Here is a 55,912-nt window from a genome sequence, read left to right as displayed (position 1 = left end):
GCCTCCGCCGCCGACCTGGCCGACGAGCCGCCCTGGGACGCCCTGGTCGGCTGGCTGCACCGGTTCGTCGCCTACGTGGCCACCAAGCGGGCGCTGGCCGAGGAGCTGGTGCACGACTCCGAGGTGTTCCGCAGCTGCCGCACCGAGATCTACGCGACCGGCGAGCCGCTGCTGCGCCGCGCCCAGGAGGCCGGAGCCGCCCGGCCGGACGCCGGCTTCGACGACGTGATCCGGCTGATCAGCGGGCTGGCCGCGTACCAGTTCCCGGACCCGGCCCAGCGCGACCGCGTCCTGGCCATCGCGCTGGACGGCCTGCGCCCGCCGGCCCGTGTGACCTGATACGTCTCGTCGCCCGGCCGTCTGTCGACGTGACGCATCAAGGGCTGCTCGGCACGGGAGGAAGTGGCGGGCGCGGCCGTGCCCAGCCGACGAATCGAGCGAACAACACTTGTGGGCTGGGAGCCTCGTACGGGTTGAGGCGATGTAGCTCGTGGGCTGCGTCATAGAGCTGCCCACACAGGTAGATCGACAGGGCGACACGATCGTTCGCGTACTCGGCGAGCAGTGCGAGTCGAGCCTCCGCGCACGGCCACGGATAAGCGCAGCGTTTGCAGATCCAGAGTGGGCGCATAGGCAGATGCGCGCGAGCGCCCGTGCTCACCCCAGCCCTCGCAGCCGCGTGGCCGCGTAAGTGCGGCTGCTGCTGGACATGCGCTCCCGAGTTGTTGATTCCAGTCGGTGCAGACCAGCCAAATACACGAAAAGTTCCCGCTTGGTGACTGCGGTGCCTCGGGCGTTCAACTCGTACGCCTCGATCCATGCCCAGCCGTCGTACGGCTGGCGATCCTCGATCTCCCGGATCACGCGAACGGTGATCGGGCGAAAGAACTGAACGCTTGCCCTGCGGTCGAGGCAGAGGAGGTCTCCCGCCTTGAGCGGGCTGTCATTCGCCGTTGCGTCGCGTCGACCCGCCCTCGGCCTGCTGTCGGGCATGAGTTTCCTCTCCTGCCAGGGGGGCTGCGTCGGGCGGCTCGCCCGACATCCCTGGTCCTGTGGCCGCCGGACGTCCGAGCACCGGCTGTGTCGCCTGGAGGTCAGCTTTGCTGAGAGCTATGGGACCAATACACAGCGTTGATGTATGGTGCCGAGACGTTCGGGACGTCCATGAGGGAGGAAGGATGAACCACGCGCTCCAGGTGGCGATGGCCGAAGCCGGTGAGACGGCGGAGAGCCTTGCAGCTCAGACCGGCGTGGATCCGAAGACGGCGGCCCGTTGGGTCTCTCCGGGACGTATTCCGCAGCCTCGGCGACGTGCCCAGGTGGCGGCGCTCCTCGGCCGGGACGTCGGGGATCTTTGGCCGGACGTCCTCAAGCGCCGTGAACCGCCGTGGCTGCGTGAGTGGGTCGACTGGGAGCGGGACGCCGTGTCGATCCGCTGGTTCGAGCACACATGGGTACCCGGGCTGTTGCAGACCGAGGCATATGCACGCGCGACGCTGACCGGCGAGGCGCTGACCGCAGCGGAAATCGATGAGCTGGTCGCCTCGCGGCTCGAACGACAGGCGATCCTCCGTCGGGACCGGCCGCCTCTGGTCGTCGCGGTCATCTTCGAGGGCGTACTGCATCAGTCGGCCTACGGCGACCGGGAGCTGATGCGGGAGCAGCTTGAGCACCTGGTCCACTGCGCAGCCCTGCCCGGTGTGCAGATACACGTCGTGCCGAGGGACATCGGCATGTATCCGGGGCTCGGTGGCGGCTTCATCCTCGCCGAACTGCCCACCGGTGAACATGTCGCGCACGTCGACAGCCAGGCGTCCGCGCAGCTACTTAATGAGGCTGCGGCCGTTGCTACGCTCAGCCGTAGGTGGGAGCGCATCAGGGGCGAGGCCCTCTCCCGAACCCAGTCACTAGACCTGATCATGGAAGCGGCAGGATCATGGACATGACCGCTGCGCGATGGCGCAAGAGCACGAAGAGCGGCAACAACGGCGGCTCTTGTGTGGAGGTCGCCGACAACCTCGCGGGCGTCGTGCTGGTCCGGGACACCAAGGACCGGGCCGGCGCGACGCTGGCCTTCGCGCCGGCGGCCTGGCAGGGATTCGTCGACCTGGCCAAGGAGATCGGCGTCAGTGAGCGTCGATGACACCAGCACCGACGCTCGGTGAAGATCTCGATGCCGAACTGGCCCGGCGGGGGATGGCGGTCTCCGCCGAGGGCTGCGCTCGCGCGGGGAGGCAACGTGCTCAGGTGGAGCAGCAGTGGCCTCGCGGTCGTCGGGTCAAGCTGCGCGAACGAATGCGTCAAGCGGCACAGGAGATATCCTCCAGGATCTATGACTGAGCAGCGTGGCTCAGCTGATACGCCGGACGACCGGATCGAGCGCTGCTGTCAGGAGGTCCGTCTCGCCGGTGTTCAGGTGCTGGACGCAAGCGTCGATGTTGTCCGCCGCGTCGAGTTCCGACCAGTCGAGCAGGTAGCCGGCCGCGGCGCCGAGCTGGCGCAGGAAGGCGCGCAGGGTCCGTCCGTTGCCCTCCCGGAACGGATGGCAGACGTTCAGCATGATCCGCCTGGCCAAGCGACCCGTGCAGCGGTGTCGAATGGGACGTCTGTCGCAGACCAGCACTGCTCGGCCGGCGGCTCCCGAGCGAGAACCGCCGGCCGCTCACCGTCCCGTCAGCGGTGCCCGTTGCCCGGCCGCCCCCACGGCCCGGTGATCGCGAACACGTACCCCGGCGACTGGATGTTGGCGAACAGCGTCCTGCCGTCCGCGCTGAACGTCGGCCCGGTGAACTCGCTGTCGTTCAGCTCGTTGCGCGCCAGCGGATACGCAGTGCCCTGCTCGGTGACGCCGACCAGGTGCGACACACCCTCGCCGTCCTCGGCCAGGATCACCCCGCCGTACGGCGACACGGTGATGTTGTCCGGCCCGTCGTAGTTGCCGTGGTCGGCGTCCGGGTCGGTGTTCACCCCGAAGATGGTCTTCAGCGTCACGGTCTGCCGGCGCGGGTCGTAGAACCACACCTGCCCGTCGTGCTCGTTGGCGCTGCCGTCGTCGTGCCGGGCGTAGCTGGCCACGAAGTACGCGCCGCCGTCGCCCCACCAGGCGCCCTCCAGCTTGCGGCTGCGGGTCACCTCCGCGTCGGTGAACTGCTTGCGTACGGACACGGTGCGCGCGTCGCGATCCGGCACCTCGACCCACTCGACCCGGTAGCGGGTCCCGGGCGTGGTGGCCTCGGACAGGTCGGTCACATGGTCGTCGCCGCGCAGGCAGCGCATCGCGGCGAGGCTTCCGGCGGCGCCGCCGTCGGGCCGCTGGGCGAGCGCCCGCAGCGCGCCCTTGCCGGCCCGGAAACCGGGCGGCGGCGTCCACCGGAAGTACAGGCCGTTGGGCCCGCTCGCGTCCTCGGTCAGGTAGATCGAGTGCGTGTACGGGTCGACCGCGACCGCCTCGTGCGAGTACCGCCCGAGGAACGTCAGCGGCACCGGGTCGGTGTTGGCGGACCTGTCGTGCGGGTCGACCTCGAAGACGTACCCGTGGTCCTTCAGGAATCGCCCACCGGCCCGCTGCTCGGTCTCCTCGCAGGTCAGCCACGTGCCCCACGGGGTGATGCCACCGGCGCAGTTGTTGTGCGTGCCGGCCACGCTCACGTACTCGCGCAGCCGCCGCCCGTGCCGGTCCACCTCGATGGTGGTGGTGCCGCCGCGGGCACCCGGGTCGTAGGTGAGACCGGTCAGCGCCGGCACCGGGTACGGCTCGTCGCCGCCGATCTCGTGGTTGTTCACCAGCACCGAGCCGCGCGGGCCGCGGAAGCAGCCGGTGCCGTCGGCGTCGCTGGGGGTGGGCTGCCCGGACTCCAGCAGCGTCGCGCCCGCCTGCGCGACCACCGTGTACGAGAAGCCCGGCGGCAGCGCCAGCAGGCCGGCCGGGTCCGGCACCAGGTCGCCGTAGCCGACGGCGGGACGGCACGCGGGCCGGGCCGCGGCCGGGCCGGCGATCGCCTCCAGGCTGCCGGCCACCACGATGCCGAGCCCGCCGGCCACGCCGCCGCGCAGCAGGGACCGCCGGGGAAGAGGTGAGGTCACGTCGTCGCCTTCCTGTGCGCCACGATTGCCTGGAGGAAGGCAAGCGGGGCCGGGGGAACGGTGGGCGGCGCGCCCGTCCGCCGCCGGGTGAACAGTGGACGAATCCCCGGTGCGGAGCGCCTTGTGCCGCTGCGCCGCGCGTCCGTTAGGGTTCCCTCGATCGCAAGACGTCGGAGGGCGGACGGTGGGCAGACTCGCGGCGGCGTACCGGCAGGCGGTCGATCGGCACCGGCAGGCACTGCGCCACTGGGAGGCGGCTCGGCGGCTGCTCGGCGCCGCCGGGCCGGCGCCGGTGGGCAGCCCCGAGCTGGTCGCGCGGCTGGCCCGCCTCGGCGGTGAGCTGGCCGCCGCGGTGCCCGGCACCGCCCGCGTCGCGACCCACCCCGTTCCGGTACGCCTCGGCGCGGCGACCACAGTCGACGGCGCGTTCCCGGTGCTCGTGCCGGTGGGGGCGGGCGCGCATCTGGCGCTCGATCAGGACGCCCGCGACCCGCGCGTCGGGGAGCTGCTGCGGGCGGTGGTGGTGCGGCTGCTGACCGCCGCTCCGGCCGGCGCGATCCGGGTCGTCGGCATCGACCAGGCCGCCTTCGGCGCGGCGTTCCTGCCGCTGCGCCCACTGCAGGACGCCGGGGTGCTCGCCGCGGCGGCGACCACCGAGGCGGAGACAGCAGCGCTGCTCGACGCGGCCGAGCGGCACGCCCGTACCGCCCAGCGGTCCGCGCCGGAGGACCGGGAGCTGCTGGTGGTGGTGGCCGCGTCCGCGCCGCCGCCCCGGGAGCTGGCCCGGCTCGCCGCGCTCACCCACGCCGGCCCGGCCGCCGCGGTCTGCGTGCTGCTGGCCGGTCACCGGCCCGCCGGGCCGAGCGCCGCGCCGCCGCTGGGCGCCACCACCCACCTGCGGATCACCGAGCGGTACACGCTCGTCGGTGACCCGCCCGGCCGCCCGTTCAGCGCCGACGGCAGCGGGCTGGCCGCGCCGGTGGTGCTCGACGGCGACCCGTCGCACGCCGCGGTGACCGCGCTGGCCCGCCGGTACGCCGAGACCGCCGACCAGGACGTCGTCACGTTCGCCGACCTGCTGCCCGCGCAGCGCTGGGCCGGGTCCGCCGCCTCCGGCCTGCGTACCGTGCTCGGCCGCGCCGGCCGCCGCCCGCTCGCGGTGGCGTTCGACGACGCCACGCCGCACTGGCTGATCGGCGGCCGCACCGGCGCCGGCAAGACGGTGCTGCTGCTCGACGTGCTCTACGGGCTGGCCGCCCGCTACTCCCCGGCCGAGCTGCGGCTGATGCTGCTCGACTTCAAGGAGGGCGTGAGCTTCACCGAGTTCGTGCCCACCGACCGCGACCCGTCCTGGCTGCCGCACGCCGACGCGGTGGGCATCGAGTCCGACCGCGAGTACGGCGTGGCGGTGCTGCGGGAGCTGCGCGCCGAGTTGGGCCGCCGCGCCGACCTGCTCAAGCGGCACGGGGTCAGCCGCCTGGCCGACCTGCCGCCCAACGCCCGGCCGCCCCGGATCGTCACCGTGATCGACGAGTTCCACGTGCTGTTCGCCGGCAACGACGCGCTGGCCCGGCAGGCCGTCGACCTGATCGAGGAACTGGCCCGCAAGGGCCGCTCGTACGGCCTGCACCTGGTGCTGGCCAGCCAGAGCACCACCGGCATCGAGGCGCTCTACGGCCGGGCCGAGGCCATCTTCGGCCAGTTCCCGCTGCGGATCGCGCTGCCCGGCGGGGACGCCGTGCTGGACCCGCGCAACGACGCCGCGCGCGGGCTCACCGTCGGCACGGCAGTGGTGAACACCGCCGCCGGCGCGCCCGGCGCGGACGCGGAGGTGCGGTTCCCCGACGCGCACGCCGCCTCGGCCGACCTGGCGGCGCTGCGCCACGAGCTGCACGCGGCCCGCCCGGCCGGATCGCGCCCGCCGTCGGTGTTCCGGGGACACGAGACGCCCCGGCTCACCGACGACTCCGCCTGGACCGCGCTGACGCCGGGCGCCGACCCGCCGTACGCGCTCGTGGGCCGCGCGGTCGACGTCGCCGGCAGCCCGGCCGGGTTCGCGCTCGACGCCAGCCCGGGCCGGCACCTGGCGGTGGTCGGCACCGCCACCGTCGGCGCGGAGGTGCTCCGGTCGGCCACGCTGTCCCTGGCCCGGCAGCACGCGCCCGGCACCGCCCGGTTCCTGTTCGCGCCGCTGGCGCCCGGCACCACCGACGCCGCCGACGACCTGGCCATGACGCTGGCCGCCGCCGGGCACCCGGTCCGCCGCCTGGCCGCCGAGGCACTGCGCGCCCAGCTCGCCGAGGCCGCCGCAGGTGACGCCCCGGCCTCCGGGCGTACCTACCTGGTGGTGTTCGGGGTGGACGCCGCCGCCACGACGCTCGCCGCCTCCGACCCGGCGACGTTCCGTTCCGGGTACGACGATCTGCGCGCCGTGCTGCGCCAGGGGCCCGCGCGCGGGGTGCACGTGCTCGGCTGGTGGCGCGGGCTGCGCCGGCTCGCCGACGACCTGGGCGGCAGCGGGCAGCGCGACGACGTCACCGGCCTGGTCGCGCTCAACGTGCCCGCCGCCGACCTGGGCCTGCACCTCGGCGTGCACGACCTCGCGTACGTGCCGCGCGAGGGCCGCGCGCTGCTCGTCGACCGGCACGAGCACCGCACCGCGCTGATCGTGCCGTTCGCCGCGGGGAGTGATGTCCCATGAGTGGATTCGACGAGTACGCGGCGCTGCTGCGGGAGCTGTCCACCCGGCAGCGGGGCGGGGAGCGAGAGATCGCGGCCGAGGCGGAGCGCCGCCGTGGCCTGCAGGCCGCCGTCGACAAGCTGGGGCAGCGGCTCGTCGCCCAGGGGCAGCACCTGGACCGGCTGGGCCAGGCGATCGGCACGCCGATGACCTCGGTACCGGCGCCGGCGGTTGCGGTGGCCGCCGGACCGGCCGCGCCGGAGGCGGCAGACGTGGGCGGGCGGACGGGCGCCGGGCGGGGGGAGGACGCGGGCGGGCGGACGGGCGCCGGGCCGGGGGACGGCGTGACCGGCGGCGCAGCCGCCGCGCCGGGGCAGGCGGGCGTCGGGGCGTACCCCTCTCCGGGTGTGGCGCCGCGGGCGGGTGACCCGGCGGCGGAGCTGGCTGCGGCGGAGCGGCTCGCCGGGGAGGCCGACGGGTACGGGCAGCAGGCCGACGCGCTGGCCCGCACGCCGGTGCTGTTGCCGACCTGGTCGGCGCCGGCCCGGGCGGTCGCGGTGTACGGCGGTTGCGCGCTCGTCGGCTCGCTGCTGATGCTGGTCGCGCTCGTGGGGTCGCCGGTGCCGGTGGCCGGGCTGGACCTGGTGGCGGCGCTGTCCTGCGCCGGGGTGCCGCTGCTGTCCTTCGTGGCCGGTCAGGTCGTGCTGGCCCGGTGGGGCCGCCCGGCGCTGGCCGGCGGTGAGGCCACGACCGGGCGGTACGTGCCGCTGGGCTTCGTGATCTGCGCGCTGGTCTCCCCGTCGCTGTTCTGCGTCTACCTGCTTCTGTTCCGCCTCCTCCGCTGACCCCAGCCCCTGTCGATCATGGACTTGTGGCCGCGGCGGTGGGCTTGATGTGGCTTTTGCCGGGGCGGAAACTGCAAGATCGCGAAGGCGTGGGGGTGGGGGAGGGCGGTAGGGTTCCCGAGGGTGGGTGAGGTGGGGGAGGGGTTGTGAGCGCGGCGGAGATCATCGCGAGGCTGGCGGCGGCGGCGCAGAAGCTGGACGAGGCCAAGGCGCGCACGGCTGCCGCGGCACAGGACGCGGCGGAGGCGCGGGCGCTGGTGGCGGGCGCGCTGGAGGGGGCCACGGCCGGGCCGCTGATCGGCGTCATCGACTCCTACCGGCAGGCGCTGGCGCAGGCCGCGCAGGGCGGGGAGCCGGCCCGGCAGCACGTCCAGGAGACCATCGCGAAGGTCCAGGCGCTGGGCAACTGAGCCCGGCCCGGCTTGCCGGTTTGCGCGGTGGGCGCGACAAGTGGTTACCGCCGCGTAACTTCTCATTGACGTGTGTGAAATCGGACACGCATCATCGTGTCCACGATCGATCGGATCCCACCCGTCCCCTCCCGGTCCGCCCGGGTGCCTCCCCCTCGGAGGTGCAGCCCATGCTGCTCCGAACGATCCTGGCCGCCACCACCGCCGCCACCGTCCTGCTCGTCCCGGCCGCCGCCCAGGCGGCCGCCGCCGAACCCGCCGCCCCGTCGAACACGGCCACCGTCACCACCGCCGCGCAACGGGCCACCGCCGCGGCCGCCGACCCGGTGATCGTGGTCGGCGGCCTCAGTGGAATCTCCATCGCGTACGAGCCGATCGCCGCCCGGCTGCGCGCCGACGGCTACCGGGTCTCGATCTTCCAGTTGCCGAACCTCGGCCTCGGCGACATCCGCGAGTCCGCCCGTGCGCTCTCGACCTACGTGGACCAGGTCCGCGCCGCCACCGGAGCGGCCCGGGTCGACCTGGTCGGCCACTCCGAGGGCGGCCTGGTCAGCCGCTGGTACGTCAAGTACCTCGGCGGCGCCGCCACCGTCGACCAGTACGTCAGCCTCGGCAGCCCGCAGTACGGCACGTACGTCGCCAACCTGGTCGCGTTCCTCGGGCTGGGCAGCTGCGCCGGGGTGATCGCCTGTCAGCAGATGTCGATCGGGTCGAGCTTCCTGGCCGACCTCAACGCCGGCGACGACACGCCCGGGCCGGTCCGCTGGGCCACCGTGCGCACCTGGCAGGACGAGCTGGTCCGGCCGGTCGACAACGCGCTGCTCGCCGACGGCGCCACGAACGTGCTGGTGCAGGCGTGGTGCCCGCTGCGGGTCGTCGGCCACCTCGGGCTGGTGCTGGACGGCACCACGTACACGGTGGTGCGCCAGGTGCTCGCCGGCGCCCCGGTCCGGCCGAACTGTTTCGCGGTCTGACACCGGTGCCCGGGCCCGCCGTCGCGCGGGCCCGGGCGCTGTCAGCTCCCGTCCCGCCCGCGGATGACGTCCGCGGCCCGCCAGGCCAGCGCGCTCACCGGGGCGCTGGTCCAGCCCGCCACCATCACCGGCAGCACCGACGCGTCGACCACCCGCAGCCCGTCCACGCCGCGTACCCGCAGCTGCGGGTCGACCACGTGGTCGTCGCCGTCGCCCATCGCGCAGGTGCCGATGGCGTGGTAGCCGCAGTAGCCGCGTGCCACCGCCGCCTCGACGATCTCGGCGTCGGTGCGGACCGCCGGGCCGGGCACTGTCTCGGCCCGGATCCGCTTCGCGATCGGCCCGGTGGCGAAGAACTCCCGCATCCGGCGGAACAGGTCCGCCGCCACCCGCCGGTCGTGGTCGGTGGTGAGGTAGTTCGCCACGACAGCCGGCGGCGTACGCGGGTCCGCGTCGGTGATCGCCAGGCTGCCCTCGCTGTCCGGCCGGGTCACCGTGCCCAGGCACATCACGCCCGGTTCCCGTTCCAGTTCGAGGGCCTTGCCGGGCCGGGGCGGGGCGGCCGAGAACGGCGCCATCAGCAGGTGCGCGTCCGGGCGGTCCAGCTCCGGCCGGGACTTGACGTGGGCCGCCACGTCGAGCACCGGCAGGGCGAGCGGGCCGCCGCCGGTGAGCAGCCAGCGCAGCGTGGCCCGGGCCTGCCCGAGCGGGCTGCCGATGGTCATGTTGTGGCCGCCGGGCTCGGCGAGGCGGTACTGCAGCACCATCGACCGGTGCTCGCGCAGCCCCGCGCCGACCCGGGGCCGGTCGAGCAGCACCGGCACGCCCGCGGCGCGCAGCGTGTCCGCCGGCCCGATGCCGGAGACCTGCAACAGGTGCGGGGTGGCCAGGGCGCCCGCGGCGAGGATCACCTCCCCGGCCGCCCGGCGCTCGACCTCCCGGCCGCCGTGCGCCACCCGTACGCCGACCGCCCGGCCGCCCTCGACCAGCACCCGCAGCACGACGGCGCCGACCTCGACGGTCAGGTTGGGCCGGCGCCGCACCGGGTGCAGGAACGCGTTCGCGGCGCTGACCCGCCGTCCGCCGTGGATGGTGGCGGTGGGGTAGCCGATCCGCTCGTCGTCGTCGGCGTCCAGGTCGTCGGCCCGGCGCCAGCCCAGCTCGGCGCCGGTGGCCACCATCTCCTCGGCGAGCGGGTCGGTGCCGGTGGCGATGGACAGCCGCACCGGCCCGCCCGCGCCCCGGTGCGGCGCGGGGCCCAGCGGGTGGTCCTCCAGCCGCGTGAACACCTGCCGCATGGCCGACCAGCCCCAGCCCAGCGGGTCGAGGGCGTCCCAGTCGCGGGCCGCGCCGCGGCTCCAGATCATGCCGTTGACCGACGTCGAGCCGCCGATCATCCGGCCGCGCTGCCAGATCTCCTGGCGGCCCGGCCCGGTGGTGGCCGGGTAGTGCCAGGCGGTGCGCTCGTCGTCCATCAGCCGGGAGAACGCCTTCGGCACCCGCACGTACGGGCTGCGGTCCCAGCCGCCCGCCTCCAGCAGCAGCACCCGCGTTCCCGGATCCTCGGTGAGCCGGTTGGCCAGCACGCACCCCGCCGCGCCGGCCCCCACGATGATGTAGTCGAACTCCTCCACAGCGGACCCCCACTCGTGAGAATCCTTCTGACGGTAGTTGCTCGATCACATTCCGCGAAAGGGCCGGACGGCGGCAGACTCAGGCCGCCTTGGCCAGCGCCTCGAACTCGTCGTCGGTCAGTTCCACCTCGGCCGCCGCCACGTTCTCCTCCAGGTGCGCCACCGACGACGTACCGGGGATCGGCAGCATCACCGGCGAGCGGCGCAGCAGCCAGGCCAGCGCGAGCTGCGCCGGAGTGGCGCCGTGCGCGGTCGAGATCGCGTCCAGCGGGCCGCCGGGGCGGGCCAGGTTGCCGGTGGCGATCGGGAACCACGGGATGAACGCCAGGTCGTGCCGCTCGCAGTGCGCCAGCACGTCCTCGGCGCCGCGGTCGGCCAGGTTGTAGAGGTTCTGCACGGACACGATCGGGACGATCTCCCGGGCCGCCTCGATCTGCTCGACGCTGACCTGCGACAGCCCGATGTGCCGGATCTTGCCCTCCTGCCGCAGCAGCGCCAGCTCGCCGAGCTGGTCGGCCAGCGGCACCTTCGCGTCGATGCGGTGCAGCTGGTAGAGCGGGATGCAGTCCAGGCCCAGGTGGCGCAGGCTCAGCTCGCACTGCTGGCGCAGATACTCCGGGCGGCCCACCGGCCGCCAGTCGTCCGGGCCGGAGCGGGTCAGTCCAGCCTTCGTCGCGATGACCAGGTCGTCGGCGTACGGGTGCAGCGCCTCGCGGATCAGCAGCTCACTGACGAACGGCCCGTACGAGTCGGCGGTGTCGATGAACGTGACGCCCAGCTCGTACGCGCGGCGCAGCACCCGTACCGCCTCGGCCGGGTCCTTCGGGTCGCCCCACACGCCGGGGCCGGTGAGCTGCATCGCCCCGTAGCCGAGGCGGTCGACCCGCAGGTCACCACCGATCCGGTAGCTGCCCGACGCCTTGGCGGGCTGGGTGCTGGTGGCCATCGCGGTCCTCCTGTGCTCGTACGCGGTCGCGGGCGGCGCGCGCCCCGACCCCTGGACATTCCCCGAATCGTGGCGGCGAAGCACTGATAGTTGCGGCGAGCGGCCCCGGCGCACCGGACCGCCGTGCGAGGCTGGGCGCAACGGTGGTCAGCAGGAGGTGCGCATGGGCACGACGCCACGGCTCGACTTCGCGCTGGACACGTACGAGTGCATCGTGCTCTACCCGGGGCCGTCCGGCCGGGCCCTGCCGGAGGAGACCGTGCAACGGCTGCAGGCCGAGCATCTGCAGCACATGCGGGCGCTGCAACGGCGCGGCATCGTGCTCGTCGACGGCTCGGTGGACGGCCCGGCCCGGGAACCGGACCCGCCGATCGGCTTCGGCCTGGCCCGCACCGGCTCGGTGGACGACGTGCGCAGCGTCATGGAGGCCGACCCGGCGGTACAGGCCGGGCTCTACCGCGTCGAGGTGCTGACCTTCCTCTGCCCGGCCGGCTCGCTGGAGTTCCCGCTGGTCAAGACGGAGAGCTGACGGCCGGCGCGGTCTCGTCGCCGTTCTCGGCGATCGCGCTGCACCAGTTTCCACGGCGCCGCGAGCCGGGTCCCGCTGGAGCGGACCGCGTCCGGGCTGCGCGCCGACCACCTGCTCGCCGAGATCATCGCGGCCCGGCCGCCCGGCGGCTGCCCGAACCTGCCCCCGGCCGGTCCGGCGGGGCCGCGCCACGGCGAGGGCGGACGGCATCCACGGGAGCACCCGGCCGGCACGTGACGGCGAGGGGTACCATTTCCGCCGCGCGGTCGCCGATGCCCGCCACACACGACGTTCCGGTGCGGTACGCCAACCGCCCGCCCGCGCGGTACACGCGCGTCGTTGGACAACTGTTCCGCTGTCCGCAAGGGGTCGGCCGGGAGGCCGATCCGGAGGAGAGACTAGCCTGATGGGCGTGACACGCCGCGCGAAGATCGTCTGTACTCTCGGCCCCGCCACCTCGTCCCCGGAGCGTATCCGAGGGCTCGTCGAGGCGGGCATGAACGTGGCGAGGCTCAACTTCAGCCACGGCAGTCACGCCGACCACGAATCGGTCTACCGGCTGGTCCGGGAGGCCGCCGAGGCGTCCGGCAAGCCGGTCGCGGTGCTGGCCGACCTCCAGGGGCCCAAGATCCGGCTGGGCCGGTTCGCCGACGGCCCGCACGAGTGGCGCACCGGCGACTCGGTCGTGATCACCGGTGACGACGTCGTCGGCTCGAAGGAGCGCGTCTCCTGCACCTACCGCAAGCTGCCGCAGGAGGTGAAGCCGGGCGACCGGCTGCTGATCGACGACGGCCGCGTCGCGGTCGAGGTCAGCGACGTCACCGGCAACGACATCCGGTGCCTGGTCACCGAGGGCGGCCCGGTCTCCAACAACAAGGGCGTCTCGCTGCCGAACGTGGCGGTCAGCGTCCCGGCCCTGTCCGACAAGGACGCGGAGGACCTGCGCTTCGCCCTCGGCCTCGGTGTCGACCTGGTCGCGCTCTCGTTCGTCCGCTCACCCGAGGACATCAAGCTCGTCCACTCGATCATGGACGAGGAGGGCGTGCGCCGCCCGGTCCTGGCCAAGGTCGAGAAGCCCGAGGCGGTCGACCACCTCGAGGCGATCGTGCTGGCCTTCGACGGCGTCATGGTCGCCCGCGGCGACCTCGGCGTCGAGCTGCCGCTGGACCAGGTGCCGCTCGTGCAGAAGCGCGCCGTGCAGCTCTGCCGGGAGAACGCCAAGCCGGTCATCGTGGCCACCCAGATGCTCGACTCGATGATCGAGAACTCCCGCCCGACCCGCGCCGAGGCCTCCGACGTGGCCAACGCGGTGCTCGACGGCGCGGACGCGGTGATGCTCTCCGGCGAGACGAGCGTCGGCAAGTACCCGGTGCTCACCGTCAGCACCATGGCCAAGATCGTCACCACCACCGAGGCCGGCTCGATCGCCGTCCCCCGGTTGCAGCACGACCCGCGTACGCACGGCGGCGCGCTCACCGTGGCCGCCTCCTCCATCGCCCGGGCCATCGGCGCCAAGGCCATGGTGGCGTTCTCGCAGACCGGCGACACCGTCAAGCGGCTCGCCCGGCTGCACTGCGACCTGCCGCTGCTGGCCTTCACGCCGGTGCCGGAGGTGCGCAACCAGCTCGCGCTCTCCTGGGGCGTGGAGACGTTCCTGATGCCGTTCGTCCAGCACACCGACGACATGTTCCGCCAGGTCGACCAGGCGCTGCTGGGCCTCAACCGGGCCAATCCGGGCGACTACGTGGTGATCGTGGCGGGCAGCCCGCCCGGCACCCCCGGCTCCACCAACACGCTGCGCGTGCACCAGCTGGGTTCGCTCGTGGACGCGGCCTCGGCGCGAGCGCTCCAGTGAGTGCTGCGGCGACCGGGCAGGCGGCGGTCGACCAGCTGCTGGAGGTGCTCGACCTGGACCGTACCGGGGAGATGACCTTCCGGGGGATGAGCCCGCCGGTGGGCCCGCAGCGGGTCTACGGCGGGCAGGTCGCCGGCCAGGCCCTGGTCGCCGCCGGCCGCACCGTCGACGCGGAGCGGGCCGTGCACTCCCTGCACGGCTACTTCGTGCGCCCCGGTGACCCGGCCGAGCCGATCGAGTACCAGGTGGAGAACGTCCGCGACGGCCGGTCCTTCTCGGTGCGCCGCTCGGTGGCGTTGCAGCACGACAAGCCGATCTTCTTCATGTCGGCGTCGTTCCAGCGACAGGACGAGGGGCTGGACCACCACGCCCCGGTGCCGCCGGACGTGCCCGGCCCGGACGACGTGCCGACCATGACCGACCGGCTCTCCCGCTACCCGGAGCGGCTCGGCATCTGGGGGATGATCCCGCGCCCGATCGACGTGCGCTACGTCGGCGAGCCCGGCTGGGTACGCCCCGGCGACCGCCCGGCCGAACCGCACCAGCGGGTGTGGATGCGGCTGGACGGCAAGCTGCCGGACGATCCGCTGCTGCACGCGTGCGCGCTGACGTACGCCTCCGATCTGACGCTGCTGGACTCGGTGCTGTCGGTGCACGGCGAGGTGTGGGGCCCGGGCGGCGTGGTCGGCGCGAGCCTCGACCACGCGCTGTGGTTCCACAGGTCGTTCCGCGCCGACGAGTGGTTCCTGTACGACTGCTGGAGCCCGTCCGCGTCGGGCGGCCGTGGCCTGGCCACCGGCCGCATGTTCACCGCCGACGGGCGGCACATCGCCAGCGCCGTGCAGGAGGGACTGCTGCGCCGCGTCGGCGGCTGAGCGGCGGGTGATGATCGTCCGGGCACGGGTCGGCGGGGCGGCCCCCACCCGAGCGGACTAACCTGGCCGTATGCGTCTTTCCGCCCGGGTCGACTATGCCCTCCGCGCGGCCGCTGAGCTGGCCTCGGTCGCGGACGGGACCGCCGAGCGGAGCCGCCCGGTGACCGCCGAGCAGATCGCCCGGTCCCAGGACATCCCGCCGAAGTTCCTGGAGAGCATCCTGCTCCAGCTTCGCCGGGGCGGCATCGTGCACGCCCAGCGTGGCCCCGAGGGCGGCTACTGGCTGGCCCGGCCGGCGAGTGAGATCTCCCTGGCCGAGGTGATCCGCGTCATCGACGGGCCGCTCGCGCACGTGCGCGGCCAGCGTCCGGAACAGCTCGGCTATCAGGGCGCGGCCCGCGCGTTGCAGGACGTCTGGATCGCGTTGCGGGCCAGCGAGCGGGAGATCCTGGAGCTGGTCACGATCGCCGACGTGGCCTCCGGTGAGCTGCCCGGCCGGGTCAACGAACTGGCCGCCGACCCGCGCGCCTGGAGCTGACCGCGCCGTCCGGCGCGTCCTACCAACCGGATGGGGACTTGACCGGGACCACCTTCGTGCCGCATTGTCGACCAAGTCGATAGGAGATACCGAAAAGTCAGGGGGCGCTCGTGCGCAAGCTGCTGGTCCTCGCCCTCGTCGGGCTCGCCGCGCAACTGGTCGACGGCTCGCTCGGCATGGCGTACGGGCTGACCTCCTCGACGCTGCTCCTGTTCGCCGGTGTCGCGCCGGCCGCCGCGTCGGCCTCGGTGCACCTGGCCGAGATCGGCACCACGCTCGCCGCGGGCGTCTCGCACTGGCGCTTCGGCAACGTCGACTGGCGGGTCGTCGGCCGGATCGCGCTGCCCGGCGCGATCGGCGCGTTCGCCGGGGCGACGTTCCTCAGTTCCATCTCCACCGAGGCCGCCGCGCCGTGGATGGCGGCCATCCTGTTCACGCTCGGCGCGTACCTGCTGGTGCGGTTCTCCCGGCCGCTTCGGGCCACCCGCGCCGCCGGCCGGCTGCGGAGCCGCTTCCTCGCCCCGCTCGGCCTGGTCGCCGGCTTCGTCGACGCCACCGGCGGCGGAGGCTGGGGCCCGGTCGCCACCCCGGCGCTGCTGGTCTCCGGCCGGATGGAACCCCGCAAGGTCATCGGCTCGGTCGACACCTCCGAGTTCGTCGTGGCCGGCGCGGCGAGCGTCGGCTTCCTGATCGGCCTGGGCACCGAGGGCTTCCTGCTGCCCACGGTGGCGGCGCTCCTGATCGGTGGCCTGATCGCCGCCCCGATCGCGGCCTGGCTGGTCCGCATCGTTCCCGCTCAGCTGCTCGGCGCCGTGATCGGCGGCGTGATCGTGCTGACCAACGCCCGCACGCTGCTCAGCGCCGGCGGCGTGAGCGGCTCGGCGCCGGTGGTGGTGTACGCGCTGCTCGGTGTCGCCTGGGTGGTCGCCATTGTCCTGGCGGTGCGGGCGCTGCGCCGCACCCGCCGCGCCCGCGCCACCGTCGAAGCGGCGCTGGCCTCCACGCCGCCGGCCTCCGCGTCGCCGGCCTCCGCGCCGCCGGCCTCCGCGCCGCCGGTCGAGGCCGCGCCCGTCTCCGCGTCGCCCGCGGAGGCGGGGGAGCCCGCTCGGCCGGGGGAATCCGTCGGGTCGGCAGAGGCCGCGAAGTCGGGGCAAGTCCCGGAGCCGGTGGTCACCGCCGAGACCTCCGAGCCTGCCGAGGCCGCGGAGTCGCGGAAGCTCGCCGCCGCCGTCGAGGGCTGAGCCGCTCGCGTTCCCGGGCCGCGCCATCGCCCAGGAGTGTTCTGTCTCGGCGTGTCGCGCGCCGTAGAGACATGTCCTGCTGACCGATATACCTCAGAGTCATAATTATGACTCTGAGGTATATCGGCTTTCAGGCATCTCTTCTCGTCGGCGTCGGCGTCGGCTGTTGGCCGCCGCGCTCCTGCGCCGCCACTCCACCGCGCCGTTTCGCCGCCCCGCCCGGCCCCGCGCCGCCTCGCCCCGCCGCGCCGCCTCGCCCCGCCGCGCCGCGCCGCCCGCGCCGCCGCCCCGCCGCCCGCGCCGCCCGCGCCGCCGCCCCGCCCGCGCCGCCGCCCCACCCGCGCCGCCGCGCCGCCCCGCCCGCGCTGCCACGCCCACGCCGCGCCGCCGCGCTGCCCGCCCCGCGCACGCTGCCGCGCTTGTGGGGGTGTCCGGCGGTGACCTAGGCTGACGGAGCGCGGAGCCGAATCATCGACGTCGATGCGTTGACGTCGCCCGTCGCGTCAGGGCACGTATCCGCCGGTCCGGGCAGGCCGGCGTCGTCGCGTGCCTGACCTCCGCGAAAGGCATCTCCGTGCACCTCACCACCCCACGCCGCCGGCTCGCGCTGCTCGCCGCGGCCTCGGCGCTCACCCTGTCGGCCGGCGCGCTCACCACGATGACCGCCGCGGCGGCGGCCGCCGGCTGCCGGGTCGACTACCGGATCACCAACCAGTGGAGCGGCGGATTCGGCGCCGACGTGACAGTGACCAACCTCGGCGACCCGGTCAACGGCTGGACCCTCGGCTGGAGCTTCGCCGCCGGCCAGCAGGTCGTCCAGGCGTGGAGCGCGACGGTCAGCCAGTCCGGCGCGCAGGTGAGCGCCCGCGACGCCGGCTACAACGCGGCCATCGGCACCGGCGGCACCGCGAACTTCGGCTTCAACGGCTCGTGGAACAACGCGTCGAACCCGGTGCCGGCCGCGTTCACGCTCAACGGCACGGCCTGCACCGGCGCGCCGTCCACCAGCGCGCCGCCGTCGACGCCGCCTCCGCCCACCACGCCGCCGCCCACCACACCTCCGCCCAGCACACCGCCACCAACCACGCCCCCGCCCACCGACCCGCCGGCCGGGGCGAAGCAGATGGAGAAGCTCGACCGAGGGCTGGTCAGCGTCCGCTCCGGCAGCGGCAACCTCGTCTCCTGGCGGCTGCTCGGCACCGAGACCACCGGTGTGGCGTTCAACCTCTACCGAGGTGGCACCAAGGTCAACGCCAGCCCGATCACCGGCGCCACCACGTACCTGGACAGCGGCGCGGCGGCCGGGTCCGCGTACACCGTGCGGGCCGTGGTGAACGGCGCCGAGCAGGCGGCGTCGGCCCCGGCGCTCCAGTTCGCCAACGGCTACCTGGACGTGCCGATCCAGCCGCCGCCCGGCGGCACCACCCCGGCCGGGGAGGGGTACAGCTACTCGGCGAACGACGCGAGCGTCGGTGACCTCGACGGCGACGGCCGCTACGAGTTCGTGCTCAAGTGGGACCCGTCGAACGCCAAGGACAACTCGCAGTCCGGCTACACCGGCAACGTCTACGTCGACGCGTACACGCTCACCGGCACCCGGCTGTGGCGCGTCGACCTGGGCCGCAACATCCGCGCCGGCGCCCACTACACCCAGTTCCAGGTGTACGACTACGACGGCGACGGAGACGCCGAGGTGGCCATGAAGACCGCCGACGGCACCCGCTCCGGCACCGGTCAGGTGATCGGCAACGGCTCGGCCGACCACCGCAACTCCAGCGGTTACGTGCTCGCCGGCCCGGAGTACCTGACCATGTTCGACGGCCGCACCGGCGCGGCCCTGTCCACAGTCGACTACGACCCGCCGCGCGGCACCGTCTCGTCCTGGGGCGACTCGTACGGCAACCGGGTCGACAGGTTCCTCGCCGGCACCGCGTACCTGGACGGGCAGCGCCCCTCGCTGATCATGGCGCGTGGCTACTACACCCGGGCCGTCGTCGCCGCCTGGGACTTCCGCGACGGCACGCTGCGCAAGCGCTGGACGTTCGACTCGAACGCCTCCGGCAACGGCGCCGCCGCCGGCCAGGGCAACCACCAGCTCTCCGTGGCCGACGTCGACAACGACGGCCGTCAGGAGATCGTGTACGGCGCCGCCACCATCGACGACAACGGCCGGCTGCTGTACTCCACCGGCAACGGCCACGGCGACGCGCTGCACGTCGGCGACCTCGACCCGTCCCGCGCCGGCCTGGAGGTGTTCAAGGTCGACGAGGACGGCAGCAAGCCCAGCTCCTGGATGGCCGACGCGCGTACCGGGCAGATCATCTGGCAGACCGCGCCGAACGGCGACAACGGCCGCGGCGTCTCCGGCGACGTCTGGGCCGGCAGCCCGGGCGCCGAGTCCTGGTCGTCGGCCGTCGACGGGCTGCTCAACACCCGGGGCCAGAACGTCGGGCGCAAGCCGTCGTCGGCGAACTTCCTGATCTGGTGGGACGGCGACCCGGTCCGGGAGCTGCTCGACGCCACGAAGATCGACAAGTACGGCACCGGCGGGGAGACCCGGCTGCTCACCGGCAGCGGCGTCGCCTCGAACAACGGCACCAAGTCCACCCCGGCGCTCTCGGCGGACCTGCTCGGCGACTGGCGGGAGGAGGTCGTCTGGCGCACCTCCGACAGCACCGCGCTCCGGATCTACAGCACGCCGGTCACCACCGGCCTGCGGCTGCCGACGCTGATGCACGACCCGCAGTACCGGGTGGCGGTGGCCTGGCAGAACACCGCCTACAACCAGCCGCCGCACCCGGGCTTCTACCTTGGCGACGGCATGAGCACCCCGGCCGCGCCGAACATCTACCTGCGCTGAAACGACAGGCACCGGGTCGCCGGCCGCGGAATCCGCTCCGCCGGCGACCCGGTGCACCACACCGCAGCATTCCCGACCCGTCCCGACCGGGAATGCCGTACCACCACCGGGGACAAAGTTATGCGTCCCGCGCGACGCTGCGGTGACGTGGCTATGAAGAGCGTGTTTCAGCCCTCCCGGCGCAGCCCGCCCGCCACCTTCTCGGCGATCAGCTCGAACGAGCGGACCCGGTCAGCCACGTCGTACACCATCGTGGTGAGCATCAGCTCGTCCGCGCCGGTGCGCTCCAGCAGTTCCCCGAGCTGCCGGGCCACCGTCTCCGGCGAGCCGGTCGCCTGGCCGTCGCGGCGCTGGGCGACGAACTCCCGCTCGAACTCCGAGTACGGGTACGCCGCCGCCTCCTCCGGCGTGACCAGCGGCTCCGGGCGCCCCGAGCGCAGCTTCAGGAACGACAGCCCGGCCGGCCCGGCCAGCCACTCGGCCCGCTCGTCGGTCTCCGCGCAGACCGCGTTGACCGCCACCATCGCGTACGGCCGGTCCAGCCACTGCGACGGCCGGAAGTTCTGCCGGTAGAGCTGCAACGCCGGGATCGTGTTCTGCGAGCTGAAGTGGTGCGCGAACGAGAACGGCAACCCGAGCAGACCGGCCAGCTGCGCGCTGAACCCGCTGGACCCGAGCAGCCACACCTGCGGCGACTGGCCGCGGCCCGGCGTCGCGGTGATCGGGCCCGGCTCGGCGCCGGAGAAGTAGTTCATCAAGTCGGCCAGCTCACGCGGGAAGTGCTCCGCGGACAGGCCCTCCATGGTGCGTCGCAGCGCCAGCGCGGTCACCTGGTCGGTGCCGGGCGCCCGGCCGATGCCCAGGTCGATCCGGCCCGGGTGCAGCGCCTCCAGGGTGCCGAACTGCTCGGCCACCACCAGCGGCGCGTGGTTGGGCAGCATCACCCCGCCCGAGCCGAGCCGGATGGTGCTGGTGTTCGCCGCCAGGTGCGCGAGCAGCACCGCCGGCGCGGAACTGGCGATGGCGGGCATGTTGTGGTGCTCGGCCACCCAGAACCGGCGGTAGCCCAGCTCCTCGGTGCGGCGGGCCAGCTCCGTGGTGTACCGCAGCGCCTCACCGGCGTTGCCGGTCGCCGCCACCGGGGCAAGATCAAGAACAGACATGGGTACGTCGATCACAGCGTGGTGCAACAGGCCACGTGCCGGAATTGTTCCGCCGGGTGCGCTACCCCATACCCCGGGCCTGCTCGAAGATCAGGCTGGTCTGGGTGTGCTGCACCGCCGGATCGACTGCGAGATGATCGAGGACGAAGTCCCGCAGCGCGTCACCGGAGGCGGCCCGCACGTGCAGCACGTAGTCCTCCGCGCCGGCCACGTGGAACACCGACACCACCCCTGGTAGCCGCACCGACCGGGCCCGGAACGCGTCCACAGCGGCCCGCTCGTGCGCGGTCAGCCGCACCGACACCAGCGCCTGCAACGGCAGCCCCACCGCCGCCGGGTCCACCTCGGCGTGGAACCCGCGGATCGCCCCGCACTCGCGCAGCGCCCGGGTACGCGTCAGGCACGTCGACGGCGCCACCCCGACCCGCTCGGCCAGCGCGTTGTTCGGCAGCCGGCCGTCGGCCGCCAGCTCGGTGAGGATCGCGCGGTCGACGTCGTCCAGGCCGGCGAACGGCCGTACATCATTCGGTGCGGCAGGCATGTGACCATCCTTCACCGAATCACCGCTGGGCGAAAGCGTGATTGCCAGAATCTTCTTCGCTGCTATTGCCTCTAGCCATCGTCATGTTCGACGCTTCCGGCATGACTTCCGTGGACACCGCAGCCGTACACGCCGGGCGCGCCGACCTCGCCGGGCTCGGCGTCCACGTCCCGCCGATCGACCTGTCCACCACCAACCCGCTGCCCTCGGTGGCCGGCGGCGGTGACGACTACGAGACGCTCGCCACCGGTGGCACCCTCCCGGCCGGCGGCAGCGCCGTCTACCAGCGCCTCTGGAACCCCACGGTGGCCCGGTTCGAGACCGCGCTCGCCCAGCTCGAAGACACCGCCGAGGCCGTCGCCTTCGCCAGCGGCATGGCCGCGCTCACCGCCGCCCTGCTCGCCGCCACCCGCGACGGCAACCGCCACATCGTCGCCGTCCGCCCCCTCTACGGCGGCACCGACCACGTCCTCGCCACCGGCCTGCTCGGCACCGAGGTCACCTGGGCCACCCCCGCCGACGTGGCCGCCGCGATCCGCCCCGACACCGCCCTGGTCGTGGTCGAGACCCCCGCGAACCCCAGCCTCGACCTGGTCGACATCGCCGCACTCGCCGACGCCGCCGGTGACGTCCCGCTGCTCGTCGACAACACCGTCGCCACCCCGGTGCTCCAGCAGCCCGCCCGCCACGGCGCCGCGCTCGTGCTGCACAGCGCCACCAAGAGCATCGGCGGCCACGGCGACGTCCTCGCCGGCGTGATCGCCTGCGCCCCCGACTGGGCCGCCCGGCTGCGCCAGGTCCGCGCCGTCACCGGCGCCGTCCTGCACCCGCTCGGCGCGTACCTGCTGCACCGCGGCATCCAGACCCTCCCGCTGCGGGTCCGTGCCCAGCAGGCCGGCGCGGAGAAGCTCGCCGCCTGGCTCGCCGGTCACCCCGCCGTCGAGCGCGTCCACCACCCGTCGCTGCACGACCCGGCCGGGCTGGTCGGCCGGCAGATGTCCGGCACCGGCAGCCTGCTCGCCTTCGAGGTACGCGGTGGCGCGCCCGCCGCGGCCGAGGTCGCCGGCGCCTGCGAGCTGATCACGCACGCGGTGTCGCTCGGCGGCGTCGACACGCTGATCCAGCACCCAGCCTCGCTCACCCACCGGCCGGTCGAGGGTGACGCGAAGCCCTGCGGCGGGCTGCTGCGCGTCTCGGTCGGCCTGGAGGACCCGGAGGACCTGCGGGCGGATCTCGCGCAGGCACTGTCGCGGATCTGACGCCCGCCGGCCGGCCGGGTCGGCGGCGCGGGCCGGTCACGACTTGGGGCCGACGTGCTGGTCGAGGGCGGCGACCGCCTCCCGGCGGGCCACCGACAGGGAGTTGGGGCGGTTCATCCGCCAGGCGATGCCGAGCCGGTCGAGGGCCTGCTGGCACAGGCCCATGATGTCGGCCGACTCGTTGTGGAACATGTAACGGGGATAGACGTACTCCTTTTCCCGGACGACGACGTGGTTGGCGAAGCGGCACCCGTCGGAGTGGAAGAGGCCGCGCAGGAAGTCGCCCGCCTGAGCCTCGACGATGGGGCGCTGCCAGTCCGCCAGGACGATCGGGCGTTGGTGCTTCTTGCCGGGTCCGTGCTGTGGGAACAGGCACGGCCAGTGCTTGCCGTAGCTCTGCACGCTGACGCAGCCCGGATGTTGGACGCGCTGGACCTTCGCCGCCAGGACCCGCCGCATGGCGTCGTCGCAAGCCTCGATCAGCCCGGGCCAACTGTCACTGCAGGAGATCCGGAGCACCGGCACCCGTGCCCTGGTCACGAGATGCCCGTCGCCCAGGTAGAGCCCGAGGAGATAGGCATAGGCCGCCGGATCTGTCGGAACGCGGACACCCTCGCGGCAGCGGAAACACCGCAGCGCGGTGCCGTGCTCCCTCGACTCCGGCCGATCCCTGCACCAGTGCCAGACGGTGCGGTAGTTGAGGCCCACTGCGCGGGCCGCCTCCGCGACGGTGGCCCCGGACAGGAAGGCCTGACGTGCTCGCGCGCGTATCTCGGGTGGATGCACGTGGACATCTTCGAACGCGCGTACGACAGTTTCGGTGTCCCCGGTGGGATTCGAACCCACACTGTCGGAGGTTTGAGCTCCGTTTCTCTACCGGTTGGAATACGGGGACAGGCTCGCGCGACGCTCTCGCGTCGTGCCATAGGTTACCTACTACGCTAGGGGCGGCGACACCCGGCAGGGCGGGTGTCGGGCTCGAACCGGTGGGAGTGGCTCGTGGGCGAGATGCAGGCGGACGCCGAGCGCAAGCGCGTTCTGATCGCCGAGGACGAGGCGCTCATCCGGCTGGACCTGGCCGAGATGCTCGTCGAAGAGGGCTACGAGGTGGTCGGCGAGGCCGGCGACGGCGAGACCGCCGTCAAGCTCGCCGAGCAGCTCAAGCCGGATCTGGTCATCCTCGACATCAAGATGCCGATCATGGACGGGCTGGCCGCCGCCGAGCGGATCGCCGGCGCGCGCATCGCCCCGGTGATCATCCTGACCGCGTTCAGCCAGCGTGACCTGGTGGAGCGGGCGCGGGCGGCCGGCGCGATGGCGTACCTGGTCAAGCCGTTCCAGAAGAGCGACCTGGTGCCGGCGGTCGAGATCGCGCTGTCCCGCTACTCGGAGATCGCCGCGCTGGAGTCGGAGGTCGCCGGCCTCACCGACCGGCTGGAGATCCGCAAGACCGTGGAGCGCGCCAAGGGCGCGCTGATGACCACGTACGGCATGACCGAGCCGCAGGCCTTCAAGTGGATCCAGCGCACCGCGATGGACCACCGGATGACCATGAAGGAGGTCGCCGAGCGGATCCTCGCCGAGACCGCCGGCGGCGAGGTGGAGCAGCCGGCTTCCTGACCTGCCGGAAGGTGCCCGATCGATAGGATCGGGTCCATGCCTTCCGTGCGCGTCCGGCCGGCGCTCGCCGCCGTGACCGCTGCCGCGTCGCTCGTGGCGGCCTGTCACGCCACCCCGCGGCCGCTGCCCGTGCCGGCGCTGGTGCGCCCGGAGTGGCGGGCCGTGGAGCTGGCCCTTCCCGACGGTGCCGCAGGCCGCCCGGTGCCCCGGGACGCGGCGCGCTGTGCCGGCCGCTGGTACGTGGTGGGCGGGCTGGTCGACGCGGTGGGGGAGACCCGGCCGGCGGTGTGGTCCTCATCGGACGGCGTGACCTGGTCGCCGATCCCGGTACGCGGGCAGACGTTCTACGGCCGTCAGCACGTGCTCTACGCGGTCGCGTGCCGCGACGACGGGATGGCGGCGCTGGGTGCGAAGACCGGTGGTGTGCACGGCAATCCGCGTACCGGGACGTGGGTCTGGCGTTCGGGTGGGCCGGTGCGGGAGGTGCCGGCGGCGTTCGAGTTGTTCGGTGGCCCGCGCGCGGTGAGCGCGTCGCGGCTGGCGGCGGGGCCGGGTGGGTGGTTGGTCGCCGGGTCGCGCGCGGACGGCGCGTCGGTGTGGTCGTCGCCGGACGCGGAGGGTTTCGTCCTGCGTGAGGGCGTGGCGGAGCTGGCCGGTGACGGCCGGGGCCGGACGGCGGCGTACGACGTGGCGGCGGTGGGCTCGGGTTGGCTGGTGGTGGGGTCGTTGCTGCCGCCCGGCGGTACGGCCCGGGTTCCGCTCGCGTGGTCCTCGGCCGACGGCCGGGTGTGGCGGCGCGCGGCGTTGCCGGTGCCGGCGGGCGCCGCCGGGGCGGCGGAGCGGGTGGTGCCGGCCGACGGCGGGCCGGTGGTCCTCGGGCCGGTGGGTGACCGGTTCGCGGTGTGGCGCGGGTGCGACGACTGCGGCTCGCCATCGACCGGTTCGGCGGGTGCGGCGCAGGGGTGGCGGCGGGTCGGCGGGTTCGGTACGGCGGGTCCCGGGGTGTCGTCGGTGGACGCGCTCGCGGCGGCGGGTCGGCGGCTCGTCGCGGTGACCGGTGACGGGGCTCAGCGACGGCTCTGGATGTCGCGTGACGGCGGCGCGTCGTGGCTTCCGGTGATCACTCCGGTGCCGGTGCCGGACGGTGGCGACGCGGCGCTGGCGGTGGCCGTCGGCGACGACGGGCTGTTCGTGGTCGCCGACGATGGGAAAACGTCCCGTGCCTGGTGGGGGGCGTTGCCGGCCATCGATCGGTAGCGGGTGATCGCCGATGGGCCCGTTACCGAGGAATAGTTGGTGAAAGCCTTTCCCCGCCTACGGTTCTTACGGCGATCGGCTTGAATCCGCCACCGCGTGTAACGGTTCGGTCAACCCCGCTTTCCAGGTCTTACGCCACCGCTTCCGGTGGGATAACGTCCCGGCCCAGACCGGCGACGACGGTCTTGGTTCGTCCACCCCGCAAGGGCCAATCAGCGGCGGGTGGTTCGGATCATGGACGGAGGAGGGTTCGGGCCTTGAGGCAGAAGCTCGCACGCGTGATCGGCGGGGTCGCCATGCTGGCGCTCGTCGCCGGTGGCACCGCTTGTTCCAGCGGCAGCGACGATGAGGGTTCCGGGGGCAGCGCCTGCGGGAGCAAGATCGCTTTCTTCGGCGCGCTGACCGGTAGCTCGGCCGCGCTGGGCATCAACGAGAAGAACGGCGTCAAGCTGGCCGTCGACAAGTACAACAAGGAGAACCCGGACTGCAAGGTGGAGCTCGCCGAGCTCGACTCGCAGGGCAGCCCGGACCAGGCGCCGGGTCTGGCCCAGAAGGCGATCGACGACACCAAGATCCTGGGTGTCGTGGGTCCGGCCTACTCGGGCGAGTCCGAGGCCGCCGGTCCGCTGTTCAACGAGGCCGGTCTGGTCACCATCACCCCCTCCGCGACCCGTCCCAGCCTCGCCGAGCAGGGCTGGAAGACGTTCTTCCGCGCGGTCGGCAACGACCTGAGCCAGGGCCCCGCCGCCGGTAACTACATCAAGAACGTGATGAAGGCCGACCGGGTCTACGTCATCGACGACCAGTCCGCGTACGGCGCCGGCCTGGCCGACGAGGTCAAGAAGGTTCTCGGCGCCTCGGTCGTGGGCAGCGACAAGGTCCAGGGCGAGGGCAAGCAGGTCGAGTTCTCCGGTGTGGTCACCAAGGTCAAGGCCGCCAACGTGAAGGCGGTCTTCTACGGCGGTTACTACCAGGAGGCCGGCCTGATCCGTAAGCAGCTCACCGCTGCCGGGGTCACCGCTCCGCTGGTCGCCGGTGACGGCGTGAACGACGGCGCGTACATCACCTCCGCCGGTGCGGCCGCCGCCGAGGGCACCATCCTCACCTGCCCCTGCGCTCCGTCCACCGAGGCGCGCGGCACCTTCGCCGCCGACTTCAAGGCGCTCAACGGCACCGACCCGGGCACCTACAGCGACACCGCCTACGACGCGGCGAACATCCTGCTGGCGGGCATCAAGGCCGGCAAGAGCAGCCGCGCCGACCTGCTGGAGTTCGTGAAGGGCTACAGCGGCGAGGGCGTTGCCGCCAGCTACAAGTTCGTCGAGGGCGGCGAGCTCGACCCGGCGCAGGTCAAGGTCTGGGCGTTCAAGGTGCAGGGCGGCAAGGTCGTCCCGGACCAGGAGATCCCCAAGTCCTGATCGTTCGATCGCTGGACTGGCGATTGAGTAGTGATCGCGGGTGCGGCCGGGAGCTGGCTCCCGGCCGCACCCTCTTTTTCTCTTGAGCGACGGAGCGTCCCTCCCTTGGACTTCGACGGATTGTTCTCCAACTTCGGGGAACTCACCACGACCGGCTTGACGCAGGGCGCCATCTACGCCCTGGTCGCGCTCGGCTACACGCTTGTGTACGGCGTGCTCAGGCTCATCAACTTCGCCCACTCCGAGGTCTTCATCGCCGGCGCGTTCGCCGCGATCTGGACCTGGAACGGATTCGGACTCGACCAGAACTCGCAGGTCAGCGGCCTCGGCTCGATCCTGTTCTACCTGCTGGTGGCGATGATCGTGGCGGCCATCGCCTCGGCGGGCACCGCGACGGTGATCGAACGGGTGGCGTACCGGCCGCTGCGCAAGCGCAACGCGCCGCCGCTGGCGTTCCTCATCACCGCCATCGGCGCCTCGATCGCCATCTCCGAGGCGTTCGGCGTCTACACCCGGCGTCGGCCGGAGGGCGCGCCGATCCTGGTCAGCTCGGAGCCGCTGTTCCACATCGCCGGGGTGCCGATCGACGCGGTGCAGCTGCTCACGATCGGTTCCGCGCTGGTGATGATGTTCGCGCTGGACCAGTTCATCAACCGCAGCCGTACCGGCCGCGGCATCCGGGCGGTGGCCCAGGACGCCAACACGGCGGCGCTGATGGGCGTCAACAAGGACCGCATCATCCTGATGGTCTTCATCGCCGGTGGCACCATGGCCGGCGTCGCGGGCCTGCTCTACGACGTGCGGATCCAGACGCTCACCTACAGCGTCGGCTTCCTGCTGGGCCTCAAGGCGTTCACCGCCGCGGTGCTCGGCGGTATCGGCAACCTGCGCGGCGCGCTCGTCGGCGGGTTGCTGCTCGGCGTCGTGGAGAACTACGCCGCGGGCCTGTTCGGCAGTCAGTGGAAGGACTTCGCCGCGTTCGCGGTGCTGGTCGTGCTGCTGATGTTCCGGCCGACCGGTCTGCTCGGCGAATCACTGGGGAGGGCACGCGCATGACGACCACCATCGACCCGCCGGAGCGGCGGGAGACGGCGGCGGACAAGCTGCGGCAGGGCCGGCACGCGATCTCGGAGCGCTGGCACCACGCGCCGCGCTGGGTCCGCTGGGTGCTGCTGGTCGCGGTCATCGCGTTCTTCTACGCGCTGCCGAACAAGGAGTTCTACCAGTACCTCGGGCCGATCCCGACGCCCGGCGCGAACTTCACCCAGGTGATGTTCACGGTCTCGATCTACGTGCTGCTGGCGGTCGGCCTCAACATCGTGGTCGGCTTCGCCGGTCTGCTCGACCTCGGCTACTTCGGCTTCTTCGCCGTCGGCGCGTACACGGTGGCGGTGCTGACCTCGCCGAGCAGTGACCTCAAGACGCTGTGGCCGTGGCTGGCGGTGGTGCCGATCGCGATCGGCCTGACCATGGTCTCCGGCGTCATGCTCGGCACGCCGACGCTGCGTCTGCGCGGCGACTACCTGGCGCTGGTGACGCTCGGCTTCGCCGAGATGATCCGGATCGCTGCGGTCAGCTCCGAGTTCCTCAAGGGACAGCGCGGCTTCAACCAGATTCCGCACCCGCCCGGCCAGTACGCCGACGGCCGGCCGTGGTTCGGCGTGCTCGACGCCCGCCCGTACTACTGGCTGGTGCTCACGCTGATCATCCTGGTGGTGATCGGGGTGCGGAACCTGACCCACAGCCGGGTCGGCCGGGCCTGGATCTCGATCCGTGAGGACGAGGACGCGGCCCAGCTCATGGGTGTGCCGACGTTCAAGTTCAAGCTGTGGGCGTTCGCCTCCGGCGCGGCCATCGCCGGTCTGGCCGGCGCGTTGTTCGCCGGTAAGCAGAACTTCGTCAACTCGCAGAACTTCGAGCTGCTCAACTCGATCATCATCCTGGCCGCCGTCATCTTCGGCGGCTCGGGCAACATCGTCGGCGCGATCGTCGGCGGCGGCCTGGTCGCGTACATGATCGAGCGGTTCCGCGGCATCGAGCTGTTCGGCATCGAGCTGTACGAGTACCGGTTCCTCTTCTTCGGTCTGGTGCTCGTGGTGATGATGATCTTCCGGCCGCAGGGCCTGATCCCGAACCGGCGACGAGCGGCGGAGTTCAAGGACCGCCGCAAGGAGGTGATCGTCGGTGAGTGACACCGAGCAGACCCCGGCAGTTCCGGCCCAGGCGGCGGCCCCCGCCGTCGAGACGGTCGACAAGCGGGAGCCGTTGCTGGAGGTCGACCACGTCACGCTGCGCTTCGGCGGTGTGGTGGCCCTCAACGACGTGGACTTCACCCTCTACAAGGGGGAGATCCTCGGCCTGATCGGACCGAACGGCGCCGGCAAGACCACCTGCTTCAACGCGATGACCGGTATCTACCAGCCCACCGAGGGGCAGATCCGGTTCCTGGGCCAGAAGATCAGTGGCAAGAAGCGCCACCAGATCACCCGGATGGGCATGGCCCGTACGTTCCAGAACATCCGTCTCTTCCCGGAGATGACCGCGCTGGAGAACGTCCAGGTCGGCGCGGACGCGCACCACAAGACCAGCGTGATCGCCGCCCTGCTGCGCCTGCCGCGGCACTGGAAGGAGGAGCGCGAGGGCCGGGAGAAGGCCGAGCGCCTGCTGGAGTTCGTCGGCATCAGCAACCGGATGCACGAGTTCGCCCGCAACCTGTCCTACGGCGAGCAGCGCCGGCTGGAGATCGCCCGCGCGCTGGCCACCGACCCGAAGCTGCTCTGCCTGGACGAGCCGGCCGCCGGCTTCAACCCGGCGGAGAAGGAGGAGCTGCTGCAGCTCATCCGGCAGATCCGGGACCAGGGCGTGACGGTGCTGCTGATCGAGCACGACATGCGCCTGGTGATGGGCGTGACCGACCGGATCGTGGTCCTGGAGTTCGGAAAGAAGATCGCCGAAGGGCTGCCCGCCGAGGTGCGGGACAACCCGAAGGTGGTCGCGGCGTACCTGGGGGTGCCGGACGATGCTGCTTGAGATCGAGGACGTGAGCCTGCTCTACGGGCGGATCCAGGCGCTGCACGGCATCAGCCTGACCGTGGACGAGGGGGAGATCGTCGCGCTGATCGGCGCGAACGGCGCCGGCAAGTCCACCACCATGCGGGCGATCTCCGGCATCCGGCCGGTCGCCTCCGGCACGATCAAGTTCGCCGGTGAGGACATCACCAAGCTCCGCGCCGACCTGCGGGTCCGCCGCGGGCTGTGCCAGGCGCCCGAGGGCCGGGGCATCTTCCCCGGCATGACGGTGCTGGAGAACCTCGACATGGGCGCGTACACCCGGCGCGACAAGGCCGGCATCGCGCAGGACCTGGCCCGGGTGCTGGACCTGTTCCCGCGGCTGGCCGAGCGGCGCAAGCAGGCCGGCGGCACGCTCTCCGGCGGTGAGCAGCAGATGCTCGCGGTCGGCCGGGCGCTGATGAGCCGGCCGAAGCTGCTGCTGCTCGACGAGCCGTCGATGGGTCTCGCGCCGATGCTGATCCAGCAGATCTTCACGATCATCACGGAGATCAACCAGCAGGGCACCACGATCCTGCTGGTGGAGCAGAACGCCCAGCAGGCGCTGGCGCGCGCCCACCGGGCGTACGTGCTGGAGACCGGCCGGATCGTCAAGAGCGGTACCGGCGCGGACCTGCTGCACGACCCCTCGGTCAAAGAGGCCTACCTCGGCGTGGCCTGACCGACCGACCCCTCGCAATAAGGAGTACAGCCATGTTCCACCCCAACCCCGGACGGCGGGCGGCGCTCGGCGTCGCCGGTGCGGCCGTCCTGCTGCTCTCCCTCGCCGCGTGCGGCGAGGAGGAGAGCACCGAGCAGCCCGGTGGCGGCCCCAGCGTCTCGTCGTCGGTCGACGCCGCGCTGGCCGCGAAGGTCCCGGACGCGATCAAGTCGGACGGCAAGATCGTGGTGGGCACCGACTCCACCTACGCCCCGGCGGAGTTCCTGGACACGGACGGTAAGACCGTGATCGGCTTCGACGTCGAACTGTTCACCGCGGTGGCGGCCAAGCTGGGCCTCAAGGCGGAGTTCGTCTCGGCGCCGTTCGGCGACATCATCAACGGCGTCAACTCGGGCAAGTACGAGGCGGGCGTCTCGTCGTTCACCATCAACGACGAGCGCAAGGGCCAGGCCAACATGGTCAGCTACTTCCAGGTCGGCACGCAGTGGGTGACCAAGAAGGGCAACCCGGCCGGGGTCGCGCTGGACAACGCCTGCGGCAAGAAGATCGCGGTGCAGAAGGACACGGTCCAGGTCGAGGACATCCAGAAGCGCTCCAAGGCGTGCACCGACGCCGGCAAGCCGGCCATCACCGTCGACCAGTTCCCGGGCCAGGACGCCGCCACCGCCGCCGTCGTGTCCGGCAAGGACGACGCGATGCTGGCCGACTACCCGGTCGGCGTGTACGCGGTGACGCAGTCCAACGACGCCCTGGAGCTGCTGGACAAGCAGTACGAGGCGGCGCCGTACGGCTACGTGCTGGCCAAGGAGCAGACGCAGCTGGCCGAGGCGGTGCGTGACGCCACCAAGGCCGTGATCGCCGACGGCTCCTACAAGCAGGTGCTCGACAAGTGGAAGGTGGGAGACGGCGCGATCACGGACCCCGCGATCAACCCGTGACGACATGACCACCGAGGAAGCGACAACTGCACGGGCACGGCCGGAACCGATCAAGGCCGTGCCCGTGCGGCACCCCGGACGATGGGTCGCGGTGGCGGTGCTCTCCGTCCTGGCCGCGATGTTCGTCCACCTGCTGGTGACCAATGAGGCCTTCAACTGGTCCTTCATGGTCGACAAGATGTTCCGGCCGCCGATCATCGAGGGCCTGCTGCGCGGCACCGTGCTGATGACGGTCAGCGCGATGCTGATCGGTGTCACGCTCGGCGTGGTGATCGCGGTGATGCGGCTGTCGGACAACCCGATCCTGCGCGGCGTGGCGTGGCTCTACACCTGGTTCTTCCGGGCCGTGCCCCGGCTGGTGCTGCTGGCCGTCTTCGGCAACATCGGCATCCTGTGGAGCCGGGTCGAGTTCGGGGTGCCGTTCGACACCCAGATCGGCCAGCTGTTCGGTATCGACAACCTGCAACTGCGGCTGTTCGGGTTCTCCTCCCGTGACATCCTCACCGGGTTCATGGCCGGTCTGCTCGGCCTCGCGCTCTCCGAGGCCGCGTACATGGCGGAGATCGTCCGGGCCGGCATCCAGTCGGTCGACCCCGGCCAGACCGAGGCCGCCCAGGCGCTCGGCCTGAGCCGTTCCCAGTTGCTGCGCCGGGTGGTGCTGCCGCAGGCGATGCGGGTGATCATTCCGCCGACCGGCAACGAGACGATCGCCATGCTCAAGGACACGTCCCTGTTGCTCTACGTGCCGGTGAGCGTGGAGCTGTTCTTCCAGCTCGACGCGGTCGGCAAACGGACGTTCCAGATCTTCCCGATGTACGTCGCGGCCTGCCTGTGGTACCTGTTCCTGACCAGCATCCTGCTCGTCGGGCAGTACTACCTGGAACGCCACTTCGGCAAGGGCTACGGCGTGACCGGACGGGCCCGGCTGAAGCTGCGGGGGATGACTGCCGAGGCCGGCGGCGGCGCGGGGGTGGTGAAGTGACCGAGCTGATCGTGCCCGCGCAGGCCACCGCGTCGGCCGCCGAGTCCGGGCTGATGGTCCGGGCCGAGCAGGTGCACAAGTCGTTCGGGCCGCTGGAAGTGCTCAAGGGCATCGACCTGGAGGTCCGCTCCGGCGAGGTGTGCTGCCTGCTCGGGCCCTCCGGCTCCGGCAAGTCGACGTTCCTGCGCTGCATCAACCACCTGGAGAAGATCGACGCCGGCCGGATCTGGGTGGACGGCGACCTGATCGGCTACCGGGAGCGCGGCGGCAAGCTGTACGAGATGCGCGACAGGGACGTGGCCGCGCAGCGCCGTGCCATCGGCATGGTGTTCCAGCGGTTCAACCTGTTCCCGCACATGACCGTGCTGCAGAACGTCATGGAGGCCCCGGTGCTGCTGCGCCAGGCCAAGAAGACGGAGGCCCGGGAGCACGCCGCGCAGCTGCTGGACCGGGTGGGGCTGGGCGACAAGCTCGGCGCGTACCCCGGTCAGCTCTCCGGCGGCCAGCAGCAGCGGGTGGCGATCGCCCGGGCGCTGGCCATGCGGCCGAAGCTGATGCTGTTCGACGAGCCGACCAGCGCGCTCGACCCGGAGCTGGTGGGCGAGGTGCTGGACACGATGAAGGACCTGGCCCGCGACGGCATGACGATGATCGTGGTGACCCACGAGATCGGCTTCGCCCGCGAGGTGGGCGACCACCTCGTGTTCATGGACGGCGGCGTGGTGGTCGAGCAGGGGGACCCGCGCGAGGTGATCTCGGCGCCGAAGCACGAGCGGACCAAGGCGTTCCTGGCCAAGGTTCTCTGACCTCGGCCTCCGGTGCGGCGCGCGCCGCACCGGAGGCCGGAGTTGTCGGGCGTACGGACTAGAGTCGCAGCCGTGACAGCTACGACGCCGCGCCTGCTCCTCGTCGACGGACATTCCCTGGCATACCGGGCGTTCTTCGCCCTGCCTGTGGAGAACTTCTCCACCACCACGGGGCAGCCGACGAACGCCGTCTACGGCTTCACCTCGATGCTGATCAACGTGCTGCGCGACGAGCAGCCGACCCACATCGTGGTCGCGTTCGACGTGTCCCGCCGCTCCTTCCGCACCGAGAAGTACTCCGAGTACAAGGCCGGCCGCAGCGAGACGCCCACCGACTTCAAGGGCCAGGTCAGCCTGGTCAAGGAGGTCCTCGCCGCGCTGCGCGTGCCGGTGGTCGAGAAGGAGGGCTACGAGGCCGACGACGTCATCGCCACGCTCGCCTGCCAGGCTCGCGACCAGGGCATGGACGTGCTGATCACCACCGGCGACCGGGACGCGTTCCAGCTCGTCGGCGAGCGGGTCACGGTGCTCTACCCGCGCAAGGGCGTCTCCGACCTGGCCCGGATGGACCCGGCCGCGGTCGAGGCGAAGTACGGCGTCACCCCTGATCGCTACCGCGACCTGGCCGCGCTGGTCGGCGAGACCAGCGACAACCTGCCCGGCGTGCCCGGCGTCGGCCCGAAGACCGCGGCCAAGTGGATCAACCTGTACGGCGGCGTCGAGGGCGTGGTGGCCCGCGCCGACGAGATCAAGGGCAAGGCCGGCGACAGCCTGCGCGAGCGGCTCGCCGACGTGATCCGCAACTACGAGATCAACTGCCTGGTCTCCGACCTGGAGCTGCCGGTACGCCCCGAGGACGCCCGCTGGCAGGGCTGGGACCGCGAAGCGGTGCACCAGGTCTTCGACACGCTCCAGTTCCGCATCCTGCGCGACCGGCTCTACCAATACCTGGAAGCGGTCGAGCCGGAGGCCGAGGCGGGCTTCGACCTGGACGGCGCGGTGCTCACCGAGCCGGGCGCGCTCGCGGGCTGGCTCGACACGCACGCCCCGGCGGGCACGCCGGTCGGCCTGGCGGTCACGCTCGACACCGGCCCGAACCGCCGCCACACCGCCACCGTGACCGGGATGGCGCTGGCCACCGCCGCCGGCGCGGGCGCCTGGTTCGACCCGAGCCGGCTGGACGCCGGCGACGAGGCCGCGCTGGCCGGCTGGCTGGCCGACGCCGAGCGCCCGAAGGTGCTGCACGACAGCAAGCCGGCCGTGCTGGCGTTCGCCGCGCACGGCTGGGAGCTGCACGGCATCGCCCGCGACACCCAAATCGCCGCCTACCTGGCCCGCCCCGACCAGCGCTCGTACGACCTGACCGACCTGGCGCTGCGCTACCTGCACCGGGAGCTGCGCGTCGACGCGCCGGAGACCGGTCAGCTCACGCTCGACGGGTTCGGCGACGAGGGCGCGGCCGAGCAGAACCTCATGCTCCAGGCCCGCGCCACGCTCGACCTGGCCGACGCGATCGACGCCGAGCTGTCCCGCGACGGCGAGCAGTCGGCCCGGCTGATGGCCGGCGTCGAGCTGCCGCTGATGCGGGTGCTCGCCGCGATGGAGCGCACCGGCATCGCCGCCGACACCGACTACCTCTCCGAGCTGGAGGCGCACTTCGCCGCCGAGGTGAAGGCCGCCGCCCAGAGCGCGTACGAGGTGGTCGGCCGCGAGTTCAACCTCGGGTCGCCGAAGCAGTTGCAGGAGATCCTCTTCACCGAGCTGGGCCTGCCCAAGACCAAGCGGATCAAGACCGGCTACACCACCGACGCGGACGCGCTCCAGTGGCTCTACGCCCAGACCGAGCACCCGCTGCTGCACCACCTGCTGCGCCACCGCGACGTGGCGAAGCTCAAGTCGACTGTCGACGGCCTGCTCAAGTCCGTCTCCGACGACGGCCGGATCCACACCACGTTCAACCAGACGGTGGCGGCGACCGGGCGGCTGTCGTCCACCGAGCCGAACCTGCAGAACATCCCGATCCGCACCGAGGAGGGTCGCCGGATCCGCCGCGCGTTCGTCGTCGGCGAGGGCTACGAGTGCCTGCTCACCGCCGACTACAGCCAGATCGAGATGCGGATCATGGCGCATCTGTCCTCCGACGACGCGCTGATCGAGGCGTTCAACTCCGGGCACGACTTCCACGCCGCCACCGCGTCCTCCGTCTTCACCGTCGAGGTCGCGGACGTCACCGCCGACCAGCGCCGCAAGATCAAGGCGATGAACTACGGCCTGGCGTACGGGCTCAGCGCGTTCGGCCTGTCCCAGCAGCTCGGCATCAGCGCCGAGGAGGCGCGCGGGCTGATGGAGAACTACTTCGCCGGGTTCGGCGGGGTGCGTGACTACCTCCAGGAGGTGGTGGCCCGCGCCCGCCAGGACGGTTACACCTCCACCATCCTGGGCCGCCGCCGCTACCTGCCCGACCTGGTCAGCGACAACCGGCAGCGCCGGGAGATGGCCGAGCGGATGGCGCTCAACGCCCCGATCCAGGGTTCGGCGGCCGACATCATCAAGGTCGCCATGCTGCACGTCGACGGCGCGCTGCGCGACGCCGGGCTGCGGTCCCGGATGCTGCTGCAGGTGCACGACGAGCTGGTCTTCGAGGTCGCGCCGGGCGAGCGGGAGACGCTGGAGGCGCTGGTGCGTAAGCAGATGGGCGAGGCGTACCCGCTGTCGGTGCCGCTGGAGGTGTCGGTGGGCGAGGGCCGCGACTGGAACAGCGCCGACCACTGACCCCCGACGCCCCACCCCGTCCGGCCCGCCGGCCTGCGGGTGATCAAGGAGTTTGTGTCCTCCCGGGGCCCGAATCAGGACACGAACTCCTTGATCACTGAAGGGAAGCGGGTGAGGGCGCGGGCGCGGCCGGAGGGGCGGCGGCCTGGAGGGCGGCGGCCAGGCGGTCGCGGACGGCCACCTGGGCCGCGATCCGGGCGTCCAGCACGGCCAGGCGCTCCCGGCCGACCCGCAGCCCGGCCACTGACGGCGGCGCGGACGCCACGTCCCCGTCCAGGCAGGGCAGGAAGACCCGCACGTCGTCGAGCGTCAGCCCGGCGTCGAGCAGGTGACGGATGTTGCGGACCCGGGTGACCACCGCGTCGTCGTACTCGCGGTAGCCGTTCGCGGCCCGGGCCGAGGCGATGAGCCCGTGTTCCTCGTAGTGCCGCAGGGCACGCGGCGTGCAGCCCGTCGCCTTCGCCACCGCGCCGATCCGCACCGCTGTCACCGTCCTCTCACGCGACCACCGCGCCCCCGTCCACCGGCAGCACCACGCCGGTGACGAAGCCCGCCTCCGGCTCGCACAGCCGCCGGATCGCCCAGGCTACGTCCTCCGGGCGGCCGATCCGGCCCGCCGGGGTGTGCGCGAGCTGCCAGTCCCGCACCGCCGCGCGGCGCTCGGGGGACAGGCCACTGTGCACCCCGATCGGGGTGTCGATCGCGCCGGGCGCCACCGCCACCACCCGGACGCCGCGCGGTGCGAGTTCCACCGCCCAGCTGCGGGTCAGCGAGTCCAGCGCGGCCTTGCCGGCCGCGTACACCGAACTGCCCGGCCAGGCGCGCAGGCCGACCGACGTGGTGACGTTGACCAGCACACCGCGTGTCGCGGCGAGCGCCTCGACGGCGGCGTGCGCCAGCCGGACGGGCGCGAGGAGGTTCGTCTCCAGTTGCCGCCGGGCGGCGTCCTCGTCCAGATCCGCCAGGGGCCCGCCGCCGGCCACGCCCGCGTTGTTGACCAGGACGTCCAGGCGGCCGTACCGGTCGAGCGCGGCGCTGACGATCCGGCCGGGCCCGTCGGGCGCGGTGACGTCGGCGGTCAGTGGCGTGATGTCCGGCCGGCCGGCGGCGGTCTCCGACAGCGGCGCGGCGCGCCGGCCGACGGCGACGACGGCGTACCCGGCGGTGGCGAGGGTGTGTGCGGTGGCCCGGCCGATGCCGGTGCCCGCACCGGTGACCACGGCGGCCCGTGGTGTGCGGCGTTCCATGCCGGCATCGTCCGACCCTGCCGCCTGCGGCAGGGTCAAGTCAGAGGCCGAGCAGGACGGGCATCGCGTTTACCGCGCCGTGCACCACGAGCAGCGGCCACATGCGGCGGTACCGCGACCACAGGTAGCCGAGGAACAGCCCGGCGACCCCCTGGTTCACGATCACCGACGCCAGGTCGACGGCGGGACGGCCGCTGCCCTGGATGGCCACGTGCCAGACCGCCCACACCAGCGACGCGAGCACGATCGCCGGCCAGCGTCCCAGCAGCGACTCCCACCGGGTCTGCAGCCACCGCCGGTAGAAGACCTCCTCCAGCAGCGCGTTCACCGCGAAGGCCACCAGCAGCGTGACGACCAGCTCGACCGGCGTGACGGTCCGCCCCCAGTCGCTCGCCGGCACGGCCAGCGGCGTCGCGTAGCTGAGCGCCAGCCACACCGCCACCGGCAGCGCCGGACCCCACCGGTGGGCGGCGTCCGCCGGGGCCGGGCCCGGCGACCACCGTGGCGGCCGGCGGCGCGCGGCCAGGAACACCACGAGGGGTACGCCGAGCAGCAGCGCGAGCTTCAACACCGTGTACGCGGGTTCGCCGCCCAGCAGCGGCATGACGGCGGCGAACGCGATCCCGGCCAGCAGCAGCGGCACCGCCTCGCGGTGCGGCGCGACCGGGTCCGGCCACCTCGGGTCGGGCGCGGGCGGGATCAGCCGGATCAGCGCGATCCCGGCCAGTGCCGGGATCCAGCGGCTCCACATCGGCACGGTGCCGTCGTGGTCGGCGCTGTAGCGGATGCCGGTGTTCCCGGTGGTCACCAGGAGGAGCGCCGCGACGGCGATCAGGCCGAGGCCCGCCAGGAGGACCACCCGTCCGGCGCGGGGATGACGGCCGGCGGTCGGGACGTCTGTCGTCATCGCCGGCACGGTACCAACGCGCGGCGAACGGACCGGGCGGCTCAGCCCTTGAGCGGGTCGTGCCCCCAGTTCATCAGCGACCAGCGCCACCTGGTGTCCCGCACGTCCCCGGACGGCCGCTGGGCGAGGTGGCGGTGGACGTACCCGATCACCTTGCGCATGTGCTTGTAGTCGGCGGCGGTCAGGTCGGCGCGTTTGCGGCGCAGCAGGTCGACGATGCGCCGGCCGGAGTCGTGCCCGACCGACTCGCCGCCGGCGGTGCCCTTCTTGTGCCAGCCGACGTGCTTGGACTCCTCGGTCTCCAGCCAGCGGGACAGCTCACCGGGCTTCATGTTCACCGCGTCGGTGAACTCCCGGTACGTCTGCTGCGGGTCCTCAGCGCGACTCATGGCGCAGCACCTCCGGGCGGTGGGCGACGTCGCGGCCCGAGTCGTCGTTGGTGATCCGGTACTGCGGCTGCTCTGGCGAGGCGTTCACGGTGTGCCCGCGGACGTGGGTGCGCTCGGTCAGCTTCTCCTTGACCACCCCGTACGCCCGGCCGCTGTGGCTGGCCCAGGAGACGTGGTCCCCGGCGTGGAACTCCTTCTCGGCCATGCCGCCCGGTTACCCGGAGTGGATACCGAGTAACGGCGTCGTCATGGCCGGATCTCCGCGATCGGCAGCTTGATCGCGAAGGGCTCGGGCAGCTCGATCACCTCGCTGCTGTCGTCCACCAGTTCGTACTGCCGCTCGCCGCCCGGGCCGATCCGGTCACCGAGGCGGTACGCGTGGAGGTGCACCGGATCCTGCTCGATCCGCCAGTAGAAGGGGATCCCCGCGGCGGCGTATTCGCCCGGCTTGGCGAACCGGTCGACGCGCCGGGTGCCGGGGGAGACGATCTCGACGGCCAGGACGACGTCCGCCGGTCGCAGGAGGGACCTGTCGCTCGGCAGCCCGGCGTGGTGGAGCAGGACGTCCGGTTGCCGGCTGGTGTTGGGGCTGAGCCCGACTCCGACGGCTTGGGACGCCCGCAGGTGAGCCGGTGCGTGCGATCGAAGCCAGAGCCACAGCAGGCTGGAGATTGTCTGGTGGCCCAGGGTGGGGGAGGGTGTCACCTGGAAGACTCCGTCGACGAGTTCGACGCGGGGGGCGTCGTCCGGCAGGGTGAGCAGATCCTCCAGCGTGTAGTCCGCACGCTGCTGCCGCATCGGGTCCGGACACCAGGGGCCAGGTGATGTCGGGATGGGCTCGGCGCTCATGCGGCGAGCGTACCGCCGGGTGCCGGAGCTCGTGTCGCACCGGACGTGCGACGCGCTCAGCCCGTGGGCTTCTCGGCGACGAAGATCGCGGTGCCGGGGAACAGCCGGCCGCGCAACGGGCTCCACTGCCCCCAGATGCCCTCGTGCCCGGCCGGCCACTCCGGCTCCACCAGGTCCAGCAGCCGGAACCCGGCGCCGACCAGCTCCCGGATCCGGTCGCCCAGGGTGCGGTGCTGCTCGACGTACGTGGCCACGCCGTGCTCGTCCTGCTCGACGTAGGGGGAGCGGTCGAAGTACGAGTGCACGGCGGTCAGCCCGCCCTCGCCCGGGTCGTCCAGGAAGATCCAGCGCATCGGGTGGGTGACCGAGAAGACCCACCGGCCGCCGGGGCGCAGCACCCGGGCCACCTCGCGCATCGCCGCCGCCGAGTCGTCCACGAACGGGATCGCGCCGAACGCGGTGCAGACCGTGTCGAACGCGGCGTCGGCGAACGGCAGGGCGAGCGCGTCGGCCTGCACCAGCGGCACGCGTACCCCGGTGCGTTCGGCGGCCTCGGCGGCGTGCCGCAACATGCCGGCGGACAGGTCCAGCGCGACCGGCCGGGCGCCCTGGGCGGCGAGCCAGCGGGCGGCGGCGGCCGCCCCGGCGCCGAGTTCGAGGATCCGCCGGCCGGCCACGTCGCCGAGCAGCCGCGCGTCGGCCTCGCGCAGGCCCTCCGGGCACCAGACGAAGTCGGCGTCACCGAGGAACGCGCCGTGCTCGGCCTGGTACGCGTCGGCGTCGGTGTCCCACCAGCCGCGGTTGGCCCGGCGGATCTCACCGGCGTCGACCCGTCGGCGGGTCACCCTGTCGTCGTCCACCCGTCCACGCTAGGTCCGGCGGCGTCCGGCCGGTCGGGTGGGGTGGCGGTTGGGACGGGTGTGACGGACGAGACAGCTGTGGCCCCTTACCGCGCAAAATCTCCGCTTTCGCAGCGGATGAGTTCGCGCGGACCCGGGAGGGCTTGCACGCTGTGGTAATGCAGCGGGTAGGCTAGACGATGCGCTCGCGGATCGTGTGCCTCGGCAGGGAGCAGGTGCGCGGTCACCGGAGCCACTAATGATCTTCTCGCGTCGATCGTTCGGTGTGCCCGGCGACGGATCCGTTGGCGCGGCAGAGTCACCGCGACACCCATGCCCGCTGTGACAACCCATCCGACCGGAGCAACCGCCCACATGACGAGCAGCATCGAGGCCACCTCGAGCGCCAACAAGGTCACCCACGACGACCTCGGCTCTGAGGAAGCTTTCCTCGCCGCGATCGACGAGACCATCAAGTACTTCAACGACGGCGACATTGTCGAAGGCACCGTCGTCAAGGTCGATCGGGACGAGGTCCTGCTCGACATCGGCTACAAGACCGAGGGTGTCATCCCCTCTCGGGAGTTGTCGATCAAGCACGACGTGGACCCGGCCGAGGTCGTTTCGGTGGGCGACCACATCGAGGCCCTCGTCCTCCAGAAGGAGGACAAGGAGGGTCGGCTGATCCTCTCCAAGAAGCGGGCGCAGTACGAGCGGGCCTGGGGCACGATCGAGAAGATCAAGGACGAGGACGGCGTCGTCCGCGGTTCGGTCATCGAGGTCGTCAAGGGTGGTCTCATCCTCGACATCGGCCTGCGTGGCTTCCTGCCCGCGTCGCTCGTCGAGATGCGGCGTGTGCGTGACCTGCAGCCGTACGTCGGCCGCGAGCTCGAAGCCAAGATCATCGAGCTGGACAAGAACCGCAACAACGTGGTCCTGTCCCGCCGTGCCTGGCTGGAGCAGACGCAGTCCGAGGTGCGCACCGAGTTCCTCAACAAGCTGCAGAAGGGGCAGGTCCGCAAGGGCGTCGTCTCCTCGATCGTCAACTTCGGCGCGTTCGTCGACCTGGGCGGCGTGGACGGCCTCGTGCACGTCTCCGAGCTGTCCTGGAAGCACATCGACCACCCGTCCGAGGTCGTCGAGGTGGGCCAGGAGGTCGAGGTCGAGGTCCTGGACGTCGACCTGGACCGCGAGCGGGTCTCGCTGTCGCTGAAGGCGACGCAGGAGGACCCGTGGCGTCAGTTCGCCCGCACCCACGCGATCCAGCAGATCGTGCCGGGTAAGGTCACCAAGCTGGTGCCGTTCGGCGCGTTCGTCCGGGTGGACGACGGCATCGAGGGCCTGGTCCACATCTCCGAGCTGGCCGAGCGCCACGTGGAGATCCCGGAGCAGGTCGTGCAGGTCGGCTCCGAGGTCATGGTCAAGGTCATCGACATCGACCTGGAGCGCCGCCGGATCTCGCTGTCGCTCAAGCAGGCCAACGAGGGCTTCGTCGAGGGCGAGGAGCACTTCGACCCGACCCTCTACGGCATGGCCGCGACCTACGACGAGCAGGGCAACTACATCTACCCGGAGGGCTTCGACCCGGAGACGGGCGAGTGGCTCGAGGGCTACGACAAGCAGCGCGAGACCTGGGAGCAGCAGTACGCCGAGGCACGTCAGCGCTGGGAGGCCCACACCAAGCAGGTGCAGACCTCCCGCGCCGCCGACGCCGAGGCCGCTGCCAACCCGGCTCCGCCCGCCACCAGCGGCACCACCACCTCGACCTCGGCCCCGAGCCGTCAGGCCGAGGAGCCGGCCGGCACGCTCGCGACCGACGAGGCGCTCGCCGCGCTGCGGGAGAAGCTCGCCGGCGGCAAGTGACCGGACGCTGACACCGGCTCGTCCCACCGGACGAGCCGGCGACCGCCTCTGACGACGGGCCCCGTCCCCGCGTTCCGCACCAGCGGAGCGCCGGGGGCGGGGCCCGCGTCGTGTGCCGGGACGGTTTGGCATGTGGACGAGCGATCCGGTTGACTGTCCGGGTGCTGAAGGTGGGGCTGACCGGCGGAATCGGATCGGGCAAGAGCGCGGTGGCGAGCCGCCTCGCCGCGCTGGGCGCGGTGATCGTCGACTCGGACCGCATCGCCCGCGAGATCGTCGCGCCCGGCACCGACGGGCTGGCCGAGGTGGTCGCCGCCTTCTCCGACAGGGTCCTCGACGCCGACGGGGCGCTGGACCGGGCCGCCCTCGGCGCGCTGGTCTTCGGCGACGAGGCCGCCCGCCGCACGCTCGAAGGGATCACCCACCCCCGGGTACGCGCACGCAGCGCCGAACTGGTCGCCGCCGCCCCGGCCGACGCGATAGCCGTCAACGACGTCCCGCTGCTGGTCGAGGTGGGGCTCGCGCCCACGTACCACCTGGTGGTCGTGGTGCAGACGGCCGTGCCGACCCGGATGGCCCGGCTGACCCGCGACCGGGGCATGGCCGCGGCGGAGGCGCAGCGGCGCATCGCCGCGCAGGCCGACGACGCCACCCGGCGCGCGGTCGCCGACGTGCTGCTGGCCAACGACGGCACGCTCACCGAGCTGCACGCCGCCGTGGACGCCCTCTGGCGGGACCGCCTGGTGCCCTACGAGCGCAACGTCCGCGAACGCCGCGCCGTGCCGGCCGACCCGGCGGCGCTCGCCGGGCCGGACCCGACCTGGCCCGAGCAGTACGCCCGGCTGGCCGCCCGGATCCGCCACGCGGCGGGCGGTGACGTCCGGGTCGACCACGTCGGCTCCACCGCCGTGCCGGGGCTGGCCGCGCCGGACGTGATCGACATCCAGGTGACTGTCTCCTCGCTGGACGAGGCGGACGGGCCGATCGCGCAGCGGCTGGCCGAGGCGGGCTTCCCGCGCCTGCCGGGTGACTGGTGGGACGTCCCCCGGCAGCCGGAGCCGGTGCGCTGGCCCAAGCGGCTGCACGGCGGCGCGGACCCGGGGCGTCCGGTGCGGCTGCACCTGCGCGAGGCCGGCTCGCCCGGCTGGCGGTACGCGCTGCTGATGCGCGACCACCTGCGCGCCGACCCGGCGCGGCGGGCCGACTACCTGCAGGTGAAGCGGGAGCTGGCGGCCACCGCGCCGGAGCACGCCGCGTGGGGCACTGTCAACGACCCGTGGTTCGACGAGGAGCACCTGCGCGCCGAGGAGTGGGCCGCGCAGACCGGCTGGCGTCCCTGACGCTCACCCGCGGCGTCGCGCGCGGCGGCGGGCGGGTCAGCGCGACGCCGGGCCCGGTGGACCGGCGGACACACGGCCCGGCGTGAGGTCGAGCCGGACCCAGACACCGGACCCGGTGCGCAGTTCCAGCCGGCGTGGCAGCCCACCGCGGTCGAGCCACCAGCGCCTGCCGCCCGGCACCTCGACCACGTCGACGGTCCGGTCGGCGACCCGGTCCTCCCGTACCCGGACGGCGGCGCCGTCCGGCGCGTGCGTCCCGGCGCGCAGCGCCGCGTCGATCAGCCGGTCCAGGTCGTCGCCGGGCGGGCGCGCGGGCGCCGCGAGCAGCCCGGCCGGCATCGGCGTCGGCGGCGTGGCCGGCCCGTCGGGGGACCGGTGCGCCTCGGCCACCCGGCCCGGCCGGACCCAGCGCAGGGTGCGCCGGCCGCTGCCGTCCTCGATCACCACCAGGTACGCCGACGAGCTAGCCCAGCTCAGCGTGCCCGTGCCGCGCAGGGTGGCGGACGGGCCGAGCGGGGCGGTCACGGTCACCGCCGCGCCGCCGACGGCGCGCAGGCGGGCGGGCAGCGCGGCCAGCCGCTCGGCCTCGTCGTCGGTGAGGTCACGGGGTTGCCCGGGCCGGCCGCCGAGGGCGTCCACCGGGTGCAGCGTGGGCCGGTCCGCGCGGCTCAGCTCGACGGTGACCGGGGTGCCGTCGGCCAGCCGTCCGGCGAGCCGGTGCAGGCGGGCGTCGGCGTCCAGCCAGAGCGTGGGCCGCGGGTCGCCCGGCACGGCGAGCGGGGCCTGGAGCACGTCCACCGGGATCCCGCCGACGGTGTCGTGGCGCAGCCACCGGCCGTCGGCGCCGGGCGGGTCGACCCGCGCGGCGCCGAGCCCGATCAGCAGGTCGCGTACCGCGCCCAGGCCGTGCCCGCCGCCCGGGGCCCGCATCCGCCAGCCGTCAGTGGGCGGCACCAGCGGGGGCCGGGCCGGCGTGGGGAGCGCGCCGGGGTCGGGGCGCACGAGCAACGCGGAGCCGGTGGCCTGGGCCAGGCCCCGGTCGGCGTCCGCGCCGGGGCCGCCGACGTCCAGGTAGACCAGGGGGCGGGCCCAGTCGACCCAGCCGACCAGTTCGGTACGGGCGCCGCCGGCGCCCACAGTGACCCGGACGCCGGCGCGTATGTCGCGCAGGTTGGTGACCCGCAGCGCGGCCACCCGGTCGGCCTCGGCGGAGGTGAGCGGGCGAGCCGTCCCGGCCGGTGCGTCGCGCCCGGGCGTCCCGGTCAGCAGCGCGGCGACCAGCGCCGTCGCGGAGATCACGGCGGCGCCGGCGAGCGCGGCGAGCATGATCCGGCGGCGGCCCGGCCCGTCCGGTGGGTCGTCGGCGCCGTCCAGTTCCGGGCCGCCTCCGGGCCGGGCCGGGTGAGCGGGGGAGCGGCCGGTGACGAGCTCGCGGCGGCGCCGGCCGGCCACGGTGGCGGGCCGGGCCGGCGTGCTGGTGCGGGCGCGGCGGTGCCGGCGGCCGGGCTCACGGGGCACGGACTGGTCGCCGCTGCCCCGGGCGGTGAGGCGGCGGGGGCGACCCGCGCCGCGCGGGCGGCCGGCGTCGTCGGCGGACGGGGGCGCGCCGGTGTCGGGCGGCTCGCGTCGCGGCCGGCGGTCGGGAGAGGTCCCCACGAGTGGAAAACGCGAGAGCGGGGTTTCGGTGACGAGCAGGGGCGCTCGCGGCGGCCGGTCAGCGCCTGCGCGCGACCACCGTCGGCGCGCACGCCGGTCGACCCGGGTGCTGCGGCCCTGGCGCCGGGGGCAACCGGCCCTCGGAAGGGGGCGGTCGCCGGCCCGGTCGGCCGCCGCGAGCGGCCTACGGTACGAGGGTAAACCCGTGAGATGAGCCACACAATGGGAATATCGAAGCTGATCAGGGACGGTCCGTGGTCGTGGCCGGAAGTGTCGGACCGCGGGCGTACGGTTGGTGTCATGGCGCTCGACATTCCCCGGCTCGACGGCCGCTTCCAGGTCGTCAGTGAGTTCCAGCCGGCCGGTGACCAGCCGGCTGCCATCGACGAGCTTGAGCGTCGCGTGCGGCGCGGCGACCGCAACACGGTGCTGCTCGGCGCGACCGGCACCGGCAAGAGCGCCACCACGGCGTGGCTGGTCGAGCGGCTGCAGCGGCCGACCCTGGTGCTCGCCCCCAACAAGACCCTCGCGGCCCAGCTGGCGAAGGAGTTCGGCGAGCTGCTGCCGCGCAACGCCGTCGAATACTTCGTCTCCTACTACGACTACTACCAGCCCGAGGCGTACATCCCGCAGACCGACACCTACATCGAGAAGGACTCCTCGATCAACGAGGAGGTCGAGCGGCTGCGGCACTCGGCCACCATGTCGCTGCTCACCCGGCGCGACGTCATCGTGGTCGCCACCGTCTCGGCGATCTACGGGCTGGGCACGCCGGAGGAATACCTCGACCGGGCCGTGCGGGTGAAGGTGGGGCAGGAGCTGGACCGTGACCAGTTGCTGCGGCGGCTGGTCGACATCCAGTACACGCGCAACGACATGGCCTTCCAGCGCGGCACCTTCCGGGTCCGCGGCGACACGCTGGAGATCATCCCGGCGTACGAGGAGCTGGCGGTCCGCATCGAGCTGTTCGGTGACGAGATCGAGAAGCTCTACTACCTGAACCCGCTGACCGGTGACGTGGTCCGCGAGGTCGACAGCTTGATGATCTTCCCGGCCACGCACTACGCCGCCGGTCCGGAGCGGATGGAACGGGCGATCCGCGACATCGAGGCCGAGCTGGGCGAGCGGCTGGCCGAGCTGGAGCGGCAGGGCAAGCTGCTGGAGGCCCAGCGGCTGCGCATGCGCACCACCTACGACATCGAGATGATGCGGCAGGTGGGCTTCTGCTCCGGCATCGAGAACTACTCCATGCACATCGACGGCCGGCTGCCCGGCAGCCCGCCGCACTGCCTGCTCGACTACTTCCCCGACGACTTCCTCACCGTGGTCGACGAGTCGCACGTGACGATCCCGCAGATCGGCGGCATGTACGAGGGCGACGCCTCCCGCAAGCGGATGCTCATCGACCACGGCTTCCGGCTGCCCAGCGCGGCGGACAACCGTCCGCTGCGCTTCGACGAGTTCCTGGAGCGGGTGGGCCAGATGGTCTACCTGTCCGCCACCCCCGGCCCGTGGGAGCTGGAGCAGGCGCAGGGCGAGTTCGTCGAGCAGGTGATCCGCCCCACCGGCCTGATCGACCCGGAGGTCGTGGTCAAGCCGACAAAGGGCCAGATCGACGACCTCATGCACGAGATCAAGCTGCGCACCGAGCGGGACGAGCGCGTCCTGGTCACCACGCTCACCAAGAAGATGGCCGAGGACCTCTCCGACTACCTGCTGGAGAACGGCATCCGGGTGCGCTACCTGCACTCCGAGGTTGACACGCTGCGCCGGGTCGAGCTGCTGCGCGAGCTGCGCAAGGGCGACTACGACGTGCTCGTCGGCATCAACCTGCTCCGGGAGGGTCTCGACCTGCCCGAGGTCTCCCTGGTGGCGATCCTCGACGCCGACAAGGAGGGGTTCCTGCGCAGCGGCCGGTCGCTGATCCAGACAATCGGCCGGGCGGCCCGTAACGTCTCCGGCCAGGTCCACATGTACGCCGACAAGATCACGCCGTCGATGGCGGACGCGATCGACGAGACCAACCGGCGCCGGGCCAAGCAGATCGCGCACAACGAGGCGAACGGCATCAAGCCGGAGCCGTTGCGCAAGAAGATCCACGACATCCTCGACGACATCTACCGCGAGGCGGAGGACACCGAGAACAGCAACGTCGGCGGTGCCGTGCGGCAGCTCTCCCGGGGCAAGGCGCCGGTGAAGGAGACCCGCAGCCGCCGGGGCGCCGCGACCACCCCGTCCCGCGAGGGCATGGCCCGGGCCGACCTGGCCAACCTCATCCAGGAGCTCAACGACCAGATGCTCGCCGCCGCGCGGGAGCTGCAGTTCGAGCTGGCCGCACGCATCCGGGACGAGGTCGCCGACCTCAAGAAGGAGCTGCGCGGGATGGACGCCGCAGGAGTCCGGTGACCGGCGTGACGGCCGGGGTGGCGCGATGCTGACCGAGGCCGTCGTCGCGCGCCCCGATCCGCGACTGCGCCAGTGGGTGGACAGCTACCTCGGCTACCGCGAGGACGTGTCCGTCCCGCTGGCGCGCCGGGAGGTGGCGGGCGCGTTCGTGGTGCTGATCCTGGGCTGGGGCGCCCCGATGGACGTCGCCGACCCGCGTGACCGGGCCCGGGGCGCGTACGGCACGAACGCCTTCCTGGCCGGCCCGTTCGACAGCTGGTGCGCCACCCGCACCGTGGGGACGGGCACCGGGGTCCAGGTGATGCTGACCGCCCCGGCGGCCCGCCGCCTGCTCGGGCTGCCGCTGGCCGAGCTGGCCAACCGGGCGGCGCCGGTCGACGCGGTGGCGGGCTGGCTGGCCCGGCTGCGCGACGAGCTGGCCGCAGCACCGGGCTGGCCGGAGCGCTTCGCCCGGCTCGACGCCGCGCTGTCCGCGCGGCTGGCGGCGACCACGCCGGTGGACCCGCACCTGCTGGCCGCCTGGCGGCGGCTGGACGGCGGCGGGGAAGCGGTCGGCGTGGCCACGCTGGCCGAGGAGCTGGGCTGGTCGCGTCGCCACCTGTCGGTCCGGTTCCGACGGGAGTTCGGCCTGCCGCCGAGGACCGTCGCCCGTCTGCTGCGTTTCGACCGGGCGTACGCGAGCCTGGGCCGTACCGTGCTCACCGCGCCCTCCGCCGTGCCCGACGACACCGGCTGGGCGGAGCGGGCGGCCCGGTGGGGCTACTACGACCAGTCGCATCTGATCCGGGAGTTCCGCGAGTTCGCCGGCGTCACCCCGGCCGCGCTGGCCGGGCCGGGATCTCATTCGTCCAATCCGGCCTGACCGAGGCGGCGGCAGACTGGCGGCATGCAGAGCGTTTATCCCGTCTTGCGCTATCCCGACGTGCGAGCCGCCGTCGAATTCCTCTGTTCCGCGTTCGGCCTCACGGTGCGCGAGCTGCACGAGCTGCCCGACGGCGCCCTGGTCCACGTCGAGCTGGAGTACGCCGGCGATCTGGTGATGCTCGGCCCGGGGCCGGCGCCGCAGCCCCGCCCGGCCGACGACGACTACCGCGTCTACCTGGCGATCGACGACGTCGACGCGCATCACGAGCGGGCCGGGGCGGCCGGCGCGGAGATCATCAGGGCGCCGTTCGACACCGACTACGGCTCCCGTGACTACATCGCCCGCGACCTGTCCGGGCACGTCTGGTCGTTCGGCACCTACCGCCCCTGAACGACTGGCGCCTACTCCGGGCGTGGTAGCGCTGTGTGGGCGAGGTATTGCCGAGCGTGATGGTCATGCGTACTCTCCTCCCCTGGGAGGCGTGCATGCCGTTGTCAGCAAGTCCCGTGGTCCGGAGGGCGCGGCTCGGTGTGGAGCTGCGCCGGCTGCGCCGTCGCGAGTCGCTCACGTTGGAGCAGGTCTGCGTCCGGCTGGGTTGGGCGTCCACCTCGAAGCTGTCCCGCATCGAGCTGGGGCAGAGTCGGCCCGACCTGGCCGACGTGCTCGACCTGCTCGACGTCTATCAGGTGCCGTCACCGCAGCGGGACGAGCTGATAGTCATCGCCCGGGACGCCGCCACCGGACGCGGCTGGTCCCGGGCGCTCGGCGAGATGGGCGAACGGCAGCGGGCGTACGTCGAGCTGGAGGCGGGCGCCGAGCGCATCGTCGAGTATCAGTGCGCGCTCGTGCCCGGCCTGCTCCAGACCCCGGCGTACGCCCGGTTGCGCGTCTCGGCGGGCGCGGCGCTGACCGGGGACGTGGACGTGGAGGCCGAGGTCCGCGCCCGCGCGGCGCGTCAGGAGCTGCTGATCCGGCCGGATCCGCCGCACTACACGGCGCTGATCGACGAGCGGGTCTGCGACCCGGACGGCCTGCCCGGTGACGTGTGGCGTGACCAGATGCGGCATCTGCTCGCGCTCGCCGAGCGGCCTCGCGTCAGCGTCCGGCTGCTGCCCGGCGCGTCCTGCGGCGACGGCCCGCACCCGCTCGCGCCGTTCTCCTACTACGCCTACCCCGATCCGGCGGACCCGCGCACCGTGCTGGTGGAGACGCTGACCACCGACGTGCGCCTGGTTTCCGAGACGGACGTGAGCCACTACGAACGGGTCATCGAGCGGCTGCTCGCGGTCGCGCTGCCACCCGATGCCACGGCCGAGCTGGTGGCCCGGCGGCTGGGCGCCGCGCCGGTGCCCCGTCAGCGCGATCCGCACGACCTGGGCTGACCGGCGCGAGCTGGATCGACCGGCACGAGCTGGCGCGACCACCGGGCCCGGCGCCCCCGATGACCGTCGGGGCCGGTGGCCGCGCAGCGCGCAGGCTACGGCACGGGTACGACAGTTCAGGCCGGGACGTCGGTGAAGTGCTCGACCAGCGGCGGCCCGGCGAAGTACGGGCCGATCAGCCCGCGCCACTGCGCGAACCGGTCGGTCTGGCGGAAGTTCACGTCGTGCGCCTCGACCGAGTCCCACTCGACCAGCAGGACGAACCGGGTGGGCGACTCCACGCCCCGGGTCATCCGCACGGAACGGCAGCCCTCGGCGCCGGCGAGGATCGGCCGTGCCTGCGCGTAGGCGGCGGCGAAGTCGTCCTCGTTTCCGGGCGTCACATCGATCAGCGCGACCTCAAGAACCATGTCCGCAGCCTGCCATGCCACCCCGCCGGGTGTACGCACCGGGGGAGACGCCCGGGCAAGAGTTGCTGGGCTAGCCTCCTAGGATGCGCTGCGCGGGGTGAGGCGGCGCACGTCACCCAGCCGTACGACGGCCCGGAGATGCGGCACCTGGGTGTGATGGTGAACAATGGCGCCCGAGGAGGGGAGTATTCCCTCGCGGTGGAGTCGTCAGCACGGAAGAGCGCCGGTACCTTACGGTGGCCCGACCCGGCTCCGTCGGTCGGAACCTGCTGTCAGGCTCCGGCGGAAGAGACCTCCGACAGTCACCCCTGTCGGCGTCGACGCACCCCTGCAGCCCACCCGGCGTACGGTGTGCCCGAGGCCGCGTGTCTGCCGGAGGATGGATTTGAACGTGTCCGCATTGGTGTGGGCGGTAACGCTGATCGCGATGATCGCGGTCCTGCTCGCCGACCTGTTCATCATCGGCCGGCGACCGCACGAGCCCAGCGTCCGCGAGTCCAGCCTCTGGGTGGGCTTCTACGTCGGTCTGGCGCTGATCTTCGGCGGGGTGCTCTGGCTGACCGCCGGTGGCCGCGTGGCGGGGGAGTTCTACACCGGCTGGCTCACCGAGTACAGCCTCTCGGTGGACAACCTCTTCGTCTTCGTCATCATCATGGCCCGCTTCGGGGTGCCCCGGCAGTACCAGCAGAAGGTGCTGCTCGTCGGCATCATCCTGGCGCTGGTCATGCGCGGCGGCTTCATCGCGGCCGGCGCGGCGCTGATCTCCCAGTTCTCCTGGGTGTTCTACATCTTCGGCGCGTTCCTCATCTACACCGCGGTGAACCTGGCCCGGCAGGGCGAGCCGGACGAGGACGAGTTCAGCGAGAACGTGCTGATCCGGTGGAGCCGGCGGGCGCTGCCGCTGTCCCGGGACTACGACGGGGCGAAGATCACCACCCGGGAGAACGGTCGGCGGCTGTTCACCCCGATGCTGATCGTGATGATCGCGATCGGCACCACCGACCTGATCTTCGCGCTCGACTCGATCCCGGCGATCTTCGGCATCACCCAGGAGCCGTACCTGGTCTTCACCGCCAACGTCTTCGCCCTGATGGGGCTGCGGCAGCTCTACTTCCTGCTCGGCGGCCTGCTGGACCGGCTCATCTACCTCAGCTACGGCCTCGCCGTGGTGCTCGGCTTCATCGGCGTGAAGCTGATGCTGGAGGCGCTCGCCGACAACCACCTGCCGTTCATCAACGGCGGCGAGCCCGTGGGGTGGGCCCCGCACATCCCGATCTGGCTGTCGCTCACCGTCATCCTCGGCACCCTGGCCGTGGCCACTGCGGCAAGCCTGGCGAAGTCGTCGCGGGACCGGCGACGGGAGCTGGTCAAGACCCGCCCCTGACCGCAGGGTCAGACGCGGTGCGCGCCGACGAGCGTGGCGGCCCGGTCGGCGGGCAGCTCCTCCTCGACCACCCGGCGGGTCAGGTAGCAGGCGTGCAGCATCCGGCGCCGGCCGCCGTGCGGCTCGGCCGAGACGATCCCGACGTGGTGGACGCGCCGGCCGGGCCGCGCGAAGAAGTAGAGGTCGCCGGGACGTTCGTCGCCGAGCGCCACCGGCGTCGTCGCGTCCGCCTGGTCGTCGGCGTCGCGGGGGAGCGTGATCCCGTGCCGCCGCCAGGCCAGGTGGACCAGCCCGGAGCAGTCGATGCCGTCGGTGGACAGGCCGCCCCAGACGTAGAGCAGGTCACGCAGCCGCTCGGCGACCGCGAGCACCTCCTTGGCCTCGGGGCGTTCGGCCGGCAGCGGCACCAGGTCGCCCTCCGGGGCCCACAGCGGGTCGGCCCGACCCGGTACGCGGACCGGTCGCCCGCCGTCCACCGGCCGCCCGGCCGACTCCAGGCGGGTGCCGAGCACCAGGCCGCGAAGCGCGGGTGCGCCGCCCGGCGAGGCGTGCAGCGTGGTGTGGGCGACGTCGACGGTCAGCGCGGCGCCGGCCGGCTCGGCGGTGGTCAGGTGGGCGGTCCGCACCCAGCCCGGGTAGCCGTCGGCGCCGTGTTTCGCGGCGGGCTGGCCGAGCGCGACGACGCGGGCCCAGCCGTCCGGCCGCGTCTCGGTGATCCGTACCGGCTCGCCGAGCAGCAACTGGGTCAGGACGCAGTCACCGACCCGCTGGTCGCGGTCCATCCCGGCGATCCAGCCGGCGACGTCGGGGCAGTCGGCGAGAGCGGGCCGGTCGATCGGGCGCACCGCATCGGGTGCTGTCCACAGGGTCGCCACCGGCACCCGTACGACGGCCTGTCGGCACGGTTGAGGCGCCACGCGTACCCCTCTCTGGAATGCTTCTCCGGGCGACCATATGAAAAATTCTGCCGCTACTCAACCATGTGACTGAATTTTAGCTTCACGGAGGCCGGTGACGCCGAGACCCGGCGCGTCCGGCAGCAGCACGCTCGCGCCCTCGTACCGGATGCCGCCGGTCACCGGCGACCAGGCCAGCCACCAGGCGGCGTCGAGGTCCGACACGGCGGTGGTGCCGTAGGCGGCGACCAGGCTGGCGGCGGCGCCCACGCCGACCGGGCCCTCCATCATCGAGCCGACGATGGTGCCCATGCCGTGCGCGGCGGCCAGGTCCAGCAGCGTGCGGGCCGGTTGCAGCCCACCGCACTTGGCCAGCTTCACGTTGACCATGTCGGCGGCCCGCCGCCGGATCACCTCGACCATGTCCCGCACGTCGAAGACGGACTCGTCGGCCAGGATCGGCAGCCCGACCCGGTCGCTGACCCAGGCCAGCCCGTCCAGGTCACGGCGGTGCACCGGCTGCTCGACCAGCTCGACGTCGAGCCCCGCGTCCTCGATCGCGCGGATCACCCGCACCGCCTCCCGGGGCGTCCAGCCCTGGTTGGCGTCCAGCCGGATCCGCACGTCCGGCCCGACCGCGGCCCGCACCGCGCGCACCCGGTCCAGGTCGCCGCGGGCGTCGGTGCCGACCTTGAGCTTGAGCACCCCGAACCCCTCGGCACCGCGCCGCGCCGCCGTCGCGGCCAGGTCGACCGCGTCGCCGGCGGCCAGCGTGACGTCCGTCGGCACCCGCAGCGCCGTGCCGCCGAGCAGACGCACCAGGGGTACGCCGAGCCGCCGCGCGGCCAGGTCGTGCAGCGCCACGTCGACCGCCGCCTTCGCCGACTCGTTGCCGACCACCGCGCGACGCACCAGGGCGCAGCCCGCCTGGAGGTCGTCGGCGTCCCGGCCGATCAGCAGCGGCGCGAGCAGTTCGCGTACGCACGCCTCGGCACCGGCCACCGACGCGCCGGTCACCTGCCAGACCTGCGGCGCCTCACCGAAACCCGAGAGGCCGTCGCCGTCGATCACCTCCACGACCAGCGTGTCCACTGTGGTGGTGCGGCGCAGCGCGGTGACGAACGGGGTGTGTAAGGGGGCCGACAGACGGTGGGTGCGTACCGCGGCGATGGTCATGTGGGGCACCCTATAGCCAACTGGCGGCGAGCAGGGGAGGGCCGATGACCGGGCGGGAATGGGAGCTGGTGGGCGCGCCGAACGCGCGTGACCTGGGCGGACTGCCGACGACAGACGGGCGGCGGGTACGCGCCGGGCGGCTCATCCGCACGCCCGCGCTGGGCCGGCTCACCGACGAGGACCTGCCGGTGCTGGGCAAGCTCGGCCCGGCCTGCGTGGTGGACCTGCGTGACGTCCACGAGCAGGCGGTGGCCCCGCCGGACCGGCTGGCCGGTGCGCCCCGCGTGGTGCACCTGCCCGTCTACGACGCGGCGCATCCCGTCTTCACGTACGTCTCGGCGGTGCTGCAGGGCCACGACCTGAACGCCTACGCGGCGCTGGCCCGGGAGGGCATGCCGGGGGCGATGACGGCGATCTACCGCTGGTTCGTCACCGGCGAGTCGGCGCGGGCCGGTTTCAGCGCGGCGGTGCGGCTGGCCGTCGAGGACGCGAACCTGCCGCTGCTGTTCCACTGCTCGGCCGGCAAGGACCGCACCGGCTGGCTGTCGGTGGTGCTGCTGACCGCGCTGGGCGTCCAGGAGGAGGCGATCCGCGCCGACTACCTGGTGCACAACGAGCTGACCGAGAGCCTGCGCGAGGTGCTGCTGTCCGCGATGATCCAGCGCCGGCCGGACCTGGATCCGGCGGTGGCGCGGCCGCTGCTGGAGGTGCGCCCGGAATACCTGGACGCCGCCTACGACGAGGTGCGCCGGACACACGGCTCGTTCGAGGCGTACCTGCGCGACGGTCTGGGGGTGACCGACGCGGACCGCGCGGCGCTGCGCGAGCGGCTGCTGGAGTAGCCGGGTCAGCTGGCCAGGTCGTGCCGCGCCGCCCAGACCCGCGCGGAGACGTGCGCGATCAGCCGGCAGGCGTCGTCCTCCACCTCGTCGCCGTCCGCGCCGCCGTCGGCCAGGTCGGTGGTGGTGCAGACGACGATCGTGTACGGCGGCGCGTCGTCCGGGAAGACCACGCCGGCGCCGTGGCGCACGCCGCGCACCCAGCCGTTCTTGTGCGCGATGCGGGTGCCGTCGGGCAGCCCGGCGGCCAGGTCCTCGCGGTGCTCCTGGGCGGCGAGCACGTCGAGCATGGCCGCGCAGGCAGACGGCGAGGCGAGCGGGCCGGGCCGGGTCGCGCCGAGCGCCAGCTCGCCGAGCAGGGCGGCCAGGTCGGCGGCGGTGACCAGGTTGTCGATGCCGGAGTCGCGGGCGGCGAAGTCCTCGATGCCGCGGCCGGTGACGCTGTGCCGCCCCCCGGCGAGCGCCCACGCCCGCGCCACGGCGGGCAGCCCCACCTGGCCGATGCAGATGTTCGTGGCCAGGTTGCTGGACCGGACGATCATCCGTTCGGCGAGCCAGCGCAGCGGCGCGTCCCCGCCGACGCGGTCCCAGACCGCCTCGTCGTTGTCGTAGTTCCGGGCGTTGGCGAACCGGGGCGCGCCCGGCAGCGCGGAGTCGAACGAGTTGCGCACCGGCACCGGCGCGTCCAGGTCGAGCCGGCCGGCCTCGGCGGCGCGGAACAGCGCCACCAGCACGGCGAGCTTCATCGTGCTCGCCGCGTAGTGGGTGCCGTCGGCGCGCCGCGTCCACGCCGGCCGCGCGCCGGGCCGGCCCACGTACGCGGAGACGGTGCCGGGCACCTTGTCCAGGTGCGCGTCGAGCTCCTCCCAGGTCATGGGGGCACCGTAGCCGATCTGCGGGGCAGCGGCGGGCCCGGTGCGGGGCTAGCGTGCGGAGATGACGACCCCGTTGTACGACGACATCGCCGACTGGTACGAGGAGTACGCCAGCGAGACCTCGTCGGTCTACATGGACCGGATCCGGTCGGTGCTGGCCGGCCTGCTGGGCGAGGGCCCGGGCCGCTGCCTGGACCTGTGCTGCGGCACCGGCGCGCACGCGGCCGAGCTGCGCCGTCTCGGATGGACGCCGGTGGGTGTGGATCTGTCCGGCGGGCAACTGCGCCACGCCCGGTCGCGGCTGCCGGTGGCCCGGGCTGACGCGACAGCGCTGCCGCTGGCCGCCGGCGCGGTGCCGGCCGCGGTGTGCGTGCTCGCGCACACCGACATGCCCGACTATCCGGCCGCGCTCGCGGAGGCGGCGCGGGTGCTGGCGCCCGGTGGCCGGCTGGTGCACGTCGGGGTGCACCCGTGTTACGTGGGCGCGTTCGCCGACCGGTCCGAGCCGGAGCGGATCGTGATCGACGGCGGGTACGCCTCACGGGAGCACACGCTGCGGTCGTGGAACGTCGTCGGGGTGCGGGCGCGTGTCGGCGCCTGGCACCTGCCCCTGGCCGACCTGCTCAACGCCGT

The 55,912-nt window shown here is 72.9% G+C and carries 55 protein-coding genes, 1 tRNA gene and 1 pseudogene (2 of these 57 only partly in view); 35 read left to right on the top strand and 22 right to left on the bottom strand.

Features of this window, described 5'->3' with window-relative positions; translation table 11 throughout:
* Positions 1-339 carry the 3' portion of a TetR/AcrR family transcriptional regulator gene (locus tag PVK74_RS12160; protein ID WP_043331116.1) on the top strand. The gene continues 243 nt to the left of window position 1, outside the view, so only the last 339 of its 582 coding nucleotides appear in the window; its start codon lies beyond the left edge, outside the window; it ends in the stop codon at positions 337-339.
* A gap of 37 nt (positions 340-376) precedes the next feature.
* Here PVK74_RS12160 and PVK74_RS12155 read toward each other — a convergent pair whose 3' ends face one another.
* The gene (locus tag PVK74_RS12155) at positions 377-631 is read right to left on the bottom strand and encodes a hypothetical protein (RefSeq protein WP_082930966.1); all 255 of its coding nucleotides are present in this window, start codon (positions 629-631) and stop codon (positions 377-379) included.
* A 26-nt stretch (positions 632-657) separates the two neighbouring features.
* The gene (locus tag PVK74_RS12150) at positions 658-993 is read right to left on the bottom strand and encodes a hypothetical protein (RefSeq protein WP_209962665.1); all 336 of its coding nucleotides are present in this window, start codon (positions 991-993) and stop codon (positions 658-660) included.
* A gap of 185 nt (positions 994-1,178) precedes the next feature.
* Here PVK74_RS12150 and PVK74_RS12145 point away from each other — a divergent pair, with 185 nt between their 5' ends.
* Positions 1,179-1,946: a Scr1 family TA system antitoxin-like transcriptional regulator gene (locus PVK74_RS12145; RefSeq protein ID WP_043329540.1), complete on the top strand. Its 768-nt coding sequence runs from the start codon at positions 1,179-1,181 to the stop codon at positions 1,944-1,946.
* Positions 1,937-2,143 (top strand): DUF397 domain-containing protein, encoded by a 207-nt coding sequence (locus tag PVK74_RS12140; RefSeq protein ID WP_082930880.1) that lies wholly within the window; start codon positions 1,937-1,939, stop codon positions 2,141-2,143. Before PVK74_RS12145 ends, PVK74_RS12140 begins: the two co-directional genes overlap by 10 nt.
* 207 nt (positions 2,144-2,350) lie before the next feature.
* On the opposite strand, the gene PVK74_RS12135 is transcribed toward PVK74_RS12140, so the two are convergent.
* Together PVK74_RS12135 and PVK74_RS12130 are read right to left on the bottom strand one after the other, a co-directional pair.
* Positions 2,351-2,560 (bottom strand): Fic family protein, encoded by a 210-nt coding sequence (locus PVK74_RS12135; RefSeq protein ID WP_064445263.1) that lies wholly within the window; start codon positions 2,558-2,560, stop codon positions 2,351-2,353.
* A gap of 113 nt (positions 2,561-2,673) precedes the next feature.
* Positions 2,674-4,083, bottom strand: a complete 1,410-nt coding sequence (locus tag PVK74_RS12130; RefSeq protein ID WP_274479089.1) for an alkaline phosphatase PhoX — start codon at positions 4,081-4,083, stop codon at positions 2,674-2,676.
* 184 nt (positions 4,084-4,267) lie between these two features.
* Between PVK74_RS12130 and PVK74_RS12125 the strand changes: the two genes are divergently transcribed.
* From PVK74_RS12125 to PVK74_RS12110, 4 genes are all read left to right on the top strand, one after another.
* The gene (locus PVK74_RS12125) at positions 4,268-6,784 is read left to right on the top strand and encodes an FtsK/SpoIIIE domain-containing protein (protein WP_140946360.1); all 2,517 of its coding nucleotides are present in this window, start codon (positions 4,268-4,270) and stop codon (positions 6,782-6,784) included.
* A complete protein-coding gene (locus PVK74_RS12120) occupies positions 6,781-7,608 on the top strand; it encodes a hypothetical protein (protein ID WP_166456881.1) in 828 nt (275 codons plus the stop codon). Before PVK74_RS12125 ends, PVK74_RS12120 begins: the two co-directional genes overlap by 4 nt.
* A 146-nt stretch (positions 7,609-7,754) precedes the next feature.
* On the top strand, positions 7,755-8,018 hold the full coding sequence (locus PVK74_RS12115; protein WP_013287536.1) for a DUF6244 family protein: 264 nt from the start codon (positions 7,755-7,757) through the stop codon (positions 8,016-8,018).
* 170 nt (positions 8,019-8,188) lie between these two features.
* Positions 8,189-8,992, top strand: a complete 804-nt coding sequence (locus PVK74_RS12110; RefSeq protein WP_274479088.1) for a lipase family alpha/beta hydrolase — start codon at positions 8,189-8,191, stop codon at positions 8,990-8,992.
* Positions 8,993-9,033: 41 nt separating this feature from the next.
* Here the strand turns inward: PVK74_RS12110 and PVK74_RS12105 are convergent, their stop codons facing one another.
* Together PVK74_RS12105 and PVK74_RS12100 are read right to left on the bottom strand one after the other, a co-directional pair.
* Entirely contained in the window at positions 9,034-10,626 is a 1,593-nt protein-coding gene (locus PVK74_RS12105) for a GMC family oxidoreductase (RefSeq protein WP_274479087.1), read from the bottom strand.
* A gap of 79 nt (positions 10,627-10,705) precedes the next feature.
* Positions 10,706-11,572 (bottom strand): aldo/keto reductase, encoded by an 867-nt coding sequence (locus tag PVK74_RS12100; RefSeq protein WP_104112823.1) that lies wholly within the window; start codon positions 11,570-11,572, stop codon positions 10,706-10,708.
* A 163-nt stretch (positions 11,573-11,735) separates the two neighbouring features.
* Here PVK74_RS12100 and PVK74_RS12095 point away from each other — a divergent pair, with 163 nt between their 5' ends.
* From PVK74_RS12095 to PVK74_RS12065, 7 genes are all read left to right on the top strand, one after another.
* Positions 11,736-12,101: a YciI family protein gene (locus PVK74_RS12095; protein WP_043329557.1), complete on the top strand. Its 366-nt coding sequence runs from the start codon at positions 11,736-11,738 to the stop codon at positions 12,099-12,101.
* A 406-nt stretch (positions 12,102-12,507) separates the two neighbouring features.
* Positions 12,508-13,956 carry a pyruvate kinase gene (gene pyk / locus PVK74_RS12090; RefSeq protein WP_043329559.1) on the top strand — a complete coding sequence of 483 codons (1,449 nt, stop codon included), beginning with the start codon at positions 12,508-12,510 and terminating at the stop codon, positions 13,954-13,956.
* Entirely contained in the window at positions 13,953-14,831 is an 879-nt protein-coding gene (locus PVK74_RS12085) for an acyl-CoA thioesterase (RefSeq protein WP_043329561.1), read from the top strand. The genes pyk and PVK74_RS12085 overlap by 4 nt, the downstream gene beginning before the upstream one ends.
* 70 nt (positions 14,832-14,901) lie before the next feature.
* Positions 14,902-15,369: an RrF2 family transcriptional regulator gene (locus PVK74_RS12080; protein ID WP_043329564.1), complete on the top strand. Its 468-nt coding sequence runs from the start codon at positions 14,902-14,904 to the stop codon at positions 15,367-15,369.
* Between the two features lie 110 nt (positions 15,370-15,479).
* Positions 15,480-16,610, top strand: coding sequence for a sulfite exporter TauE/SafE family protein (locus PVK74_RS12075; RefSeq protein WP_274479086.1), 1,131 nt, complete (start codon positions 15,480-15,482; stop codon positions 16,608-16,610).
* 107 nt (positions 16,611-16,717) lie between these two features.
* On the top strand, positions 16,718-17,056 hold the full coding sequence (locus PVK74_RS12070; RefSeq protein ID WP_274479085.1) for a hypothetical protein: 339 nt from the start codon (positions 16,718-16,720) through the stop codon (positions 17,054-17,056).
* 128 nt (positions 17,057-17,184) lie between these two features.
* The gene (locus PVK74_RS12065) at positions 17,185-19,470 is read left to right on the top strand and encodes a rhamnogalacturonan lyase family protein (RefSeq protein WP_274479084.1); all 2,286 of its coding nucleotides are present in this window, start codon (positions 17,185-17,187) and stop codon (positions 19,468-19,470) included.
* A gap of 167 nt (positions 19,471-19,637) precedes the next feature.
* On the opposite strand, the gene PVK74_RS12060 is transcribed toward PVK74_RS12065, so the two are convergent.
* Positions 19,638-20,633: an LLM class flavin-dependent oxidoreductase gene (locus PVK74_RS12060; RefSeq protein WP_192900086.1), complete on the bottom strand. Its 996-nt coding sequence runs from the start codon at positions 20,631-20,633 to the stop codon at positions 19,638-19,640.
* Positions 20,634-20,694: 61 nt separating this feature from the next.
* A complete protein-coding gene (locus PVK74_RS12055) occupies positions 20,695-21,174 on the bottom strand; it encodes an Lrp/AsnC family transcriptional regulator (protein WP_030503801.1) in 480 nt (159 codons plus the stop codon).
* Between the two features lie 83 nt (positions 21,175-21,257).
* Between PVK74_RS12055 and PVK74_RS12050 the strand changes: the two genes are divergently transcribed.
* Positions 21,258-22,433 carry a trans-sulfuration enzyme family protein gene (locus PVK74_RS12050; RefSeq protein ID WP_274479083.1) on the top strand — a complete coding sequence of 392 codons (1,176 nt, stop codon included), beginning with the start codon at positions 21,258-21,260 and terminating at the stop codon, positions 22,431-22,433.
* Positions 22,434-22,469: 36 nt separating this feature from the next.
* Here the strand turns inward: PVK74_RS12050 and PVK74_RS12045 are convergent, their stop codons facing one another.
* Positions 22,470-23,219, bottom strand: coding sequence for a helix-turn-helix domain-containing protein (locus tag PVK74_RS12045; protein ID WP_274479082.1), 750 nt, complete (start codon positions 23,217-23,219; stop codon positions 22,470-22,472).
* A 35-nt stretch (positions 23,220-23,254) separates the two neighbouring features.
* Positions 23,255-23,328: transfer RNA gene (locus PVK74_RS12040), tRNA-Leu, on the bottom strand.
* 104 nt (positions 23,329-23,432) lie between these two features.
* Here PVK74_RS12040 and PVK74_RS12035 point away from each other — a divergent pair.
* From PVK74_RS12035 to polA, 11 genes are all read left to right on the top strand, one after another.
* Positions 23,433-24,053, top strand: coding sequence for an ANTAR domain-containing response regulator (locus PVK74_RS12035; protein WP_043331122.1), 621 nt, complete (start codon positions 23,433-23,435; stop codon positions 24,051-24,053).
* 36 nt (positions 24,054-24,089) lie between these two features.
* A complete protein-coding gene (locus PVK74_RS12030) occupies positions 24,090-25,310 on the top strand; it encodes a hypothetical protein (protein ID WP_274479081.1) in 1,221 nt (406 codons plus the stop codon).
* A 257-nt stretch (positions 25,311-25,567) separates the two neighbouring features.
* Entirely contained in the window at positions 25,568-26,728 is a 1,161-nt protein-coding gene (locus PVK74_RS12025; RefSeq protein WP_064445276.1) for a branched-chain amino acid ABC transporter substrate-binding protein, read from the top strand.
* Positions 26,729-26,833: 105 nt separating this feature from the next.
* On the top strand, positions 26,834-27,784 hold the full coding sequence (locus tag PVK74_RS12020) for a branched-chain amino acid ABC transporter permease (RefSeq protein ID WP_043329571.1): 951 nt from the start codon (positions 26,834-26,836) through the stop codon (positions 27,782-27,784).
* Positions 27,781-28,920: a branched-chain amino acid ABC transporter permease gene (locus PVK74_RS12015; RefSeq protein WP_030503807.1), complete on the top strand. Its 1,140-nt coding sequence runs from the start codon at positions 27,781-27,783 to the stop codon at positions 28,918-28,920. The genes PVK74_RS12020 and PVK74_RS12015 overlap by 4 nt, the downstream gene beginning before the upstream one ends.
* The gene (locus PVK74_RS12010) at positions 28,913-29,758 is read left to right on the top strand and encodes an ABC transporter ATP-binding protein (protein WP_030503808.1); all 846 of its coding nucleotides are present in this window, start codon (positions 28,913-28,915) and stop codon (positions 29,756-29,758) included. The genes PVK74_RS12015 and PVK74_RS12010 overlap by 8 nt, the downstream gene beginning before the upstream one ends.
* Entirely contained in the window at positions 29,748-30,458 is a 711-nt protein-coding gene (locus PVK74_RS12005) for an ABC transporter ATP-binding protein (RefSeq protein ID WP_043329572.1), read from the top strand. The genes PVK74_RS12010 and PVK74_RS12005 overlap by 11 nt, the downstream gene beginning before the upstream one ends.
* Before the next feature lie 32 nt (positions 30,459-30,490).
* Entirely contained in the window at positions 30,491-31,396 is a 906-nt protein-coding gene (locus PVK74_RS12000) for an ABC transporter substrate-binding protein (RefSeq protein ID WP_064445277.1), read from the top strand.
* A 4-nt stretch (positions 31,397-31,400) separates the two neighbouring features.
* Positions 31,401-32,378: an amino acid ABC transporter permease gene (locus tag PVK74_RS11995; RefSeq protein ID WP_064445278.1), complete on the top strand. Its 978-nt coding sequence runs from the start codon at positions 31,401-31,403 to the stop codon at positions 32,376-32,378.
* A 53-nt stretch (positions 32,379-32,431) separates the two neighbouring features.
* Positions 32,432-33,184 (top strand): amino acid ABC transporter ATP-binding protein, encoded by a 753-nt coding sequence (locus tag PVK74_RS11990; protein WP_166456915.1) that lies wholly within the window; start codon positions 32,432-32,434, stop codon positions 33,182-33,184.
* 72 nt (positions 33,185-33,256) lie between these two features.
* Positions 33,257-35,956, top strand: coding sequence for a DNA polymerase I (polA, locus tag PVK74_RS11985; RefSeq protein WP_274479080.1), 2,700 nt, complete (start codon positions 33,257-33,259; stop codon positions 35,954-35,956).
* 94 nt (positions 35,957-36,050) lie between these two features.
* Here the strand turns inward: polA and PVK74_RS11980 are convergent, their stop codons facing one another.
* The 7 genes and pseudogenes from PVK74_RS11980 to PVK74_RS11950 form a co-directional block, all read right to left on the bottom strand.
* Positions 36,051-36,446 carry a MerR family transcriptional regulator gene (locus tag PVK74_RS11980; protein ID WP_113972500.1) on the bottom strand — a complete coding sequence of 132 codons (396 nt, stop codon included), beginning with the start codon at positions 36,444-36,446 and terminating at the stop codon, positions 36,051-36,053.
* A 7-nt stretch (positions 36,447-36,453) separates the two neighbouring features.
* On the bottom strand, positions 36,454-37,203 hold the full coding sequence (locus tag PVK74_RS11975; RefSeq protein WP_210888462.1) for an SDR family NAD(P)-dependent oxidoreductase: 750 nt from the start codon (positions 37,201-37,203) through the stop codon (positions 36,454-36,456).
* Positions 37,204-37,243: 40 nt separating this feature from the next.
* Positions 37,244-38,110: a CPBP family intramembrane glutamic endopeptidase gene (locus PVK74_RS11970; RefSeq protein ID WP_274479079.1), complete on the bottom strand. Its 867-nt coding sequence runs from the start codon at positions 38,108-38,110 to the stop codon at positions 37,244-37,246.
* Positions 38,111-38,154: 44 nt separating this feature from the next.
* Positions 38,155-38,499 (bottom strand): annotated as a pseudogene (locus PVK74_RS11965) (DUF3140 domain-containing protein); the annotation flags it as partial.
* Positions 38,486-38,704: a hypervirulence associated TUDOR domain-containing protein gene (locus PVK74_RS11960; protein ID WP_043329581.1), complete on the bottom strand. Its 219-nt coding sequence runs from the start codon at positions 38,702-38,704 to the stop codon at positions 38,486-38,488. The pseudogene PVK74_RS11965 and the gene PVK74_RS11960, both read right to left, overlap by 14 nt.
* Before the next feature lie 41 nt (positions 38,705-38,745).
* Positions 38,746-39,297: a Uma2 family endonuclease gene (locus PVK74_RS11955; RefSeq protein ID WP_274479078.1), complete on the bottom strand. Its 552-nt coding sequence runs from the start codon at positions 39,295-39,297 to the stop codon at positions 38,746-38,748.
* A 107-nt stretch (positions 39,298-39,404) separates the two neighbouring features.
* Positions 39,405-40,208, bottom strand: a complete 804-nt coding sequence (locus tag PVK74_RS11950) for a class I SAM-dependent methyltransferase (RefSeq protein ID WP_113972497.1) — start codon at positions 40,206-40,208, stop codon at positions 39,405-39,407.
* A gap of 312 nt (positions 40,209-40,520) precedes the next feature.
* On the opposite strand from PVK74_RS11950, the gene rpsA reads away from it, so the two are divergent.
* Both rpsA and coaE read left to right on the top strand, forming a co-directional pair.
* The gene (rpsA, locus tag PVK74_RS11945) at positions 40,521-42,050 is read left to right on the top strand and encodes a 30S ribosomal protein S1 (protein WP_051611429.1); all 1,530 of its coding nucleotides are present in this window, start codon (positions 40,521-40,523) and stop codon (positions 42,048-42,050) included.
* Between the two features lie 161 nt (positions 42,051-42,211).
* A complete protein-coding gene (coaE, locus tag PVK74_RS11940) occupies positions 42,212-43,390 on the top strand; it encodes a dephospho-CoA kinase (RefSeq protein ID WP_274479272.1) in 1,179 nt (392 codons plus the stop codon).
* Between the two features lie 36 nt (positions 43,391-43,426).
* On the opposite strand, the gene PVK74_RS11935 is transcribed toward coaE, so the two are convergent.
* Positions 43,427-45,046 carry a hypothetical protein gene (locus tag PVK74_RS11935; protein ID WP_274479077.1) on the bottom strand — a complete coding sequence of 540 codons (1,620 nt, stop codon included), beginning with the start codon at positions 45,044-45,046 and terminating at the stop codon, positions 43,427-43,429.
* A gap of 300 nt (positions 45,047-45,346) precedes the next feature.
* On the opposite strand from PVK74_RS11935, the gene uvrB reads away from it, so the two are divergent.
* From uvrB to PVK74_RS11915, 4 genes are all read left to right on the top strand, one after another.
* Positions 45,347-47,452: an excinuclease ABC subunit UvrB gene (gene uvrB, locus PVK74_RS11930; RefSeq protein WP_043329585.1), complete on the top strand. Its 2,106-nt coding sequence runs from the start codon at positions 45,347-45,349 to the stop codon at positions 47,450-47,452.
* Between the two features lie 25 nt (positions 47,453-47,477).
* Positions 47,478-48,314 carry a helix-turn-helix transcriptional regulator gene (locus PVK74_RS11925; RefSeq protein ID WP_069089073.1) on the top strand — a complete coding sequence of 279 codons (837 nt, stop codon included), beginning with the start codon at positions 47,478-47,480 and terminating at the stop codon, positions 48,312-48,314.
* A gap of 60 nt (positions 48,315-48,374) precedes the next feature.
* The gene (locus PVK74_RS11920; protein WP_274479076.1) at positions 48,375-48,707 is read left to right on the top strand and encodes a VOC family protein; all 333 of its coding nucleotides are present in this window, start codon (positions 48,375-48,377) and stop codon (positions 48,705-48,707) included.
* Between the two features lie 95 nt (positions 48,708-48,802).
* Positions 48,803-49,699, top strand: a complete 897-nt coding sequence (locus PVK74_RS11915) for a DUF5753 domain-containing protein (RefSeq protein WP_030503826.1) — start codon at positions 48,803-48,805, stop codon at positions 49,697-49,699.
* Positions 49,700-49,815: 116 nt separating this feature from the next.
* Here PVK74_RS11915 and PVK74_RS11910 read toward each other — a convergent pair whose 3' ends face one another.
* Positions 49,816-50,109 (bottom strand): antibiotic biosynthesis monooxygenase family protein, encoded by a 294-nt coding sequence (locus PVK74_RS11910; protein ID WP_030503827.1) that lies wholly within the window; start codon positions 50,107-50,109, stop codon positions 49,816-49,818.
* A 385-nt stretch (positions 50,110-50,494) separates the two neighbouring features.
* On the opposite strand from PVK74_RS11910, the gene PVK74_RS11905 reads away from it, so the two are divergent.
* On the top strand, positions 50,495-51,493 hold the full coding sequence (locus PVK74_RS11905; RefSeq protein WP_043329590.1) for a TerC family protein: 999 nt from the start codon (positions 50,495-50,497) through the stop codon (positions 51,491-51,493).
* Positions 51,494-51,501: 8 nt separating this feature from the next.
* On the opposite strand, the gene PVK74_RS11900 is transcribed toward PVK74_RS11905, so the two are convergent.
* Both PVK74_RS11900 and PVK74_RS11895 read right to left on the bottom strand, forming a co-directional pair.
* A complete protein-coding gene (locus tag PVK74_RS11900) occupies positions 51,502-52,338 on the bottom strand; it encodes a C40 family peptidase (protein WP_223201373.1) in 837 nt (278 codons plus the stop codon).
* Positions 52,339-52,467: 129 nt separating this feature from the next.
* Positions 52,468-53,565: a mandelate racemase/muconate lactonizing enzyme family protein gene (locus tag PVK74_RS11895; protein WP_274479075.1), complete on the bottom strand. Its 1,098-nt coding sequence runs from the start codon at positions 53,563-53,565 to the stop codon at positions 52,468-52,470.
* 44 nt (positions 53,566-53,609) lie between these two features.
* Here PVK74_RS11895 and PVK74_RS11890 point away from each other — a divergent pair, with 44 nt between their 5' ends.
* Positions 53,610-54,407, top strand: coding sequence for a tyrosine-protein phosphatase (locus PVK74_RS11890; protein WP_043329595.1), 798 nt, complete (start codon positions 53,610-53,612; stop codon positions 54,405-54,407).
* Between the two features lie 5 nt (positions 54,408-54,412).
* On the opposite strand, the gene PVK74_RS11885 is transcribed toward PVK74_RS11890, so the two are convergent.
* Positions 54,413-55,279, bottom strand: a complete 867-nt coding sequence (locus tag PVK74_RS11885; RefSeq protein WP_274479074.1) for a serine hydrolase — start codon at positions 55,277-55,279, stop codon at positions 54,413-54,415.
* 61 nt (positions 55,280-55,340) lie between these two features.
* Between PVK74_RS11885 and PVK74_RS11880 the strand changes: the two genes are divergently transcribed.
* Positions 55,341-55,912, top strand: the 5' portion of a protein-coding gene (locus PVK74_RS11880) for a class I SAM-dependent methyltransferase (RefSeq protein ID WP_274479073.1). Its footprint extends 94 nt past the window's final position; the window shows 572 of its 666 coding nt (coding positions 1-572); it begins with the start codon at positions 55,341-55,343; its stop codon lies off the right edge, out of view.

The sequence above is a fragment of the Micromonospora chalcea genome (assembly GCF_028768405.1).
Lineage (GTDB): Bacteria > Actinomycetota > Actinomycetes > Mycobacteriales > Micromonosporaceae > Micromonospora > Micromonospora chalcea.
This window is presented reverse-complemented; position numbering and strand designations above follow the sequence as displayed.

Excerpts from the sequence above, each read along its gene's own strand:
- PVK74_RS12155 (WP_082930966.1), bottom strand. The coding sequence starts at position 631 with ATGCGCCCACTCTGGATCTGCAAACGCTGCGCTTATCCGTGGCCGTGC.
- PVK74_RS12150 (WP_209962665.1), bottom strand. The coding sequence starts at position 993 with ATGCCCGACAGCAGGCCGAGGGCGGGTCGACGCGACGCAACGGCGAAT.
- PVK74_RS12145 (WP_043329540.1), top strand. The coding sequence starts at position 1,179 with ATGAACCACGCGCTCCAGGTGGCGATGGCCGAAGCCGGTGAGACGGCG.
- PVK74_RS12140 (WP_082930880.1), top strand. The coding sequence starts at position 1,937 with ATGGACATGACCGCTGCGCGATGGCGCAAGAGCACGAAGAGCGGCAAC.
- PVK74_RS12135 (WP_064445263.1), bottom strand. The coding sequence starts at position 2,560 with ATGCTGAACGTCTGCCATCCGTTCCGGGAGGGCAACGGACGGACCCTG.
- PVK74_RS12120 (WP_166456881.1), top strand. The coding sequence starts at position 6,781 with ATGAGTGGATTCGACGAGTACGCGGCGCTGCTGCGGGAGCTGTCCACC.
- PVK74_RS12110 (WP_274479088.1), top strand. The coding sequence starts at position 8,189 with ATGCTGCTCCGAACGATCCTGGCCGCCACCACCGCCGCCACCGTCCTG.
- PVK74_RS12100 (WP_104112823.1), bottom strand. The coding sequence starts at position 11,572 with ATGGCCACCAGCACCCAGCCCGCCAAGGCGTCGGGCAGCTACCGGATC.
- PVK74_RS12095 (WP_043329557.1), top strand. The coding sequence starts at position 11,736 with ATGGGCACGACGCCACGGCTCGACTTCGCGCTGGACACGTACGAGTGC.
- pyk (WP_043329559.1), top strand. The coding sequence starts at position 12,508 with ATGGGCGTGACACGCCGCGCGAAGATCGTCTGTACTCTCGGCCCCGCC.
- PVK74_RS12080 (WP_043329564.1), top strand. The coding sequence starts at position 14,902 with ATGCGTCTTTCCGCCCGGGTCGACTATGCCCTCCGCGCGGCCGCTGAG.
- PVK74_RS12070 (WP_274479085.1), top strand. The coding sequence starts at position 16,718 with ATGACTCTGAGGTATATCGGCTTTCAGGCATCTCTTCTCGTCGGCGTC.
- PVK74_RS12060 (WP_192900086.1), bottom strand. The coding sequence starts at position 20,633 with ATGTCTGTTCTTGATCTTGCCCCGGTGGCGGCGACCGGCAACGCCGGT.
- PVK74_RS12055 (WP_030503801.1), bottom strand. The coding sequence starts at position 21,174 with ATGCCTGCCGCACCGAATGATGTACGGCCGTTCGCCGGCCTGGACGAC.
- PVK74_RS12050 (WP_274479083.1), top strand. The coding sequence starts at position 21,258 with ATGTTCGACGCTTCCGGCATGACTTCCGTGGACACCGCAGCCGTACAC.
- PVK74_RS12030 (WP_274479081.1), top strand. The coding sequence starts at position 24,090 with ATGCCTTCCGTGCGCGTCCGGCCGGCGCTCGCCGCCGTGACCGCTGCC.
- PVK74_RS12015 (WP_030503807.1), top strand. The coding sequence starts at position 27,781 with ATGACGACCACCATCGACCCGCCGGAGCGGCGGGAGACGGCGGCGGAC.
- PVK74_RS12005 (WP_043329572.1), top strand. The coding sequence starts at position 29,748 with ATGCTGCTTGAGATCGAGGACGTGAGCCTGCTCTACGGGCGGATCCAG.
- PVK74_RS12000 (WP_064445277.1), top strand. The coding sequence starts at position 30,491 with ATGTTCCACCCCAACCCCGGACGGCGGGCGGCGCTCGGCGTCGCCGGT.
- PVK74_RS11995 (WP_064445278.1), top strand. The coding sequence starts at position 31,401 with ATGACCACCGAGGAAGCGACAACTGCACGGGCACGGCCGGAACCGATC.
- PVK74_RS11990 (WP_166456915.1), top strand. The coding sequence starts at position 32,432 with ATGGTCCGGGCCGAGCAGGTGCACAAGTCGTTCGGGCCGCTGGAAGTG.
- PVK74_RS11975 (WP_210888462.1), bottom strand. The coding sequence starts at position 37,203 with ATGGAACGCCGCACACCACGGGCCGCCGTGGTCACCGGTGCGGGCACC.
- PVK74_RS11970 (WP_274479079.1), bottom strand. The coding sequence starts at position 38,110 with ATGACGACAGACGTCCCGACCGCCGGCCGTCATCCCCGCGCCGGACGG.
- PVK74_RS11960 (WP_043329581.1), bottom strand. The coding sequence starts at position 38,704 with ATGGCCGAGAAGGAGTTCCACGCCGGGGACCACGTCTCCTGGGCCAGC.
- PVK74_RS11955 (WP_274479078.1), bottom strand. The coding sequence starts at position 39,297 with ATGCGGCAGCAGCGTGCGGACTACACGCTGGAGGATCTGCTCACCCTG.
- rpsA (WP_051611429.1), top strand. The coding sequence starts at position 40,521 with ATGCCCGCTGTGACAACCCATCCGACCGGAGCAACCGCCCACATGACG.
- uvrB (WP_043329585.1), top strand. The coding sequence starts at position 45,347 with ATGGCGCTCGACATTCCCCGGCTCGACGGCCGCTTCCAGGTCGTCAGT.
- PVK74_RS11925 (WP_069089073.1), top strand. The coding sequence starts at position 47,478 with ATGCTGACCGAGGCCGTCGTCGCGCGCCCCGATCCGCGACTGCGCCAG.
- PVK74_RS11915 (WP_030503826.1), top strand. The coding sequence starts at position 48,803 with ATGCCGTTGTCAGCAAGTCCCGTGGTCCGGAGGGCGCGGCTCGGTGTG.
- PVK74_RS11910 (WP_030503827.1), bottom strand. The coding sequence starts at position 50,109 with ATGGTTCTTGAGGTCGCGCTGATCGATGTGACGCCCGGAAACGAGGAC.
- PVK74_RS11895 (WP_274479075.1), bottom strand. The coding sequence starts at position 53,565 with ATGACCATCGCCGCGGTACGCACCCACCGTCTGTCGGCCCCCTTACAC.
- PVK74_RS11890 (WP_043329595.1), top strand. The coding sequence starts at position 53,610 with ATGACCGGGCGGGAATGGGAGCTGGTGGGCGCGCCGAACGCGCGTGAC.
- PVK74_RS11885 (WP_274479074.1), bottom strand. The coding sequence starts at position 55,279 with ATGACCTGGGAGGAGCTCGACGCGCACCTGGACAAGGTGCCCGGCACC.